Genomic DNA, 53,481 nt, shown 5'->3' with positions numbered 1-53,481 from the left:
GGCCGCCGGCTACATGCGCGCACAGGGCTTCCAGAACGTCCGCATCGAGGACTTTCCGCTGATTGGCTGGGAACGTGGCGAGGAAAGTGCCTCGATCGTCGGCGACCATCCGCAGCGGCTGGTGGTCGCGGCCCTGGGCCATTCGCCCGGCACTGACGGCGTCATTGAGGCCGAGATCGTCCACTTCGCCAGCTTGGAAGCGCTGAACGCCGCCCCGGCTGGCTCCCTGGCTGGAAAAATCGCTTACGTCGACGCGGGGCAGATGGTCCGGATGCAGGACGGGGCGGGTTATGGCCCCTTGTCGCGCATCCGCGGAGCCGGTCCCGCTGCCGCCGCCGGTAAGGGCGCGCGGGCCTTCATCATGCGCTCGGCCGGTTCGGACGAGCACCGGATGCCGCATACGGGCACGACCCGCTATGTCGACGGGGTCGTGCCCCTGCCGGGCTTCGCCCTGGCGGCACCGGATGCCGACACCGTCTCGCGTCTGATTGCCATGGGCGAGACGGTGCGCATCCGCCTGTCCTCGACCGCGCACACCTATGAGACCCACTCCCAGAACGTCATCGGCGACATCATCGGCCGCACGCGCCCGAACGAAATCATCGTGCTCGGCTCGCACATGGACAGCTGGGACCTGGGCACCGGGGCCATCGACGACGCGGCGGGCGGGGCGATTACGCTCGGCGCAGCCAAGGTCATCGCGGACAGTGGACGCCGTCCGGCCCGGACGATCCGGGTGGTTCTGTACGGGGCCGAGGAGGTCGACCAGCCGAACAATATCGGCAATGGTGGCGGAGCCTATCTGCGGGGCATCGGGGACGCCGTCGACACGCACATCATCGCCGGCGAGAGTGATTTCGGCGCGGACCGCGTCTATGCGCTGGGCTTGCCTGCGGGAGCCCAAGGCAGCGAATTCGCCAACGCCGCCAGTCAGGTTCTGTATCCGATCGGCGTGCTGGCTTCACAGGACCCGGAGATGTACGGCGGGGCTGACATCGGCCCGCTGGCCAGGGCCGGCGTGCCGGTGTTCCGCCTGGCCCAGGACGGCACCCGCTATTTCGACCTGCATCACACCGCCGACGATACGCTGGACAAGATCGACCCGGCGCAGATGAGCCAGAACGTCGCTGCCTGGGCCGGTCTGCTCTGGTTGATCGCCGACTCCGACGTGGACTTCCGGGCCATGCGTCCTGCGGGCGACGGGGCGCACTGAGTTCGACTCTGCGAGCGTGGCGAAACTGGTAGACGCAAGGGACTTAAAATCCCTCGACTTCGGTCATGCGGGTTCGACCCCCGCCGCTCGCACCAACCACTTAATCGCTGCCGGTTCGGGGGACCGGCAGCCGGGTCAGGCGGCGATTTCGAGCTGTTCGGGCAGGGCGTTGACCAGATCCGCCAAAATGTCGGCGACGTCCTCAAGCCCGACCGAAAGGCGGACCAGACCGTCCGAAATGCCGTGGGCCAGTCGTTCCTCGGGCGTGTAGGTGGCGTGGGTCATGCTGGCCGGGTGTTCGACCAAACTCTCGGCGTCGCCCAGGGAGACGGCGCGGCGGATCAGGTTGAGCCGGTTCATCATCGTCACCCCGGCCGTCATGCCGCCCTTCAGCTCGAAGGCGATCATGCCGCCGAAATCCGCCATCTGCTGTTTGGCCAGTTCGTGCTGGGGGAAGCTGTCCAGGCCCGGATAGTGGACCACGGAAACGGCCGGGTGGGCTTCCAGATAACGGGCGACCTCCATGGCGCTGCGGCAGTGGCGTTCGACCCGGAGCTGCAGGGTCTTGAGTCCGCGCAGGATCAGGAAGGCATTGAACGGCGACATGGCCGCCCCGGTCATGTCCTTGATGCCGACGATCCGGACCTCGGTCATGTCCTCCGCACTGCCGGCGACGAGGCCCCCGATCAGGTCACCGTGGCCACCGAGGTATTTGGTCGCCGAATGGACGACGATGTCGGCCCCCAGCGCGATCGGGCGAGTCAGGAAAGGCGTGGCGTAGGTGTTGTCGACCACGGTTCGCGCCCCGGCGGCTCTGGCGATCTTCGAGATGGCGGCGATGTCGACCAGGCGCATGTTTGGATTGGCCGGGGTTTCGAAATAGACGATTCGGGTCTTCGGGCCGATGGCGTCAATCAGCGCCTGGGGGTCACTCAGGTCGACGTGGGTGACGGTGATACCGAACCGGGCGAGGCCGTCGCGCATGAAGGAAAAGGTGCAGCCGTACAGGGTCTTGTCGGTGATGATCTCGTCACCGGGTGACAGGAAGGTCCACAATACGGCCGTGATGCCCCCCATGCCCGAGGCCGCGGCCAAACCGGCCTCGGCCCCTTCCAGCGTCGCCAGACGGCGCTCCAGCAGGTCATTGGTCGGGTTGGAGACCCGCGTGTAGAAATGGCCCGGGCGCGTGCCGGCGAACATCTCGCCGCCGGCTTCTGCCGTCTCGAAGGCAAATGTCGAGGACAGGTGCATCGGCGGGGTCAGAGCCCCGTGTTCGTCCTGCGGCTCATAGCCGAAATGGATGGCGCGCGTGGCGAAGCCGGCGGTGGTGTCGATCATGGGAAACTCCTACAGGAGCTCATAATGTGCCAATTCATACCGCATTATCGTGCGAACTGTGCTGCCTCACGATCCACTTGTGGCATAATATGCCAACCGGGAGACTGGATATGGACGACAAGGACCGACAGATAATTCGCGAGCTTCAGGCCGATGGTCGGTTGAGTAATCAGGACCTGGCCGAGCGGGTCAGTTTGTCGCCGTCGCCCTGTCTGCGGCGGCTGCGCAATCTGGAGGCCGCAGGGGTGATCACTGGCTATACGGCCCTGGTCGACCAGAAGGCCTGTGGCCTGCCGATCACCGCCTTCATCCGCATCCGGCTGGAACGGCATTCCGAGTCGGTGGTCAAGACCTTCGACGACCATATCGCCCGGATCGACGAGGTGCTGGACTGCTATCTGCTGGCCGGGGGCGACGACTATCTGCTGCGGGTCGTGGTCGCCAGCCTGGAGGCCTATGAGGACTTCATCCGTCGCCGCATCCACGCGATCCCGGGGGTGGCCTCGATCGACACCAGCTTCGCCTATGGCGTGGTCAAACAGACCCGGGTGTTTCCAATGTGAGACCCGGGTGGGCTGCCATTGACCTATCAACACTTGGCAGGGTTTTGCGAATTCGGGGTGCCAACCCTGCCAGCCTGCCGACGAAGAAAAGTTTTTCGAAACCGGCACCTAACCAAACTCTTGTCGGTCGGCGTCCGGAAAACCGTGCCAGATTATCGGAAATTGTCCTGCGGAACGCCGCTGAGGTCGCCGCGTCCGTCGTTATAGTTTTCAAAGACCGATGCGAGGTCAGTCGACCCCGTCCGCCCGGATGTGGGAGCGCCCGCGCGGCGATCAATATCGTAGCAGGAATAAGTTCCTAAATCAACCCGCATCGTTCATCGCCAGACGAACGACCATCAGGTCCTAGCGCTTCTTGCCCAGCTCGGCGGCGATGTCCTTGACCATGCGTCCGGCCTTGCGGTGGGCGGCGGTGATCTGGTCGCGGGTGACGCCCCAGCGCTTCATCCAGTATTCGACGGCCTGACGCTCGGACAGGTCCAGCCGGTCCTTGTCGATGAAGCCGCGCTTGTCCTTGAGGCCGGCCATGGCGGCGTCTCCCTGTGGTGTGAAACAGGGACCTACGCCGAACGCGGTGCGATGCGAACCCCGCCGCGTCGGTCAAATCGCATAACTTCGTGTTTCGGTCGCCGCCAGGGGTTTAACCCGGTCGAGATTCATTGGCACATAGAGGTCCCACCTCACTGGCCGACAGAATCAGCATGAACCGAGCCCGCCGTGCCCGTATCGTCGCGACCCTGGGACCCGCCAGCCGGTCGCCCGCCATGGTCAAGGCTTTGGCCAAGGCGGGGGTCGATGTCTTTCGCCTGAATTTCAGTCACGGTTCGCACGAAGACCATGCGGCGGCACTGAAGGCCGTCCGCGGGGCGGAACTTTCGCTCAAACGCCCGCTCGGCATTCTGGCCGATCTGCAGGGGCCCAAGCTGCGTCTGGGCCGGTTTGCTGATGTCGAGATCTCGGTCAAACGGGGTCACAAGATGCGCTTTGATCTCAATCCCGCCCTGGGGGACGAGACGCGGGTACAGATGCCGCATCCCGAGATATTCAAGGCGTTGCGGACCGGCATGCTGCTGTTGCTCGATGATGGACGGGTGCGGCTGCGGGTCGGCGATCGCACGGACAAATGGGCCGACGTCACGGTCGAGAGCGGCACCCAACTGAGTGACCGCAAGGGGGTCGCCGTGCCGGAGGCCATCATCCCGGTCTCCGCCCTGACGCCCAAGGACAGGGAGGATCTGGCCTTCGCCCTGCGCATCGGCGTCGACTGGATCGCGCTCAGCTTCGTGCAGAAGGCCGAGGACATGGCGGAGCTGAAGCGGCTGGTTGGTGGGAAGGCCGCCTGTCTGGCCAAGATCGAGAAGCCGGCAGCCCTGACCAATCTGGAGAGCATCCTCGACTATTGCGACGGAGTCATGGTGGCGCGTGGCGATCTGGGGGTCGAACTGGATCCCGAGGACGTGCCCGTGGCGCAGAAGCAGATCATCCGCGCGGCCGGACAGCGCGGCGTGCCGGTGATCGTCGCTACACAGATGCTGGAATCGATGACCGACGCGCCGGCTCCGACCCGGGCCGAGGCCTCTGACGTGGCCAACGCCGTTTATGAGGGGGCCGATGCGCTGATGCTGTCGGCCGAGACGGCATCCGGTGACTATCCGCTGGAGGCGGTAACGATCATGAACCGCATCATGGAGCGGGTTGAGCGCGACCCGATGTGGCCCAGTCTGATGGATGCCGAACACGCCGGAATGGACGATTTTGACGCCGATGCCCTGGTCGCGGCGGCGCGCAAGGCGGCCGAGGCCCAGTCGACCGCGTGTATCGTGGTGTTCACGACCCTGGGCGGAACGGCGCGGCGGATGGCTCGCGAACGCCCGCTTCAGCCGATCCTGGCCCTGACCCCCAATCCGAGCACGGCGCGCCGGCTGGCGCTCGTGTGGGGGCTGGAGCCGAGGCTGGGCAAGGAGCCGACCTCGCTCGAGGACGTGACCGAGGATGCGGTCGACAGCGCCATGGAATACGGGTTGGCCGAGCCCGGTCAGCGCATTCTGGTTCTGGCCGGGACACCCTTTGGTGCGCCGGGGGCTGCGAATCTGTTGCGACTGGCGCATGCTCCGGCCAAGGGCAAACGCCCCCGGAAGACCTGACGGGCGGAATGATCAAATACATCGGCTCGAAGCGCGCCTTGCTGGGCCATGTCACGGGTGCGGTGCGCAGCCTGTTGCCGGACGGTGGAACGGTCTGTGACCTTTTCTCCGGAACGGCGCGGGTCGGCCATGCGCTGAAGGGTCAGGGTTTCCGGGTCTGGTCCAACGACCACAATGCCTATGCTCACACCCTGGCCACCGCCTATGTCCAGGCTGACCGCGAACGCTGGGTCGAGCAGGCTGAGCGGGTGCTGGCCGAACTGCGGACGGTGCCGCCCGAGGCCGGCTGGTTCACCAAGAGCTTCTGCGAGGACGCGCGCTTCTTCCATCCGGACAACGGGGCCCGGATCGACGCCATGCGCGACCGGATCGAGGTCATGGGGCTGGAGCCCGAGCTGAAGGCCATCGCCCTGGTCTCGCTGATGGAGGCGGCCGACCGAGTCGATTCCACGGCCGGGGTGCAGATGGCCTATATGAAGACCTGGGCCGGGCGGGCACTAAACCCGCTGACCCTGCGGATGCCCGACATCCTGCCCGGGGTGGTGGCCGGCCCCTGCAAGGCCACGTGCGGTGATGCGGTCGAGATCGCCGGCCAGATCGAGGCCGACCTCGTCTATCTGGACCCGCCGTATAATCAGCATTCCTACCTCGGCAACTATCACTGCTGGGAGAGTCTGGTGCTTTGGGACAAGCTTGAGAGCTATGGCATCGCCAACAAGCGGATCGACGTGAAGACCCGCAAGAGCCCGTTCAACAGCAAGCCGGGTATCGCGCCGGCCCTGGCCTCGGTGGTCGGGTCGCTGGAGTCGCCCAACCTGATCGTGTCGTTTAACGACGAGGGCTATCTGTCGCGCCAGCAACTGGTCGAGATGCTGTCGACACGCGGCCATGTGCAGGTGATCGAGATCGCGCGACCCCGCTATGTCGGGGCCCGGATCGGCATTCACAATCCGCAGGGCGAGAAGGTCGGGGCGGTCGGTCGGCTGCGCAATGTCGAATATCTGTTCGTGGTCACTGAACAGCCGGTGGTGCTGGCCGACGCTGCCTGATCTGAGCCGGCGGGAACGGACCGACCTCCCGGGCCGTTGGGGCGGTATGGAACATTCGTCCGCACACCCCGCTCGCCCCGACAGTTCCGATGACGTGAAAGCCTTTAACGCTTTCTCCTGGCGGGAGCGGCACGAGGTGGAGGAACCGGGGTTGGCCCAGGCATCGTCGCAGGAGCAGACCTTCGCTCAGACCCTGTCCAGCCTGCCGGGCTGGGCGATCATCAGCGCGGGCGGCCTGGTCGCCGCCATCCTCGGGGCCATGGTCGGCGGGGCCCTGCACATCTAGATTTCCAGAAGGGCCCGGATCGGGGCCCAGGTCTGGCGGTGCGCGGCGCAGGGGCCCAACGCCTTTAGCGCGGCCACATGCGACGTCGCGTGATAGCCCTTGTGCCCGGCGAAGCCATAACCGGGGTATTGGGCGTCCAGCTCGACCATCAGCCGGTCCCGCGCCGTCTTGGCCAGGATCGAGGCCGCCGCGATCGACAGCGACAGACTGTCGCCCCTTACCACGGTGCGGATCGGGCAGGGCAATTTGAACTGGTAGTTGCCGTCGACCAGGGCGGCGCTGGGCACCGTCGCCAGACCCGACACCGCCCGGTGCATGGCCAGGCCCGTGGCCTGCAGGATGTTCAGCGTATCGATCTCCTCGACCGAGGCGAATCCGACGGCCCAGCAGATGGCCCGGGCCTTGATCTCGATCTCCAGCTGTTCGCGCCGGGCATGGCTCAGGGCCTTGGAGTCGTTGATGCCGTCCGGCAGGTCGTCGGGATTGAGGATGACCGCTCCGGCCGAAACCGGCCCCGCCCAGGGACCGCGCCCGGCCTCGTCGACACCGCAGACCGGTCCGCCGTGGCTTTCGATCAGCAGCACTTCCAGCGATAGCGTCGGTCCGGTCGCGACGCTCATCGGCCGTCCATGGCGCGGACCTCGGCGTGGCGGGGGCAGCCGGTCAGGTGGTCGTTGACCATGCCGGTGGCCTGCATGAAGGCATACACGATCACCGGGCCGCAGAAGTTGAAGCCCCGCGCCTTCAGAGCCTTGGCCATGGCCACCGATTGGGGAGTCTGGGTAGGGACGTCGGTGAGGGCGGCGGGGGCGTTCTGTACCGTTTGCCCGTCGACGAAGGACCAGAGCCAGGCCGAGAAATCCTCGCCCCCGTCGCGCATGTCGAGCCAGACCTTGGCCCCGCGGATGGCGCTGGTGATCTTTGCCCGTGAGCGGATGATGCGGGCGTCGCCCAGCAGTCGCTCTATGTCAGCCTCGCCGTAGCGGGCGATGATCTCCGGGTCGAACCCGTCGAAGGCGTCGCGCATCCCCTCGCGTTTGCGCAGGATGGTGATCCAGGCGAGGCCGGCCTGGAATCCGTCCAGCACCAGCTTCTCCCACAGGGCGCGACTATCGTACTCGGGCACGCCCCATTCGCTGTCGTGATAGGCGACATAGAGCGGGTCCGTTCCGCACCAGCCGCAGCGGCCTGATACGTCACTCACGCTGCGGTCTCCGGCAGGAAACCGGGGCGGCGAACGCTGACCGGGCGGCCGTCGACGGTCAGAGCACCGTCTAGACGGTCCAGCCGCAGCAGGGCTATGGCACCGTCGTCTTGACCGGTCATAACCTCACCGGCGCGCAGCTCGCCGTTCAGCACCTCGGCCCCCATGGCGGGCGGCGGCCCCTCGAAGGTGATCGGCATCATCCGGTTGCGGATCGCGCCGCGTCGCCACATTCGCGAGGTCGTCTCCTGACCGACGAAACAACCCTTCTGGAAATCGATGCCGTGCAGCAGGTCGTAATCGGCCTCGATCGGATAGGTCTTGTCGACAACGGCGTCGCCCGAAGCCGGGACTCCGGCCGCCAACTGGTGGGCCAGATACTCAGCCTCGGTCGCATTCGACGTGGCCGCACCGTCATAGCGGCGACCCCCGAGGCCGGGCGTGCGCGGGTCGGGGGTGAAGCCGTCGGCGGGCCCGTTCCAGGCGGCCATGACGGGGGTGTCGAGGGCGTCGATGCTGACGTCTGCGCGCAGCCGGTACATCGACAGGCGCTGGATCAGGGCCTCGCGGCGGTCGGTGGCGACGTCGAGGATCACACCGTCATCCTGGCCCAACAGAAACAGGTCGAACAGCAAACGACCGGGCGGCGACAACAGGGCCCCGAAGCGCAGGTCACCCGCGGCCAGACCCTCGACATCCTGGGTCAGCAGGTTGTGCAGGAAGGGTCGGGCGTCCGGGCCGGAAACCCGGATGAGGGCGCGGCTGGAGAGGTGGGCGATACGGGTAGACATGCGGTCAGGATAGAGGGCCGGACGACGGCGGGCGAGGGGTGTTCGCCGGCTGACAGCAATCGTGAAGCGATCGTAGAATCTCTGTAGAGTGAATCGATGTCAGGCCCCTTTCCCATTCTCTATATCGCCGAGGCGGATGCCGAGGCCGCGCTACTGTCGTCGGGTGTGCTGGCGCATCTGGTCGAGGCCCTGCCGCAGGCCAGATTCACCATCGTCGGATCGGCGGCCAGCGCACCGCTGTTCGCCGATACGCCACGGCTTGATTCGCTGCTCGTGCTGGACCGTGAGGGGCGCTGGGACTGGATCGCTCTGTGGAACCGGGTGCGGTCGACGCGGTGGGGGCTGGTGGTCGATATGCGCGGCTCGACCCTGTCGGGCCGGCTGAAGCGCCAGAAGCGGGCGGTGCGGGCCCCGGACCTGCCGGGGCTGCACGCGGTCGAACAGGCTGCGCGAATTATGCATATGGATGAGGTACCGGCTCCGAAACTGTTCTTCGGGGATGAGACCCGGGCGGCCGCGGATGCCCTGATCGGGCCGGTCACCGGACCGATCCTGGCGATTGGTCCCGGCGTCGAGTGGATGGGCAAGCGCTGGCCGGCGGAACGCTATTCCAAGGTGGCCGGGCCTTTGCTGGCCGAGGGCGGGCCGCTGGCGGGTGGGCGGCTGATGATCGTCGGCGAGGATATCGACCGGGATTCGGCCCATACGATCCGGTTCGTGGTGAGCCGCGACCGGGTCATCGAACTGCAGGGCAGGCTGACGCGGCTGCAGACGGCGGCGGCGCTGTCGCGGGCCGATCTCTATCTCGGGGCCGACTCGGTCTGGACCCAGTTGGCAGTGGCCGCGGGGGTGCCGACGGTGGCCGTGTTCGGTCCGTCAGACGAGGCCCATCACGGGCCGTGGGGCGGGATCGCCGTGCGTGGCCCGCGCACGGTCGACGAGTTCCGGACTATCGACCCCAATCTGAACCAGGCGATCCAGCATATGATGGACCTGCCCGCCGACCGGGTGCTGAAAGCCGCGCGAAAGCTGCTGGCGGACAAGACGGCGGGCTGATCCCGGAGTATGGGAAGGCATGACCCAGACCTATGACCTGATCGTTCGCGGCGGTGATGTCGCCAACCATGCCGGCTACGGCCGCGCCGATGTCGGTATCCGTGACGGAAAGATCGTCGTGGTCGGCGACCTGGGCCAGGCCTCGGCGGGAGAGGTGTTCGACGCCTCCGGTCTGACCGTGCTGCCGGGGGTGATCGACACCCAGGTCCATTTCCGCGAGCCGGGGCTGGAGTGGAAGGAAGATCTGGAAAGCGGGTCGCGAGCTGCGGCGCTGGGCGGGGTCACGGCGGTGTTCGAAATGCCGAACACCGAACCCAGCACCACCAATCCGGAAGCCCTGGCCGACAAGCTGGTGCGGGCGCGGGACCGGATGTGGACCGACCACGCCTTCTACATCGGCGGCACCCACGACAATTCCCGCTTTCTGCGTGAGCTGGAGCGGCTGCCGGGCTGTTGCGGGGTCAAGGTGTTCATGGGGGCCTCGACCGGGACCCTGCTGGTGGCCGACGACGACGGGGTGCGCGAGGTGCTGCGCAATGTCGGGCGGCGGGCGACCTTCCACTCCGAGGACGAATACCGGCTGGTCGAGCGCCGGCCGTTGGCCCGGACCGGGGACTGGACCAGTCACCCCGAGGTGCGTGACGCCGAGAGTGCCATCATGAGCACCCGCCGGCTGGTCGCCCTGGCGCGTGAGACCGGGGCGCGGATCCATGTGCTGCATGTGACGACATCCGAGGAGATCGCCTTCCTGGCCGACAACAAGGACGTCGCCACCGTTGAGGTGACGCCGCAGCATCTGACCCTGACGGCGCCCGAAGCGTATGAGCGGCTGAAGGGGCTGGCGCAGATGAACCCGCCGATCCGCGAGGCCAAGCACGTCGCCGGTCTGTGGCGGGGCATCGAGCAGGGCGTGGCCGATGTGCTGGGCTCGGACCATGCGCCGCATACGCTGGAGGAGAAGGCGCGGCCCTATCCGGCGTCGCCGTCGGGCATGCCGGGGGTGCAGACGCTGGTGCCGGTAATGCTGACCCATGTGGCCAATGGCCGGCTGAGTCTGGAACGGTTCGTCGACCTGACCTCGCACGGAGCCAACCGGGTGTTCGGTATCGCCGGCAAGGGCCGGATGGCCGAGGGCTATGACGCCGATCTGACGCTGGTCGATCTGAAGGCGAAGCGGACCATCCGCCACGCCGACATGGCGACCCGGTCGGGCTGGACCCCATTCGACGGGTTCGAGGCCACCGGCTGGCCGATGGCGACCATCGTGCGGGGGCGCACGGTGATGCGCGACGGGGCGCTGATCGGCAAGGCAGGCGGGCGGCCGGTACGGTTCCAGGAAACGCTGTAGTGACCGGCGCGGCACCGTTGAGCGATCGCTGGCCTCGCCATTAACCGGAAACAGAGTATCGTGTGGTCCTGTGCCGGATTATTCTGCAACGAGCGATCTCATGGCCGGACGAATTCTGATTGTCGACGACGACCCCTTTATCTGTGACGCGGTCGAACTGATCCTGACCGGCGCGGGCCATACGGTGAGTTCGGTCAACGACGGCAAGAGCGCGATCGAGTCGATCCGGGCCCTGATGCCCAGCCTGATCCTGCTGGATGTGCGCATGCCCGGGATCAGCGGACTGGACACCCTGACGTCGCTGCGGCGGGCCGGGGTCTCGGTACCCATCCTGATGATGACGGCCGACAACAGCCCTGGGACGCTGCAGGAGGTCATGTTCCTCGGCGGCAGTGGCTATGTGCTGAAGCCGTTCGACGCCGACGATCTGATCGCGCGGGTCGAACAGACCCTGGCCGAGGCCGCCGCGCCGACCCCGGCGAAGCGACCCCTGCGCCGCGGGATCTAGCCGGCCAGCACCGCGCGGGCGGCGACGGCGTCGGCGTTGATCTGGGCCTTCAGGGCATCCAGCCCGTCGAATTTCATCTCGCCACGCAGGCGGGCGATCAGGTCGGTCTCCAGCGTCTGGCCGTACAGGTCGCCGTCGAAGTCGAACAACCAGACCTCGAGCATCGGCTGTTCGGTCTCGAACATCGGGCGGATACCCAGATTGGCGACGCCGTCGATGATCCGCCCATCGGGCAGGCGGCTGCGCGTGGCGTAGATGCCGTAGGCCGGGCGCATATAGTCGGCCAGCGGGATGTTGGCGGTCGGTATGCCGATGGTGCGGCCGCGCTTGTCGCCGTGAACCACCTCACCGGCGATGGCGAAGGGGCGGCCGAGGATGGCGGCGGCGCGATCCATGTCGCCGGCCTGCAGGGCCTCGCGCACGGCGCTGGACGACAGTTTCAGGCCATTGGGGTCGTCGAGCCGCTCGACGGTCGAGACGGTGAAGCCGAGATCGGCCCCGTAGCGGCGCAGGGCCTCGGGCGACCCGGTCCGACCCTTGCCGAAGGTGAAGTCGAAACCGACGGCGGCGTGGCGCACCCCGAGACCATCTTTCTGGCCTATCGCGCTTCGCGCTACTTGAGGCGTGTCCTGGCCTATCGCGCTTCGCGCTACTTGAGGCGGAGGCCCGGCGAGCACCTCCCGGGCGAAGTCCTCATCCGACATGGCGGCCATGTCGGCGTCGAACGGCAGCAGGTAGAGGCGGTCGACGCCGAGCGGTTCGAGGGCGCGGGCCATCTGGTCGGGGGTCATCAGACGGAACGGGGCGGCGTCGGGCTGGAACCAGCGGCGCGGGTGCGGGTCGAAACTGACCACGGCCAGCGGCGCGTCGAGGGCCCGGGCGGCGTCGCGGGCCGCGGCGATCACCGCCTGATGGCCGCGATGCACGCCGTCGAAGGCCCCGATGGCGACGGCGGCCCCCTTCTGATCAGGGGTCAGGTCGCGCCAGCCGCAAATGACCTCGATCGCCATGTCAGGTTTTGGCGGGCCGGCGCCGGCGCGGGACGCGGACGGTGGCCTCGCCGTCCATGACCAGATCGTCGCCGACGTGGCCGGTGGCGGTCAGGATGACGCGGGCGGTGTCCGGGTCGACCGAGGCGACGGTGACGCGGGCGATCAGTCGGTCGCCGATGCGCACCGGCTTGTGGAAGGCCAGGGTCTGGCTGAGGTAGATGGCCCCGGCCCCGGGCAGGATGGTGCCGACCACGGCCGAGCCGATCGAGGCCGACAGCAGGCCGTGGGCGATGCGGCCGCGATAGGCGGTCTTCGACGCAAATTCCTCATCCATATGGACGGGATTGAAGTCGTCCGAGGCTTCGGCGAAATGCTGGATCCGGGCTTCGGTGATCTCGACCTGCTTTTCGGCGGTCATGCCGACGGACAGTTCTTCGAGGATGTAGCCGCCGGAGGGATGTTGTTCGGTCATCGCCCCTGTTAGCCCCCGACGGTTGAATTGGCGAGGGTCACCAGACGAGGTCGAGGGCGGCGTAGCGGGCGAAGGTGGTCTCGGCCTTGAGCAGTTCGGCGGCCCGGGCCGGGTCGAGGCTGCCGTCGGGACCGCGCGCGGCGTCGCCGTGGATGCCCTGGGCGATGAACAGACAGTCCAGCGCCTGCTGGTTGGCACCGCGCACATCGGTGATGACGCCGTCGCCGATGCACAGCACGCGGGCCCGGTTGACCGACCCGCCCAGCAGCCGCTCGGCCTCGGTCAGGGCCAGGGCATAGATCGGGCCGAACGGCTTGCCCGCCATGGTCACCCGGCCGCCCATGGATTCGTACAGATCGGCCAGGGCCCCGCCGCAATAGATCAGCTGATCGCCGCGCTGGACCACCTGATCGGGGTTGGCGCAGATCAGCTCCAGATCGCGGGCCACGGCCGGGGTCAGCCGTTCGCGATAGTCCTCGGGCGTTTCGACGGTGTCGTCGTTGGGGCCGGTGACCGACAGGAAGGCGGCGTCGGCGGCTCCGTGCGCGGTCTGCAGGCCCAGACCCTCATACAGGGGCCAGTCGCGGTCGGGGCCGATGATCCAGGCCGGGCCGGGCGCGCGCCGGGCCAGCTCCATCCGGGTGGCGTCGCCCGAGGTGACGAAGGCGTGCCACGACTGGCGCGGCACCCCGAGCGCATCCAGCTGGGCCACCACGTCGGTGGCCGGGCGCGGCGAGTTGGAGATCAGCACCACATGGCGCGGACCGTTGGGGCCGGGCTCACGGTTGAAGCGGGCCAGGGCCTCGCAGGCGTCGGGCCAGCTCTCGCGGCCGTTGTGGATCACGCCCCAGACGTCACAGAGCAGGATGTCATAGTCGTCGGCGACGGCGGCGAGGTGCGGGAGCGGATGCGGCAGGGTCATCCGGGGGGGATAGCCGGTTCGACCGGGTCGGTGAAGGTTTCGTTGTCGGCTTCGGGGTCCAGTTCCGGGGTCATCGTCTCGAGCAGCAGCAGGGCGGGGGACAGGATGAAGTCCTCGATGGTGACGCGGGCACCCCGGCGGCACAGGTCCAGATACATGGCCTCGCGGTCGCAGCGCGGGGTGTAGGCCCCGGTCAGCAGGCCTTCGAGGCGGATGCGCTGGATCGCATAGACCGTGGCCCGTTGGCGGTCGCTTCGGCTGGGACGGCGGGATCGCATGGCAGGCTCCGGCGGTTGGCGGTGAACAGACATGGGTCGGCACCGTCGGGCGAAAGGCCGGACGGTCGGGGCGGGCGCGGGGCGACCGGGGCTCGCCCGGTGCAAAAGGAAAAACCGTTTCGACGAGACACAGCGCCCCGCGTGGCCGTTTTCCACGCGCCCGTCGCCTGCCGGCCCTGTTCGGGCCTTGGCGACTCACCGCCCCGTCCGTTGCCGGGCGGGACAGGGGGCGGACGTGCCGGTCGGTGCCGACAGCGGTCGCGACCCGAAGGCGCGCGGCGAGCAAGCGGGCGGGATCCGTCCCCGCCCGGCGAGGGCCCCGGAGATAGGCATCTCCCCGGCTTCATCGCTCGGCCACAGCCCGCCGTCGTCGAGCAGCGTGGATCCGACGCCCTCCCCATCGACGGGATGAGGCGGAGTCTGGCACAGCCGCGGACCAGGGCGGGTTTTTAGCGCGGGATTTTGGGGAAGGGGTTGGGAAACAGGGGGTTGGGGAGGGGCGATAGGGGGATTTTTGCGGGGGAGGTAGCGGTGGGGCGGGTTGAAGAAGGTGAGGTTTGTTCCATTTGCAGTTGAGGCGTCAAAGGTTAATACTGACGTCACGAATGTCCGACAACTGGAGCGGCCTGATGCGGCGTGCAACTGATTTTCTGGCGGTCACCCTCGCGTATATCGGGGTTGCCAGTATTGTAATGGCCGTACACTACTTGATTAATCCTCAGTTTGTGCTGAAGTACGGAATAATTATTGTTGTGTCTGGCTTTTTACTTTCCCATGTTGCGAGTTTAGCTATTTCGCTAGTGCCGACCGTTGAGCGTTATTTCGAGCGCAAGGCTCGACGCAAACGGTGATTTTCCGATTGCGCGATTGTCGGCAATGCCTGCTCCGATTCCCTGACAAGAGCGACGCCAAGGCCTTCCTTCACCCTCGAGGGGAGAAGGAAAGGGGGGCGTCCTGGCGCGGGCGGGTGAGGGGCAGACGGTGAGGGGGAGCCCCTCACCCTTTCGCGCAGCCGCTCGCTCCGCTCACGGGCGCTCAAGCCCTCTCCCGCCGGGAGAGGGGTCTTTTGCTTGTCGTCAGTCGCCGACGCGCGCCGGAGACCCCGGCGGGGACACGCACGGGCCAGACAGCGGGAATTCGTAGAGCGCTCGATTGTGGATTAGGCTGGTGCCCCATGGGGCCGGTACCGTTTTTTGCCGCGATGATCGCCGGCGTCGTCCTAGTGCGTTTGATCGCGTTTCGGCTGATCGCGCCGGCCCTGGCGACGCGAGGTCGGCGGTTTCGATCGCAGCTGAAACCGCAATGGGTGTCGCTGCTGGACGCGATCACCTTCGGGAGCATGGTCGCCGGTGGGACCGTGGCCATCTTTTTTTCAGGCCTTCTGGATCGCCAGCTTCTCTGGAACGACATGGTCATTCTGGGACTGATACTGGCGGCGGTCTCGTATTGCTCGGGGATCCTGTGGAGCGTGCTGTCCTACCACTACAACGACTGATGACGGGGGCCGGCCGACCAGCCGGGCCGCCGAATTCGGCGTTACAGTCGCCGCAGGGCCGTGCCGTTCAGCCAGAGCATGCCGAGGCCGAAGCGAAGCAGCAGCAGGCTGATGATGAGGAGCGTGACGCCCTGGCTGGCTTCCGTCCGCGTCATGTCGTGGTCACCGGCGATCCAGGTGTGCCAGTCGGTTGCGAGATTCCAGATCATGAAGGCTGGAAAGGCACCGCCGAAGAGCGTGATCATCGCGCCGTTCAGGAGCCCGGCAAACGCGTCTTCCTTGTCTTCGGGCGTGTCCATTGGCTGTACATTACCGTGGATGGAAAAGGACGCAACGGGCCGGGCGCGAGGCTAGCGGTTCGAGCGAAACATCCGCACGCCGGACCGGGTGACCAGAACACCTACGATGATGAAGCCGGCGGCATTGAGCAGGTCCATCCAGCCGGTACCCCGACCGCCCATCTGCCTGGCGGTCGCGAGGCCGCTGCCGAAGCGCCAGAGGAACCAGAGTCCCACCCCGCCGATCGCCAGGCCGATGGCCGTGACCATGGTGGCGTTCAGCAGGTTGGCGGCTTTTTCCTCGAGGCCGTCGGATGGGCCCGGACCGATCCCGTCGTCTGGTGTCATGGCCCCTGTCCCGATGGTTTCGCCGGCAGTGTAGAGAGGCTGGAGTGGGAACGTCTACTCTGGATGGAAACCCCTCGCCCTTTGACGCTTCGCGCCGCCCTTCGGTTCGCGCGAAGGCCGCTCGCTCCGCTCACGGGCGCTCAAGCCCTCTCCCGCCGGGAGAGGGAAGCCGATCCCCTCGGAACATCCCGCCCCGCTCGTGGGTTAGGCCTGCGGGGCTTGAGGGAGAGACCGATGCGATATCTGTTGGGACTGACGGCGGTGACGGCCTGTACCCTGGTGCTGGCCGGGTGTGCGACGACGGACAACTATGCTTCGGCGTGTGAGCGCGACTATGCCCAGAACCGCGAGCGGGCGACGGCGGCGGGCGCGCTGCTGGGGGCGGTGGTCGGCGCGGCGGTGGCCGGCAGCGAGGACCGGGAGGTCGGGGCCGCGATCGGCGCGGCGGCCGGGGCCCTGCTGGGTCGCCAGCTGTCGGCCGAGGAGGACCCGTGCGGCTATGGCTTCGGCGGCTATAACCGCGACGGGCGTTACGGGCGCGAGCGGATCTACTGGCGCGAGGACGGCCGGCGCTGGTGATCGTCGGGCGACGGGCTGCGCAGGCGCAGCAGCTCGCCCCAGTGATCGGCCATCACCAGTAGGGCCTGACGGCGCTCGGGGTCGGGCTCGGGGATGGCCTGCTGGATGAGGTCCGAGAGTTTCCGACGGCAGTCCTGGGTTGAGATTGAATGGTCCATGCCAGGGATAACCCGTGGAAATGGAAATCGTCTCAGCTTGACCGCAAAGAAGAGTGGGTGGGCAACCCCGCCGCGCTTGTAACTGTAACTTCGGTTTGGGTCAGGGCAGTTTGCCCCTGGTCAGTGCCCAGCTCATCGGAATGCCCAGCAATATCATCAGAATGAACAGGCCGATTGGACCGCCCCACTGATCGGGGAAGTGGTGACGGAAGCTCCAGAAAATCACGAAGAGTCCGAAGCCCATGACGCCGTTCCACCTCGGAATCACGATGGTCCTGTTGCAGTCGGCGCAGGCAAATGGCTTGCCGAGGTTCCACTGCGTGCGGCCCAGCGGCACACGCGTCTGGCACGCAGGACAGGTGGGTCCAATTTTCACGTTGCATCTCCCCGATCACTCAACCTGAGGATCAGAGCAGACGATTCTACCGGGTGCAATGGGGCGGCCGGGAGAAGGGGGATCGGCGAAAGGGAGCCCCTCACCCTTTCGCGCCCAGAACACTCGCTGCGCTCGTGTGCGCTCAAGCCCTCTCCCGCCGGGAGAGGGGTTTACCCGAAGCGGCGGCGTTGTTCGGCGCTGCGCAGGGTGGAGCGCAGGAAGTCGGCAGGGGGGTCGGTTTCGGCCAGCACGGCTTCCTTGATGGCGCGGGGTTCGCCGAACAGATGGCCCTGGCCCATGCTGACGTCCAGTTCGAGGATGTCGACGATCTGGCGTTCGCTCTCGACCTTTTCGGCGATCAGCTCGACGCCGTAGCGACGGGTCAGGGCGGCGAAGTCGGCGGCGCGGATGTCGCGCATCCCGGGGGTGGGGGCCGCCCCGTCGAGGTCGAGCAGCTGCTCGATCAGCAGATCGGCGGCGACCTTGATGAATTTCACATCGGAGCGCTGCAGGTCGGCGAAGTCGAGATCCAGCGTCTGGACCTTGTCGAGCGAGAAGCGGAAGCCGAGGTCGGCCAACCGGGCCATGTTGCGGGCCTCGATCGCGCCGCGGGCGTCGAAGGTGGCCTGACCCAGTTCGAAGATCAGCGCCTGGTTGAGGTCGCGGTTCTCGCTGAGGAAGTCGAGGAACTGCGGGAAGAAGGTCTCGTCACCCAGCGAGGTCAGGGCGACGTTGCAGAACACACCGACCTTGCGGTCCTGTTTGGCCAGGCGGCGCACGATCTGGGCGCAGCGGAACAGCAGCAGGTTGTCGATGGCGGGGACCAGACCCTCACCCTCGGCGGCGGACAGGTATTCGGCCGGCATCATCACCCGGTCGGTCGAATCGCGCAGGCGGGTGAAGCTCTCGTAGAAGATGGTGCGGCGCTGCGGCAGGGCGACGACCGGCTGCAGATACAGGTCGACGCGGTTCTCGCTGAGGGCGTCGTGGATGGTGGACAGCAGGGCGTTGGACTGCTGATGGCGACGGCCCTCGTGGCTGTCGACCGCGGCCGGGGCCGGGGCGGACAGGCGGGCGTCGATGCTGTGGCTCATCTGCTGGATCAGGGTTTCCAGCATGCGGACCTCGTCGGACAGGGCCTCATTGCTGCTGAGCGCGCCGGACTCGATGGCCTTGGCCAGTTCGGTCAGGGCCCCTTGCGTCGACTCGAGGGCATCGGCCAGCAGGCGGTGGGCCTCGCGCACCTGTTCGACCTCACGGGTCAGGGCGACGCGGGCCAGACGGCCGGACACCAGGCTGTGGCCGGCGGCGAACAGGCCCAGGGTGCCGAAGGTGGCGGCAACGCCCGCACCGGCGCCGAGACCGGCGCGCCACAGGAAGGCACCCACGGTCATCGCCACGAAGACGTAGAAGCAGAACAGGATGATGGTCGTCAGTGTGCGCATCGGTTCACCAGACCGGGGAACGGCGAATCCCGTCTTCCCGGATGGAATCGCCCGAGTATCGGGGTATCAGGGCGTATCGCCTAGAGTGCACTTGGAAGAATTGCAGGGATTCGCATGGAACTGTTCGATCTGACCGGCAAGGTCGCCGTCATTACCGGCTCATCCAGGGGCATCGGCAAGGCCATCGCCGAGCGTATGGCCGAGCATGGCGCGCAGGTCGTCATCTCGTCGCGCAAGGCCGGGCCGTGCGATGAGGTCGCCCGGGCGATCAATGCCAAACACGGTGAGGGCCGGGCCATCGCCATTCCCGCCAACATCGCCTCCAAGGAAGACCTGCAGCGGCTTGTCGACGAGACCAATGCCGCCTTCGGCAAGATCGACATCCTGGTCTGCAACGCCGCCAGCAACCCGTATGCCGGGCCGATGGCGGGCATCAATGACGAGCAGTTCAACAAGATCCTGCAGAACAATGTGGTCTCGAACCACTGGCTGACCCAGATGGTCGCACCGCAGATGCTGGCGCGGAAAGAGGGGTCGGTGATCATCGTCTCGTCGATCGGCGGCCTGCGCGGCAACGCCCTGATCGGGGCCTACAATGTCTCCAAGGCCGCCGACATGCAGCTGGCGCGCAATCTGGCGGTCGAGTGGGGGCCGTCGAACGTGCGCTGCAACTGTATCGCGCCGGGCCTGATCAAGACCGATTTCGCCAGATATCTGTGGGAAAACCCGGAGATCCTGAAGCTGGCCACCGATCCGGCCCCGCTGAAGCGGATCGGCCAGCCGGACGAGATCGCCGGGGCGGCGGTCTATCTGGCGTCGCCGGCCTCGACCTATATGACCGGTCAGACGCTGGTGGTGGACGGCGGGATCACCATTGCCTGGTAAGGACGACAGACCCGGCCTTGGTCAGGACCTGGCCTGGCGGCTTCAGGGGCTGGGGTTCGCCGGCCTGATCGCCTTTCTGCGCGGGCTGGGGCTGGAGGGGGCTTCGGCGCTGGGGGGCCGGCTGTTGCGGACCCTCGGGCCGATGACCCGCGTGCACCGGACGGTGCTGCGCAATCTGACCCTGGCCTTTCCCGACATGGACCCGGCCGAGCGCGCGCAGTTGGCCATGGCGCAGTGGGACCAGACCGGACGCACGTTCGCCGAGCTGATGATGATGGACCGGCTGACCCCGGCGTCGGGGCGGATCGAGATCGTCGGGGCCGAACGGCTGGAGGCGATCCGGACCGGTGGTAAGCCGGTGGTGTTCGTCTCGGGCCATTTCGCCAATTTCGAACTGATGCCGGCGGTGATCCTGGCGGCCGGGATTCCGTGCATGATTTCGTACCGGGCGGCCAACAACCCCTATGTCGACCGCCAGATCCGCACCAACCGGGCTCGCTACGGGGTCAAGCTGTTCGCGCCCAAGGGGGGCGACGGGGCCCGCGAACTGCTGGCCGGGCTGGGGCGCGGCGAGTCGGTGGCGTTGTTGAACGACCAGAAATTCTCGGAGGGGCCGGAGGTGAGTTTCTTCGACCACCCGGTCAACGCGGCGCCGGGGCCGAGTCGGCTGGCGCTGCGCTTCGGCACGGTGTTGCAGCCGATGTCGGTGACCCGGTTGCCGGGTGTGCGCTTCCGGCTGACGGTGCATGAGCCGATCGAACTGGAGGCCACCGGCGACCGTACCGGCGACATCGCGCGGGGTGTTCAGGCGGTCACCCGCTTCGTCGAGGACCGGGTCCGCGAGCATCCGGTCGACTGGTTCTGGGTCCACAAGCGGTGGCCCAAGACCGTCTATTCCGAAATGTAGACCACGCTTTCCTGATCGGATTTGCGCCGCATCGGACCGGTGTAGCCCGGGAGCTGTTTGCGCCGTCGGTCTGGGCCGAAATAGCCTTCGGTACGGATGAACGGGCGCGGATTGTGGATCACCGCATGGACGCGGTCGAGCAGGGCCTTGGCGGTGAAGGGCTTGGTCACGAACTCGGTCACGCCGGCGTCGCGGGCGGCCATCACCTTCTGCCGGGCCGAGTGGCCGGTCATCATGATGATCGGCAGGAAGGTGTCGATGCCGTCGGTGTTGTTGCGGACAATGCGGGTGAATTCGACCCCGTCGATCGGTGACATCTTGTAATCGACGATGGCCAGGTCGCAGGGCTTCTGCTGCAGGGACTGCAGGGCCGAGGCCCCGTCCGCGCTTTCGCGAATATTGCGACAACCCGCAGCAATCAGGATTGCCGACGTCATCGACCGGAACTGCTTGTTGTCGTCGACGAGCAGGATCTCGAGAGATTTAAGGTCTGCCATCGGGAGGGAACTGGCCTGTGTTACAAAATGCGCGCGGCCGGTCTTTAACCATATTCGTGGGGTCGGTCCATCAGGTGCGGCCGCTTCTGCCCTGAAGGGTATGACGTTTCTCGCTATCCGCGCACGAACAGGGACGGGTCGAGGTTGCGGTCGCGCCATTTGGCGCGCCAGCACAGATGCGGGCCGGTGGCGCGACCGGTGCTGCCGACCCGGCCAATGACGTCGCCGCGCTGCAGGTCCTGACCGGCCTCAACCAGAATGCGCGACTGGTGCAGATAGGCGGTGATCAGGCCCTGGCCGTGGTCGATCAGCACGAGGCCGCCCTCGAAATGCAGGTCCGGCTGGCTCAGGGTCACGCGCCCGGCGGCCGGGGCCAGAATCGGCGTGCCCTGCGGCGCGGCCAGGTCGATGCCGTAATGGGGCCGGGCCGGAGTGCCGTTGAGAATACGCTGGCTGCCCCAGCGGCTGGAGATGCGGAACTGGGCCAGCGGCCAGGTGAAGCCGTCGCTGAAATTGTCGATATCGATGCGGCTGGCGAAGCCTTCGGTCTTGAGCGCGACCTCGCGCCGGATGCGGGCCAGCAGGGCCGGGTCGGCCGGGGTGACCGTGGAAGCGGGCAGGCCGTTGATGCGGGTGCTGGGGAAGTCGACGCGGGTGATGTCGAGGGCCCGTCGAACCGAGCGGTTACCGGACCGGGCCTCAATGGCGACGCTGCCGGTCTGGTCGCGGTCGAAGCCGACGATGAAGGTGCCGTCGGGCGAGGCGGTGGCCAGGGCCTCGCCGTCGACGAAGACCACGGCCCCGGGCCAGGTGGTGCCGATGGCGTGGCCGCCCTGGACGAAATTGCCGGTCAGCCGCAGCGTGTCCTGGCGGCGGGCGAGGGCCGGTCCGGCCACGAGCGTGGCGGCGGCGCCGGTCAGCAGGCCGCGGCGACTGGCGATCACTGGACCGGCGCCATGCGGCTACGGGCTTCCTCGGGGCTGAAATAGGCCTCCTGATGCTCGGCCGACCAGTAACGCAGGGCTTCCAGCGGGATGGCGCGGGCGCTGACGGCGCAACGCACGAATCGACCGGGGCGCAGGACGGCGAACTCGCCGTCGCCATAGTGGAGGGTGGCTTCGTCGGAGGCTTTGGGTGTGGTCATTCACCAAACATACGGTGGCGCGGGGCTTTGTGCCACCGCGTTTGACCGCCGATCATCAGAACAGGTCACCCTGACCGGGCGGCGGCGCCTTCAGGCGAGCGGGAGGCCGGGGCGCGGCGCGCGCCGGGCGCTGCGGGGGCGATCCGGCGTCGTCGCCGTCGACATGGGCCGCGGCCGCGCCGTCGGCGAAGACCAGACGCACGGCCTGACCGGGTGACAGGGCGGTGGCCGAGGTCAACCAGGTCTGATCGCTGTCCTCGACCCGGGCAAAGCCGGGCTTGGGGCGACCGGGGTCGAGGCTGGCCAGGGCCCGGGTCAGGGCCGACAGGGCGACGCTGGCCTGATCCAGCTTGCGCGGCAGGGTCGGGATCAGCCGGGCCCTGGTGGCCGACAGCCGGTCGGTGCGGCGCTCGATGACCCGGTCCAGCAGGGCGCGGCCGAAACGGCCGGAGACGCTGGCGAAACGGGTGGTCTGGCGATCGACGCCACGTTGCAGGCCCGAGCCGAGACGGCTGGCGGCGTGGTCGAGACGCTGGCGCGGCAGGGCCAGCAGATCCTCAGGCCGGGCGGGCAGGCCACGGGCCACGGCGCGCAGCCGGATGCGGCGCTCCTCGATCAGCCGGCCGCCCGCGCCGGTCAGGCGGCGGTCCAGATCGGCCAAGGTGTAGCGCAGGTCGGCCAGCACCGGGGTGGCGATCTCGGCCGCCCCCGTCGGGGTCGGGGCGCGGCGGTCGGAGACGAAATCGATCAATGTGGTGTCGGTCTCGTGCCCGACGGCCGAGATGATCGGGATGCGGGCCGCGGCCACGGCGCGGGCCAGGGCCTCGTCATTGAAGGCCCACAGATCCTCGACCGAACCGCCGCCGCGGGCGACGATGACCACGTCGGGGCGGGGGATGGGGCCGCCAGCCTTCATCGCGTCGAAGCCGCGGATGGCGTTGGCGACCTGGGCGGCGGCGGCGTCGCCCTGGACCACGCAGGGCCAGACGATGACCCGGCAGGGCCAGCGTTCGGCGATGCGGTGCAGGATATCGCGGATCACCGCCCCGGTCGGGCTGGTGATGACGCCGACCACGGCGGGGAAGGTCGGGATGGGTTGTTTGCGCTCGGGCGCGAACAGGCCCTCGTCACGGAGTTTGCCCTTCAGCCGCTCCAGCTGGGCCAGCAGGGCCCCGGCCCCGGCCGCCTCCATCGTCTCGATGACGATCTGGTAGGAGGAGCGGGCCGGATAGGAGGTGATCTTGCCGGTGACGATGACCTCAAGCCCCGGTTCGGGCTGGATGCCCAGACTGCGGGCCGAGCCCTTCCAGACCACGCCGTCGATGGCCGACTTGTCGTCCTTGAGCGTCAGATAGATATGGCCCGAGGCGTGACGATTGACCTTGGAAATCTCGCCGCGCAGCCGGACATGGCCGAACCGTTCCTCCAGCGTGCGCTTGAGCGCGAAGCTGAGCTCCGAAATCGACAGGGGCGGATTGTTGTCGCGCGGTGCCGCCGGTTCGTCCGCCGGGCCCTCGAACACATAGGAGTCGTCACTCATCGGCGCAGACTAGCGGGGCGAGGGCGCGACGGGAACGGGGGAAGCGTGGATGTCAGGGATCAGTGGTCACTGACGACTTTTCAGATGCTGTTGGGGAAGACCGACTCGCGAGCAGCTTCCTCGGCTAGTTTGGCCTGACGCTTGGCCATCGTCTCCCTGAACTCTTGAGCCTCTACGTCCCTGAAAAATGAAGCGTCGGGCGCGAGGCGGCCTACCGCTTGCTCCACTTCATCGATTGGAGCTCGGAAGAACTCCTTCCGCATATTCTGTCCGTTAATACGCGTGCTCTCGAATTCGACATGAAGCGCACGCTCAAGCGCAGGCGCGTCATCGCTGTAAATAATTGCGTGAGTATCAAAGAGGAAAGGAACACTGGCGTCTCCCAGTTCTCGAACACGATCCAAAGGGTCCAGCCGCCGGGTGAGGCCGATTTTCACGACGCCTTCGCCAAATGAGCCGATATTCGAGATGATGTAGACGAAGCCCGATCGGGTCTGCTCCGCCATTGCGCGCGCGCGTTCGGTCTTAGCGTGTGCTGCAGCAAGGTCTTGCTCCAACATTGCGACTTGCTTCTCGAACGCCTCTAGTTTTGCACCCGAAACTGAACCCACCTCTTGCCGAGCTTGTTCAAGAAGTCGCGCGTACCGAGCCTCATCTTCTTCCGCTCGTTCGAGGTCACGCTGGAGGCGCGCTTCTTCCCGCGCCAGTCGGGCAAGTTCGGCACGCTCTTCGCGTTCTGCTTTGAGCTTCTCGCGATACTCGTGAGTCAGTCGCAGTTCCTTTAGCTTCAGCTCAAGAAAAACTGGATTGATCCGGATCGCGCTACTCTCATTCAGGGCCGAGATTTTCTCGAAAGCCCTGACGACTCGCTTTTCCATCGCGACAGCGTTGCTCCAGCGCACGTTCGCGATGGCAGCTTCGCACTCGTTATTGAACGCGCGGAGTGTGAGCTTGATACCCCGATTTGTCATGGTCTTGCCTTTGGCAAGGCTCCCGTCCACCCGCCAATCTGTCGTGCAAAAGACAGCATTTTTTGCAGCCACAGTGTCCTTTTGCTCCTGGCGGACAGTCATGATGGCAACTTTGTAGGTCTCGCTATCATCATAGTTGAAATGAGGCTCGTAAACGCCGAGTTCTGCGAAGGCGGCTCTCCCATCGTAGACTGCCGATTCTGCCACCAAGCGATCGTAAATCGATTTCTTACCGACGTAGGATTCAGCAAGACACTCGATTTCTGTCTGTTTCAAAGCCACCTGAACATTCAGCCGCGCGATCTCGGACTCAATGTTAGTCAACGGTTCGTAGCGCGCCTTCAGTCGATCTGCGTCTGATTGAACGCGGGCTGCCTCTACCCGGACTTGCTCCGTCTCAGCCTGAGATACTGCGAGAGCCTTGCGTATTGTGCGGGATTGCCAGCCGAACCAAACGGTTAACCCCACCAAAGCGAGTACAACCAGATAAGTCACCGCACTGCCCTCGAAATTCCGAAAGACAAGAAGGCAGCAACTTCGGCGCGAGTCGAGTCACGCACGCGGAGCGGGCGCGGCAGGCGGGAGCTGGCATCCAGGGTCCCTCGATCACTTTCCGGCCATGAGTCGTTAGCCGACCCCCGCGTGTCGTGATAAGGCCCCCACCCCAAGGCGGCGGACATGCCGCACAGACGGTCAAGTACAGGAGATCTGCAGATGAGCAGGGTGTTGGTTATCGGTGCCGGTGGCGTCGGATCGGTCGCGATTCACAAGATGGCGATGAATGCGGACGTGTTCTCGCACATCACCCTGGCCAGCCGGACCCTGTCCAAATGCGACGCCATCGCTGAGTCCGTCAAGGCGCGCACCGGGGTGTCGATCGACACGGCAAAGATCGACGCCGATGACGTCGCCGCGACCACGGCTCTGATCCGGACGGTCAAGCCGGCGCTGGTGGTCAATCTGGCGCTGCCGTATCAGGATCTGAACATCATGGACGCCTGTCTGGCGGCCGGGGTCCATTATATGGACACCGCCAACTACGAGCCGCGCGACCAGGCCAAGTTCGAATACAGCTGGCAGTGGGCCTATCAGGAGCGCTTCAAGAAGGCCGGGCTGATGGCCCTGCTGGGTAGCGGCTTCGACCCGGGCGTGACCTCGGTGTTCGCGACCTGGACCAAGAAGCATCTGCTGGACCGGATCGACACGCTCGACATTCTGGACTGCAACGGCGGCGACACCGGCCTGCCGTTCGCGACCAATTTCAATCCCGAGATCAACATCCGCGAAGTGACCGCCCCGTCGCGGCACTGGGAGAATGGTCAGTGGATCGAGGGCCCGGCGCTGGCCCACAAACAGGTGTTCGACTTCGATCAGGTCGGCCAGAAGAACATGTACCTCATGTACCATGAGGAGCTGGAATCGCTGGCCAAATTCTATCCGGAAATCAAACGCATCCGCTTCTGGATGACGTTCGGCGACTCCTATCTGAAGCATCTGGAGGTGCTGGAGAACGTCGGCATGACGCGGATCGAGCCGATGATGTTCCAGGGCCGGGAGATCATCCCGATCGAATTCCTCAAGGCCCTGCTGCCCGAGCCGGCCTCGCTGGGCCCGATCACCAAGGGCAAGACCAATATCGGCACCATCGCCACCGGCGTGAAGGACGGCGAGGCGAAGACGGTCTACGTCAACAACATCTGCGACCACGAGGCCGCCTATGCCGAGACCGGCAACCAGGCGGTCAGCTACACCACCGGCGTCCCGGCCATGATCGGCGCGGCGCTGATCCTGACCGGCCAATGGAAAGGTGAGGGCGTGTTCAACATGGAGCAGATGGATCCCGATCCGTTCATGGACATGCTGAGCCAGCACGGCCTGCCGTGGCAGGTGCGCGAGCTGGACGCGCCACTGCCCTTCTGATCGAGGCGGATCATGGAAACCCAGGCCGCCGGACCCGGCGCATTCTCCCGCTTTGACCTGAACCGGGTCCCGTCGCCCTGTTTCGTGGTCGATGCGGCGGCGGTGCGGCGCAACCTGTCCATCCTCAAGGACGTGGGCGACCGGTCGGGGGCCAGGGTGCTGCTGGCGCTGAAGGCGTTTTCGATGTGGTCGCTGGGTGATGTGGTCGGGGACTATCTGGACGGCACCTGTGCCTCGGGCCTGTTCGAGGCGCGGCTGGCGCGCGAGCATTTTCACGGCCACCTGACCACCTATTCGCCCGCCTACAAGCGTGAGGACCTGCCGGAAATCCTGCGGCTGTCGGACACGGTGATCTTCAACTCGCCGGACCAGAGGACGCGGTTTGCTGACCTGATCGCTGCGGCGCGCGAGGCGGGCGAGGTGTTCGACATCGGCCTGCGACTGAACCCCGAACACAGCGAGGCCGAGGTCGCCAAATACGACCCGTGCCAGACCGGGTCGCGGCTGGGTTTTCCGGTGTCGCAGCTGAAGCCGGAACATCTGGACGGCGTCGACGGCCTACATATCCACGCCCTGTGCGAACAGGGGTTCGAGCCGCTGGAGCGCATCTGGGCGTCGCTGGAGCCGAAGCTGGCGGGGATGCTGGGCAACGTGACATGGCTGAACCTCGGCGGCGGTCACCACATCACCCGGGCTGACTATCGCCGCGACGACCTGATCGCCTTCGTACGCGGGATCGGCGAACGCCACGGGTTGCAGGTGTATCTGGAGCCGGGCGAGGCCATCGCCCTGGATGCCGGGATTCTGGTCGGCGAGATTCTCGATACCGTCGACAACGGCATGGCCGTGGCCATCACCGACATTTCGGCCACCTGCCACATGCCGGATGTGATCGAGGCCCCGTACCGGCCGGCGCTGATGGGCGAGGTCGAGGGCGGCGTTACGGTGCGGATCGGCGGGCCGTCCTGTCTGGCCGGTGACATCATCGGTGACTATCGCTTTGCCGCCCTGCCGCAGCCGGGCGACCGCATCGCCTTCCTCGACCAGGCCCACTATTCAATGGTCAAGACCAACACCTTCAACGGCGTGCCGCTGCCGGCCATCGCCGTGTGGGACAGCGAGACCGATGCGCTGCGGCTGGTCCGGACATTCGACTACACCGACTTCCGCGACCGGTTGTCCTGAGGGCACGGCACCGGCGGATTTCGACCTGAGCGCCCCATTGATCCCCGCTACCGCTTGACCCGTTCGCCCGGGGCGGTCATGCCGCCTGCATGAACATATTGCTCGTCGGATCGGGAGGGCGCGAACATGCCCTGGCCTGGAAGATTGCCCAGTCACCGCTGGTCAAGCGGCTGGTCATCGCGCCGGGCAATCCGGGCATGGACAAGCTGGGCGAGCGGCGCGCGGTGAAGGGCGACGACGCCGAGGGGCTGGCGGCGCTGGCGCGGGAGATCAAGGCCGATCTGGTCGTGGTCGGGCCCGAGAGCGCGCTGGAGAAGGGTCTGGCCGATCGGTTGGCGGCGGCGGGCATCCCCTGTTTCGGCCCGACCAAGAAGGCGGCGCAGCTGGAAACCTCCAAGGCCTTCTCCAAGGCTTTCATGGAGCGGCATGAGATCCCGACGGCTGGCTATGGCGTCTATGAGCGACTGCACGAGGCGCGGCAGGCGCTGGACGTGTTCAAGCCGCCCTATGTGATCAAGGCCGACGGTCTAGCCGCGGGCAAGGGGGTGGCGATCAGCCCCGACAAGCGCGACGCCGAGGCCGAGATCGAGCGCATGCTGGGCGGCCGCTTCGGCAGCGCCGGGTCGCGGGTGGTGATCGAGGAATTCATGGACGGCGAGGAAGGCTCGCTGTTCGCCCTGTGCGACGGCGAACGGGCGGTGCTGCTGGGCGGGGCCCAGGACCACAAGCGCGCCTTCGACGGCGACATGGGCCCCAATACCGGCGGCATGGGGGCCTACTCGCCCGCGCCGGTGTTCACGCCGGAGCTGGTCGAGGCGGCCGACCGGCTGGTGGTCCAGCCGACGCTGAAGGGGATGGTCGCCGAGGGCGCGCCCTATCGCGGGGTCCTCTATGTCGGGCTGATGGCCACGGACGACGGACCGAAGGTGGTCGAATACAACGTCCGCTTCGGCGACCCGGAATGTCAGGTGCTGATGATGCGGTTGGACGGGGACGTCGTCCCCTATCTGCTGGCCTGCGCCCAGGGCGACGTTTCGGGCCTGCCGGGCCTGCCGTTCAAGGACCAGACGGTGATCTGCGTCGTCATGGCGGCCAAGGGCTATCCCGACAGCCCGCTGGAAGGCTCGATCATCCGCGGGGCGGGTCAGGATTTCGGACCGCACGTCCAGGTCTTCCATGCCGGAACCCGGCGGCGCGACGACGGCCAGCTGGTCGCGGCCGGGGGGCGGGTGCTGAACATCTGTGCCGCCGGCGATGACATCGTCCAGGCGCGCGATCGGGCCTATGCCGCCATCCGCAAGATCGACTGGCCCGGCGGTTTCTGGCGCACCGACATCGGCTGGCGCGCGGTTGAGCGGGGGTAGGGGACTCCACCTCTGGGCGACGAAGGGTTTTTCGACCTCATCAAAGGTTGAGCGTGCGTGAGCCCGGTCGCGTGCCGTGGTATGGTCCTGCCATGAGCGAACCGCCCCATGAACTGGACGAGGAGCCCGGCGTCTTCGACGTGGAGGACGCGGCGGCGCTCGAGGCGTCCGACCAGCGCGCCCTCGCGGACTTTGAGGCCGGTCGTTTCGTGAGCCACGAGGCCGTGATGCGCTGGGTGGCCTCCTGGGGAACACACAATCCGCTGCCACCACCGAAATGCGGCGACTGATATGGTCACCGGGCGCGCGGGATGATCTGATTGACATCCAGACCTATATCGCAGGCTTCAATCCTGCTGCTGCCAGCCGCTTCTTCACCAGGCTAACGACTGCCGGGAAGAGTTTGCTGGAGTTGCCGGATCGGGGGCGACCGATCGGCAATGGTCGTCGGGAACTGACGGTGGTGCCGCCCTACCTCATCCGCTACGTCGTGTTGGACGCCGAGGTGCGCATCCTGTCGGTCCGGCATGTGGCGCGGCGACGCGAACCCTGACGGGAGCGAGCGAAACCGTTTGACCCGTCGACCTCAGGCTGGGGTGAAGACGAAATTGTTGCAGTAGGTCGAGGCGGTCCAGAAGCGATCGCCGACCGTGGCCTGATGCACAGCGGGCTCGAACCGGGCGACCGGCACGGACCGGCCGCGGTCGAGGAAATTGCCGACATAGCCGAGCGTCGCAAGATACTGCAGGCAGTCGGCGACCGTGCCGTGGGACAGATGGCGCTGTTCGCATTCCATCAGCAGGACGGGCCGGTGCTGACGCAGGATGCGTTCAGCCCCCTTGAGCACGTCCAGTTCGCCGCCCTCGACGTCAATCTTGAGCAGGGCCACGCGCTCTTCCGGACCGAAATAGTCGTCCAGCGCCACCACGGAGATCGGAATCGAACCGGCGTCCGCGTGCTGGACGAGGCTGGCCTCCGGCGAGTTTTCCGACGGCATGTACAGGTCGCGGGTACCGGATACGTCGGACACGCCGGAGCGTTCGACGGTGACATTGGTCATGCCGACCGCATCACAGGCGTCCGACAGATAGCCGGCCAACCCCGGCTGGGGCTCGAAGGCCACGACCCGCCCGGCCCAGCGCGACATCCAGTAGAGGTAGCTGCCCTTGTTCGCGCCGATGTCACAGGCAACGTCGTCGGGCCCGAGACTCCTGCGGATGGCCGCCAGCTCCGCCGACTGGTCGCGGAAGCGCGCGCGCCAGGCCCGCCAGAGAAATCGTGCCTTCATGCTTTCGCCCCCGCGAACAAACCCCGGCCCCTACGACAAGGGTTAGCGACCGTGGGTATATCCTGAAATTTCTCATAAGGATCAGCAAATACCGCCGTTTCTGCAGATGATGACGGCCCGTGTCGCCGTGTTCTGAGCCGTGGCATGTACTATGAGCCTTTCAAGCCGCTGACCGCGCGGCTGTTCGCGATGGAGACCCCCCAGTGCCCGACGTCCTGCCGCCCGAACCGCCAAGCCACTACCGCGACGGCAAGGAGCGGCTGGCAGACCTGATCGTGCACCTGACCGGACTGGCGCTGGCGCTGGTCGGCGGCGGGATGCTGCTGGGTCTGGCGATCGGGTTCGGCAATGCTGGAAGTCTGACGGCGGCGGCCATCTATGCGGTCGGGTTGCTGACCATGCTGGGGCTGTCGACGGCCTATAATTTCTCCGCCAGCCGCTTCCAGCCGCTGCTGCGGCGCTTCGACCATGCCGGCATCTTCATCATGATTGCCGGCTCCTACACGCCGTTTACGACCCAGCATCTGACCGGGGCGTGGGCCTGGGGGATGACGGCGGCGGTGTGGAGCACGGCGCTCATCGCGGCCCTGGCCAAGCTGCTGCTGCCCGGGCTGGGCAAGGGGTTCTGGATTGTCATCTATCTGGCGCTGGGCTGGGTGATGGTGCTCGCCATCCAGCCGTTTATGCAGAGTCTGGGCCTGGCCCCGGTGATCCTGCTGGCGGTCGGGGGGCTGCTCTATTCGGTGGGGGTGATCTTCTACGCCAACAAGCAGATGCGTTACCGGCGCGCGATCTGGCACGGCCATGTCGTGGTGGCGGCGGCGGTACACTGGGTGGCCGTGCTGCTGGCCGTGCTGAGATAGACGGGAATCAGGCCCCGGCGAACAGCAGCCGGCCCTCGCCCATGCGCTGGCGCAGGGCGGGCAGGTCGACGTGGGACACCGAGAAACAGCCGTAGCTGCGACCCAGCTTGCCCTCGCGGGCGAGGAAGGCCGGATCGGCATAGTCGGCACCGTGCACGATGATGGCCCGTTCGCGGGCCTTGTCGTTGGAGTATTCCAGACCGTCCAGCAGGACGTTTGGGCCCTGCTGCGCGCCATAATTGGCCCCGGCGGTGGCATAGGCCCCGATCGAGGACATGTAGCTCTCGGGTGTATTGGAGAAGTTGCGGGCATAGCCGGAGTGGGCCGGGTCCGACCCCTTGCCGTGGCTGGTGCGGAAGGCGTTGACCTGGCCGCTGAGCAGGTCGACCTCGAACAGCCGTTCCTCGCCCGAGAACCGCTTGAAATCGACCAGATACATGCGGTCGCGTAGCGGCACACGGCGGTGGTGGATGTCGAGGGCGGCCATGGCGCGGGCCATCAGGGCCGCGGGTACGATACCGTTGGGATCGAGCGGCGGGGCGATAACCTGGGCGGTGGAGACCGGTGCGGCCGGCGCGACCGGATCGACCAGCGGGGCGGACACCGACGCGTATTGCGTTCCGGCCGACGCCGTGGCGCAACCCGAAAGCAGGGCCGAACCGCCAAGAATGATGCCTCGTCTCGATATCCGCATGCGACGCCCCTTCGCGCGGCTTCAACAACAGTGAACGGTTGTTTCATGAACCAAGGCCGGGATTCAACCGGAGCCTTGGCGGAAACTGTCATACGAGTATGGTGCCGAACTGTTCAGGGAGGGTTTATTGAAATCGTTAATGCTGGCCATTGCGGCCGTTATGCTTGCTGTCGCGCCGGCCAACGCCCGGCAAACGTCCGAAACCGCTACGGCTTCGCCTGATGGGGGAACCGTGTTCGTGCAGGCGGGGCGGCTGCTGGCCGATCCGTCGACCGGTGTTGTGCTGCGCGATAAAACTCTCGTGATCAGAGGGAACCAAGTCGTCGAAATCCGCGACGGCTTCATTTCCGGCACGGAAAGCGGCGATCGGACCGTGGATCTGCGCGACGGTTTCGTGCTGCCCGGCCTGATCGACAGCCATGTGCACCTGACCGGCCAATCCAACCCGAACCAGCGGCTGGAGGGTATGACCCAGTCCAGCGCCGACCAGGCCATCCGCGGGGCGCTGTATGCCCGACGCACCCTGATGGCCGGCTTCACCACGGTGGCCGATCTGGGCGCGGAAAATAACGCCATCTTCGCCCTGCGCGACGGCATCGCTGCGGGCGAGGTGCCCGGGCCGCGGGTGATCGCATCCGGATCGTCGGTGTCGATTCACGGCGGTCACGGCGACATCAACGGCTTCCGCGAGGACATCATGCATCTGCTGTCGTCCGAGAGCATCTGCTCCGGGGCCGACGACTGCATGCGCGCGGTCCGCACCCAGGTGCGGTCGGGGGCCGACATCATCAAGATTACGGCCACGGGCGGGGTACTGTCGAACACGGCCGCCGGTCTGGGCCAGCAGTTCACCGACGCCGAGCTGGCCGCCATCGTCGAGGTGGCGCATCGCATGGGGCGTCAGGTGACGGCCCACGCGCACGGCGTCGACGGCATCAACGCCTTCCTGCGCGCGGGCGGCGACTCGATCGAGCACGGCACCTATCTGGACGCGGAATCGATCCGGCTGTTCCGGCGCGAGGGCACCTATCTGGTGCCGACGCTGCTGGCCGGGGATTTCGTGGCTCGCATCGCCGCCAGCCCGGGCAATTTCTTCACCCCGGCCCAGACCGCCAAGGCGCTGGAGGCCGGCCCGAAGATGCTGGACATGGCGCGCCGCGCCCATGACGGCGGGGTGCGCATCGCCTTCGGCACCGACAGCGGGGTTTCGGCCCACGGGGACAATGCCCGGGAGTTCGCCCTGCTGGTCCAGGCCGGGATGACGCCGCTGGAGGCCGTACAGTCAGCCACGGTGGTGGCAGCCGACCATCTGCGGATTTCAGGCGAGGCCGGTCGGATTACCGTCGGCATGCCGGCGGACCTGATCGCCGTGTCAGGGGATCCGCTCAGCGATGTAACGACGCTGGAGCATGTCCGCTTCGTGATGAAGGGCGGGGTGGTCTACCGGACGGAGTGATCCTTCTCCCCTTGCGGGAGAAGGTGGCAGGCCGCAGGCCTGACGGATGAGGGGTGACGCTGGCAGATACAGGTCGGCTGCGGGTCGATGAGGTTAAGGTCGGAAAGACCCCTCATCCGACCCGCTGCGCGGGCCACCTTCTCCCGCAAGGGGAGAAGGGATGTTCGAGAGCAGCAGCGCCCCAAACCCCGCCTCATCGTCGAACGTGGCCTTGACCGGCCAACTGATCACTCGTGCGCGCCACGCGGGCGGCAGGCGGGACCAGTCCTTTTCGGTGGTGATCAGCCGGGCGTCGAACACCGCTGCCCGGTCGGTGAGGGCGCGCAGGTCGCTTTCGCGGAAGGCGGCGTGGTCGGGGAAGGCGGCGAATTCGACCAGATCGGCCCCCGCGGCCTTCAGCGCGCGCTCGACCTTCCACGGCTTGGCGATGCCGGCGAAGCCCATCAGCGGACCGGGCGGCGGGGCGGCGGCGGGCTGCAGCCGGGCGATGAAGACCGGCAGGGGGGTGAGGGTGGCGACCAGTTCCGGGTCGGCGTCGGCGATGTCGGCGGGCAGCAGGATGACCACGGCATCGGCCCGGGCCAGACCGGCCTTGAGCGGCTCGCGCATCGGGCCGGATGGAAACACCGCCCCGTCGCCGAACGGCCATTCGTCGTCGCGGGTTTCGCCGTCGACGATGATCAGGCTGAGGGTCTTCTTCAGGGCCGGGTTCTGGTGGCCGTCGTCCAGCACCACGGCCTCGGCCCCGGCAGCGGCGGCGGCGCGGGCCCCGGCGACCCGATCGCGGGCGATCCAGGCGGGGCTGTCCAGCGCCAGCATCAGGGGCTCGTCGCCGACGTCGGCGGCGCTATGGACGGCGGGATCGACCCGGACCGGGCCTTCGAGCTTGCCGCCGTAGCCGCGTGACAGGGCCTGGGCGTCGACACCCGCGGCGCGGAGCAGGCGCAGGACTTCACGGACGACCGGCGTCTTGCCCGAGCCACCGACCGTCAGATTGCCGATCGAGATGACCGGGATGCCTGCATCAACGGGAACCGTGCGGGCGATGCGCCGGGCGGTGACGGCGGCCCAGAGCCAGCCGGCCGGGCGCAGCAACATCCGCGTCACCGGCGCATGGCGGCGCTCGCGGTCGTACCACCAGCGGGGGGTCGACAGGCTCATCGGTGCCTCCGGGGCGGGGCGGGCGGCAGCAGGGGCTGTAACGCGGTCCACAGCCGGTCGAGGCCGACCCCGGCCTCGGTGGCGGCGCGGCGGCCGCGGTCGCCCATGGCCCGGGCGGCTTCCGGATCGGCCAGCAGCGGCGCGATGATCGTCGGCAGATCCGCCGGGGTGCGGGCCACAGCCAGACCCCCGGCCTCGACCAGGCTGCGGGTGATGGCGGCCCAGTTGGAGACGTCGGGACCGGTCACCGCCGGGCGACCCAACCGGGCCGGCTCCAGCGGGTTGTGACCGCCGACCGGCGGCTTGCCCAGCGCGGCCGAGAACGATCCGCCCATCACCACGACATCGGCCAGACGCAGGAACAGCCCCATCTCGCCGAGTGTGTCGGCCAGATAGATGTCGGTACGGGAATCGAGCGGCTGGCCGGAAGACCGGGCGGTGAATTTGAAGCCCTCGGCGGTCAGGGCCGCGGCGATGGCGGCGCTGCGTTCGGGATGGCGCGGCACCAGGATCAGGCACAGGCGGTCGGCCAGCGCGTCCAGCGCCTGCACCAGCGCCAGTTCTTCGCCGTCATGGGTGCTGGCGGCGACGACGACCGGGCGCTCGCCGATGGCGGCGCTGAGGGCGGTGAAGGCCGCGGGGTCATGCGGCAGGGGGGCACCGGACAGCTTCAGGTTCACCTGACCGTCGATCTGGGCCCCGAGGGACAGCAGCCGGGTGGCGGAGGCCCCGTCCTGCGGCAGGACCAGATCGAAGGCCCCCAACAGGTGTCGGGCGGCCCCGGGCACCCGGGTCCAGCCGGCGGCGGTCTTTTCGGTGATACGGGCACTGACCAGCGCCAGTTTCACGCCGCGGGTCCGGGCAGCGAGGATCAGATTGGGCCACAACTCGCTCTCGACGAACACGCCCAGCGTCGGTTGCCAGTGGTCGAGGAAGGCCGTCACGGCTCCGGGGGTGTCGACCGGGGCGAACTGGTGGATGACCCCGGCGGGCAGGCGCTGTGCCAGCAGGGCGGCCGAGGTCAGGGTGCCGGAGGTGACCAGCACGCTCAGGTCCGGGCGCTCGCGCACGAGCCGCTCGGCCACCGGCAGCAGGGACAGGGTCTCGCCGACGCTGACCCCATGCAGCCAGACCAGATCGCCGTCGGGCCGCGGACGCCCGGCCAGACCCAGCCGTTCGTCGACCCGGACGCCGTCCTCCTTGCCGCGTTTGACGCGGGCGTCCAGCAGCCGCGGGGCCAGCGGCTCCAGCAGCCGGGTGGCCAGACGGTAAAGGTAAAGGGCGAGGCTCACGTCACACCCGCGCCACACCGACGATGGCGTCGGCCTCGGCTTCCACGGCATTGAGACGGTCGGTCCAGTCGCGGGCGACTTCGGCCGGGTCGGCCCCTTCGGGATAGTCGGTGCGGTCCCAGACGATGGCCCCGCGGCCGAACGGCAGGGGCAGCATCGCCCGGTCCCAGCTGTTGAGGCGGACGGACGGGTTGCACGACATACCGATCAGCAGGACCGGGACCTTCGACAACTTGGCCAGCAGGACGGTGCCCTCGGCCATCTGGCGGGCCGGTCCGCGCGGGCCGTCCGGGGTGATGGCCAACGCCCCGACCTTGAGCTGGCGCAGGCCGTCGCGTAGGGCCTGCGAGCCGCCCTTGGCGCGGTCGGCCTTGTCCTTGTTGGCGGATGAGCCGCGCACCGCCGGAAAGCCCTGCAGGGCCACGGCCCGGGCGATGAACTGGCCGTCGGGGCTGAGCGAGATCAGGGCCTTGGCCGGTTGGGCCCGCTGCGTCGGCCAGCAGCTCGGAGCCAGGGCGATGCGCGAATGCCAGAAGGCGCACAGCACGCCGCCCCCGTCGTCCCAGACAGCCTCGGCCGCGGGTTCGTTGACGTGGGTCCAGCGGATGGTGGCCAGGCAGAACTGCATCCACCGGGCCAGAAGCCAGGCCAGCAGGCCCTGGATGACCGGATTACGCAGCGGCCTCACGAAACCGCCGCGACCGCGACGGGGTCGCCGTCCAGTGACTGTTGTTTGGCGAGTCGCGAATAGAGACCGCCGAGGCTGACCAGCTGATCGTGGGTGCCGGTTTCGACGACCCGGCCACCGGCGATGACATGGATGCGGTCGGCGTTGCGCACCGTGGATAGACGGTGGGCGATCATCAGGGTGGCCCGGCCCTGCATCAGCCGTTCCAGCGCCGCCTGGACCAGGGCCTCGCTCTCGGTGTCCAACGCCGAGGTGGCCTCGTCCAGCAGCAGGATCGGGGCGTCCTTGACGAAGGCGCGGGCGATGGCGATGCGCTGGCGCTGGCCGCCGGACAGGCGCACACCGCCCTCACCGGCGCGGGTGGCATAGCCCTCGGGCAGGGCGGTGATGAAGTCGTGGGCGGCCGCGGCCGTGGCGGCGTGGACGATGTCCTCGGCCGTGGCCCCCGGACGGCCGTAGGCGATGTTGGCGGCGATGGTGTCGTCGAACAGGAACGGCTCCTGGGTGACCAGGGCGATGCGGGCGCGCAGGTCGTGGATCTTCAGGTGGCGGATGTCCTCGCCGTTGATGGTCACCGCACCCGAGGTCACGTCGTAAAAGCGCGGCAGCAGCGATAGCAGGGTGCTCTTGCCGCCGCCGGACGGGCCGACCAGGGCCACGGTCTCGCCGGGGGCGACGGTCAGCGACACGTCGGACAGGGTCGGGGCGCCGCCGTCGGCGGCCGGGGCATAGGCGAAGGAGACCCGGTCAAAGGCCACCGTGGTCGGCCCCTCGGCCAGGGTGTGGGCGTCGGCGGCCTCGCGAATCTCGGGCTGGATGTCGAGGGCGGCGAACAGGCGTCGTGCCGCGGTCAGGCCCTCGGCCATCACCGTCTGCAGATTGGTCACCTGACGCAGCGACTGGCCCGCCGCCATCAGCAGGCCGATGAAGGCGGCGAAGGCCCCGATGGTTATGGCCCCGTCCTGGGCGCGCCATCCGGCATAGGCCATGACCGCGGCCACCACGATCATCGAGACCAGATTGCTGGCCGGACCGGCGAAGGCACGGGAGTCGGCACTCTTGATCACATGACGCTGGCGGCGGCCGACCACCACGGCCACGCGGGCCTCCTCGGCGGCCTCGCGGTTTTCGATCTTGATCAGCCGGACGCCGTCCAGATTTTCCATCAGGGCGGTCGACAGGTTTTCGGTCTCGGTCATGGCCCCGCGCGTGGCCTTGCGGGTGCGTTTGGAAAAGCGCCGCATGATCAGGGTGACCAGCGGCACGCCGAGCAGGACGATCAAGGTCAAACGCCAGTCGATCAGGGTCATGGCTCCGATGACAAAGATCAGGGTCAGGCTGTGCTGGGTGTAGTTGACCACGCCGTTGGTGAAGGCCTCGCGTACCAGATTGGCATCGAACAGCACCGAGGAGACGAAGGTGCCGGAATGCTGGCTGCGCAGCCGGGCCAGGTCGGCGCGGATCATGGCGGCGAACAGGCGGATCTGGATGTCGCCGACGATGCCGTGGCCGAGGCGGTTGACGAGGGCGGCCTGACCCAGGGCGGCGGCGGTCCAGACCAGGGCCACGGAGACGATGATGACGGGAATCCAGATCACCGCCTCGCCGGGTGGAATGTTGATCACGCCCCAGACCTTGACCGGCACGTGTTCGAACAGGCCGTTGATCGCCGGTTCCAGCAGTTTCAGCACCGTGGCCGCCATGGCCCCGGCCACCGCCGCGCACAGCATGGAGGCGAACAGGGCCGACTTGTGATGGGCCAGATAGTCGCGCCAGATCCGCGCCAGTAGCGGGCGCAGCGGTTCCTTCTCGTCGGCGGCAGCGGCGGCGGGCATGGTCATCGACCTTCGGTCGGACGGGTTGCGCGCCAAGTCAAGCGCGGGGCGGCTTGCGGGAGCCCTTTCGGTCGGCTCTTCAGGGCCGGTGATGTCTTAACCCACCCGGTCGCCGGGTCGCTCTTTTTGCCCCGCTTGTGGGAACCCATAGCCAAATCAGACGCTCGCCGACGGATGCCCATGTGCAGGCGAGTCATGAGGGACCATGGATCACGACATCGAACCGCTGGACATGAGCCATGCCGACCTCGCCGAAGAGGTCCGGATACTCAGGCTCATCAACGAAACCGGGGCGCTCGTCGCGTCGGAGCTGGACCTCGCCCGCAATGTGCAGACGGTCGTCGACGCCGGGGTGTCGCTGACCGGGGCCGGCTTCGGGGCCTTCTTCTACAATGCCGTCAGCGACGAAGGCGAGGCGTTCCTGCTGTACGCCCTGTCCGGTGCCGATCCCGCTGCGTTTTCCGCCTTTCCGCACCCGCGGGCGACCCCCATTTTCGCGCCGACCTTCCACGGCGAGGGCATCATCCGCTCTGATGATATCACCCGGGATCCGCGATACGGGCAGATGGAGCCGCATCGCGGCATGCCGGCCGGTCATCTGCCGGTGCGCAGCTATCTGTCGGTGCCGGTCATCTCCCGTTCGGGCGAAGTGCTGGGCGGACTGTTCTTCGGGCATCCGGAGGCAGCGCAGTTCTCAGTGCGGCATGAGCGGATCATGATCAGCGTGGCGGCCCAGGCCGCCTCGGCCATCGATAACGCCAAGGTCTATGAGGCTGCCCGGCTGGAAATCCGCAAACGCGAGGTCGCCGAACTGGCCTTTCGCGACACCGACCGGCGGCTGCAGGCCGTGCTCAACAATGCGACGGTGTCGATCTTCCTGATGGATGAGCAGCAGCAGTGCGTCTACATGAATGCCGCTGCGGAGGCGTTGACGGGCTATCGGTTCGAGGAAACCCGCGGGCGCCATCTCCATGACGTGATCCATCACACCCGGCCTGACGGCACGCCGTTTCCACTGGCGGAATGCGCCATCGATCGCGCCTTTCCCGAGAACAACCAGCAACAGGGGGAGGAGGTTTTTGTGCACAAGGACGGGTCCTTCTATCCCGTGGCCTTCACCGCCAGTCCGATGCGCGACGAGACAGGCGCGACCGTCGGCACCATCATCGAGGTTCGCGACATCAGCGAGGAGCGGCGTCATGTGGCGACGCGCGAACTGCTGATGCGGGAGGTCGATCACCGGGCCCGGAACGCCCTGACGGTGGTGCAGTCGCTTGTGCAATTGGCCGGGGCCACGGACGTGGGCAGCTACAAGACGGTGTTGCTGGGCCGTGTCGGGGCGCTGGCGCGGGCCCAGGGCAGTCTGGCTGACCGCAAATGGGAAGGCGCCCGGGTCAAGGATCTGGTCCGGGACGAACTGGCCAGTCTGTGGCCGGAGGAGTCCTGTGACATTCGCGGCCCCGACGTCGCCGTATCGCCGGATCAGGCCCAGCCGGTGAGCATGTTGATCCATGAGCTGGCGACCAATGCCTCCAAACACGGTGCGCTGAGCGTCGTGGGCGGCAAGGTCAGCGTCGAATGGTCGGTGCAGGGGAACGATCTGGTGCTGATCTGGTCGGAGTCCGGCGGCCCCGCCCTGAAGGCCCCCGAGCGGACGGGATTCGGGTCGCGGCTGGTCGAACAACTGGCCCGGCAACTGCGGGGGGAGATTTCGCGCGAATGGCGCGCGGACGGCCTGCAGCTGAAGCTGGTCATGCCGCTTGTCCCTGCGGCGGTGGGCGTGCCGGCCTGATCCGCAGGGCCATCGTCGTTATTGCGGAATGACGAGCAGGGCAGGACCCGCTATCCCGCTGTGTATGACCCGCTACGATCTCACCACCCGGACCGGCCGTCTCAAGGCGGGCTGGGACTATGTCTGGAAGGACCACGCCTTTCTGCGGGTCTGGTTCATGAACGCCCACTGGCTGGGCCCTGATCTGGTGCGCACCAACCAGCCGTCACCGCGTCAGCTGGCGCACTGGCAGCGGCAGGGCATCAGGACCGTCATCAACCTGCGCGGTAGCGAGCGCGACGAGGCGTGGTTCGCACTGGAAAAGGACGCCTGCGAACGGCTGGGCCTGACGCTGATCAGCGCGCCGCTGGATTCGCGCGATCCGCCGCAGAAGGACCGGGTACACCGGGCCCGTGAGCTGTTCAAAACCATTGAATACCCGGCCCTGATCCACTGCAAGTCGGGGGCGGACCGGGCCGGGATGATGGCGGTCTTTTATCGCCACTTCCATCTGGGCGAGCCGATGTCCGAGGCCATCGGTCAGCTGTCCAAAAAGTATCTGCACCACCGCGAGGGGCTGACCGGGGTGCTGGACTATACGCTGGAGAAATACCTGCGCGAGGTCGCACCGACCGGAGTCAGTTTTATCGACTGGATCGACAGCGATGCCTACGATCCCAAGGCGATCCGGGCCGAGTTCAAGGCGGGCTGGTGGGGCACATTGCTGACCGAGAAATTGCTGCGCCGGGAATAGGGCTCAGCCCCAGGGCCCGCGCGGCTTGCCGGTCGGGCTGGTCGGTTCTTCTTCCTGGCCCAGACGGCGGGCGCGGCGTTCGGCCTCCCAGCGCTTGAACCAGCGGCCGTAGGCGTGCTCACGCGGCAGGACGAACAGCCAGAAGACCAGCAGCGTCAGCAGCGAGGCGAGGGCAAACAGTTCCTGTCCACCGAGGGTTTGGCCGAAAACGGTCATCGGGCTAGCTCCAGCAGTCACGCGATCGTGCAACGGTAGTGCTTCAATCGCACGACCGTTCCCGAAGGATCGGGTCAGCTCTAGTGGGCATCGCCGCGCGGGTCGATCATCCGGTGCGCGTGCAGGATGAAATAGCGCATGTGGGCGTTGTCGACTGTGGCCTGGGCCCGGGCCTTCCACGCCTTTTTTGCCTCGCCATAGCTGGGATAGGCCCCGACGAATTCGACCTTGGACAGGTCGCGGAACACCGGGGCGTCGAGGTGGCGCAGTTCGCCGCCGATGACGAGGTGCAGCAGCTGCGGGGAGTCGGTTTCGGCGGGAGCGGTCATGCGAAGGGTCCGGAAGGTGGGTCAGTCTGCGAGCGGGATAGGCGCACAACGCCGCACGATCAACGGGTGAAGCGCCGGGGCCGCGCAGATCAGGCTGCTCTGGCGCGGATCGGGGCGGTTGAACAGCCATGGGCGGCCGTGGTGGTCGCTGACCTTGGCACCGGCCTCCTCGGCGATCAGGGCCCCGGCGGCGATGTCCCAGTCCCATTTCGGCCTCAGGGCGATGGCGGCGTCGAACGCCCCGGCGGCGACCAGAGCCATGCGATAGGCGATGGCGTTGCGCTTTTCGAACCGCATCACCGGCCACGGCTCGGGCCAGATCGGCCCTTCCAGCAGCCGGGCGTCGGCCAGCACCGAGGCGTCGTCCAGGGTGGTGACGTCCGAGGCGGTGATCGGCCGGTCGTTGAGAAAGGCCCCGCCGCCGCGGGTGGCGACGAAGGTCTCGTTCAGGGCCGGGGCGTGGATCACGGCGGCGATCGGCACACCGTTCTCGACCACGGCGATAGGAATGCACCACCACGGGGTGTTCTTCATATAGGCGACGGTGCCGTCGATCGGATCGACGATGAAGATGCGCTCGCGCGTGAGACGTTCAGGACTGTCGGCGGTCTCTTCCGACAGCCAGCCGTAGTCGGGCCGGGCCCCCAGCAGGGTGTCCTTGAGCAGGGCGTCGACGGCCATGTCGGCATGGGTCACCGGCGAGCGGTCGGACTTGGACCAGATCTTCAGTCCGCGCTCGCGCTCGGCCAGGGCCAGGTCGCCGGCGGCGCGGGCGGCGTCGCGGATCAGGTTAAGGTCCTGAATGAAGTTATCGCCGTAAGTCGTCATTTTCCCGCGATGGCGAGGGCGTCGAACATCAGGGACGGCACATTGAATGAGCTGCGGAATTCGAGGTCCGAACCGTGCACCAGACGCAGGTAGATGTCGGGCAATTTGCCGGCCACGGTGACCTCGCTGACCGGATAGGCCAGTTCGCCGGCCTCGAACCAGAAGCCCGAGACTCCCGCCGACCAGTCGCCGGTGTTGGGGTTCAGCGACGGGCCGAACATCGAGGTGACCAGCAGGCCGGTCCCGGCGTCGGCCATCAGTCCGGCCAGGTCGCGTTCGCCCGCTTCCATGTGCAGATTGTGGGTCGAGACTCCCGGCGGTCCGGCCAGGCCGCGGGCCGCGTGACCGGTCGAGGCCAGACCCAGCTGGGCGGCGGCGGCATGGTTCATCAGCCAGGTCGTCAGCACGCCGTCGTCAATGATTGATTGCCGCTTGACCGCCACGCCCTCGTCGTCGAACGGGGTCGAGCCGAGGCCACGCGAACGGAACGGATCGTCGATCAGATGCACGCCAGAGGGCAGCACGGCCTGACCCATCCGGTCCTTGAGGAAGGACGAGCCGCGCGCGATCGATGGACCGGAAATCGCGCCGAGCAGGGGCGAGATCACCTGGCCGGCGATGCGGTTTTCGAAGATGACCGGGGCGGTCATCGAGGCGATCTTGCGCGGGCCGGTGCGCGCCACCGCGCGGCGGCCGGCCTCGGCCCCGATGGCGTCGGCCCCGGGCAGGTCGGACAGGTGGCGGGTGTGGCGGTGTTCGCCACCGCGCTCCATGGCCCCGTCCTTTTCGGCGATGACCCCGACCCCGAGGCCGAAGCCCGAGCCGTGATAGGCCCCGTCGAACCCGTCGGAGGTGACCAGCCGCCAACGACTGGTCGAGCTGGAGGCGTGACCGCCCTCGGAGCGGGCGACACCCTCGACGGCCATGGCGGCGGCCTCGGTGGCGACGGCGGCGGCTTCCAGCTCGGCGGCCGTGCGATGGGTGCCGTCGAACAGGTCCAGATCGGGGAAGGGGCCGCGCGCCAGCCGGTCCTGCGGGGCGAGGCCGCAATACGGATCCTCGGGGGCCAGCCGGGCCATGGCCACGGCGCGTTCGACCAGTCGGCTGCGGGTGGCGTCGGACAGGTCCGAGGCCGAGACCGTCGCCTGTCGTTTGCCGATGAAGACTCGCAGGCCCAGATCGCGCGATTCCTCGCGTTCCACCTCTTCCAGCGTGCCGTTGCGGACCCCGACCGACAGGGCCGCGCTCTCGGCCGAGACGGCCTCGGCGGCGTCGGCTCCGGCCCTCAGGGCGGCGGCGACCAGATCGGGCAGCAGGTCAGCGGGGATGGTGGCGGTCGACGGGGAAGCACTGGACATACCCCGATATGGCCGACCCCCTGCTGCACCGCAACCATGGGGGTCGTGGCCGGTTCAGATCACCGCGAAGGCGATCAGGGAGACGGCCCCGACCAGCAGGGCGATCCACGTCATCAGCATGCCCAGAACCCGGCCCAGCGACGGCCCCGTCTGCAACACCAGCCCCAGCGCATGCACGAGGCGGCCGACCACCAGGGTGACCCCGATGGCGTGGATCAGCACCGCCGGGGCCCCGATCAGGGCCAGCAGGACCAGGGCGATCAAACCGGCGGGAATGTATTCGCTGGCATTGCCGAAGGCGCGGGCCGCAGCGGTCATCTCGACATTGCCGGCGTCACCGAAGGCGATCTGGTGCCGCTGCCGCCGCCGCACCACCAGACCGGACAGGGCGAGCAGGATCAGGATCAGCACCCCGGCCCACAGCCCGGCGGCCTGTATGGCGGACATCATCTCCATCGGGTGGGTGGCGGGCATGATCAGGTCTCCCGACCGACCGGATAGAGCCGGTAGTGGTCGTCGTGGAAGGGCGTACGCTCGTAGAACCACTCAAGGCGCGCATTGCCGTCCGCGGCGAAGGCCGGATCGGCGGCCAGCTTCGCCTCGAACTCGGCCTTCAGGGCCGGGTCGGCGGCCAGCATGGCCTCGGCCAGCGGGGCGATGGCATAGGGCTCGATATATTCGACCCGGCTCAGCACCTCGGTGAACATGCCCCAGGCGAAGAAGCTCTCGCTGGACTGCGGCTCCAGCAGCAGGACCACGATATCGCCCAGCGGCTGGTCGGTCGGCACCCGCACCGAACCGGCGGGGAAGGTCTGGTTGCGGCGTTCGACGCTGACGTCGGTGACGCTGGCCTGGACGTGGCCCTCATTGGCGCGGGTCGCCAGCTTGGGATCGTTGAGGCGCAGCATGTCCAGCGACACGGTGCGCGGTGCGGTCAGGGTCTCCATCTCGACCCCCTGCATCTTCAGCCGTTCGATCAGGTCGGCGCGGTAGGCCGGGATCCAGTAGGCCACCGGCCGCTGCAGGATCAGCGACGGCTTCGAGCCGTAGAAGGGCAGGGACCACAGCTCCGGGTCCGGCTGGCCCAGCCAGCGCACGACCGGCTGGCCCAGCGCCGGGCTGTCGTACATCTCATAGGTGATGCCCTTGAAGGCGCGGGTCGCCGACGGTTCATCCTCGGGCACGAAATTGGTCGGGATTTCGGCGGGACGCAGGGCGCGGTCGGCGGTGACGGCGGCGCGCAGGGCGGGGCCGTTGGCGGCCAGCAGCTTCATCGACTCTTCGAGGAAGACATAGGTGCCCAGCACCCGCTGTTCATAGGGCTTGAGGCTGTGGTTCTCGATCAGGATGGCGGGGACGTGGGCGGCCGAGCCCCAGCCGTTGGAGAAGCGCTCGCCCAGACCGCCGTCGGACAGGCCAGCACGGGGATCGGCCTCATCGGTGCCGAACACCAGCTCGCCCGGGATGTGGCCTTCGGCCTCCAGCGCCGCGTTGATGCCGGGCTTGAAGGTGGCGTCCAGCCAGCCGGCGATGGCCGGGCTGCGCGACCAGACGCCGTTCTCGCCGTTGAAGCCGAAGGTGATGTCGTACTGGTAGTCCATGCCGTCGGTGACATGGATGTCGACATAGAGGTCGGGCCGGTATTTCAGCACCAGACCGCGCACCGCCTGCATCTCGACCTGGTCCAGCTTGATGTAGTCGCGGTTCAGGTTCTGGTTGGTGGCGGTGTTGCGCCAGCCCTGGGTGCGGGGTCCGCGCTGGTTGGGACGGGAATAGGCACTGGCCCGCTCATGGCCGTCGACCGACAGGATCGGGATCAGGATCAGATTGACCTTGTCCAGCAGGCCACCCTTGTCGCCGAAGGCCATGTCGCGCAGCAGCATCATGCCCGCGTCCTTGCCGTCGATCTCGCCCGGATGGATACCCGCCTGGGCCATCAACACCGGCTTGGCCGGGTCAAAGGTCGCGCCGTCCTTGGAGGCGATCACCGCATAGATCGGTCGCCCCTCGGGCGAGACGCCGAACTGTTCGATGCGGATCAGGTCCGAGGCCGCGTCGAGCCGGTCGAACCAGGCGCGGGTGTCGGCATAGTTGGGGCTGAAATCATGCGCGGGGTCCAGCTCGAAATCGGTGACCCAGGGATGGCTGTCGTCGACCAGCAGTGCCCGGCTGGCCCCGTCCCATGCCGGAGCCGGGGGCAGGAAGGCCTGATCCCACGGCGCGGTGTTGGAAACGGACGGCGAGGCGGAACTCTGCGACATGGCGGGACTCACAAACATTACTGAAAAGGCGGCCAGCAGGGCGAGATGACGCATGGATAAACCTCGGACTGACCGGAACGATCCGGGACCATAGGCCCCTTGGCCGTTATTTCCAGATGGGTTTCCCGTCACCGGGCAAACCCAGCCGGTCCCACATGTCGGAGACCTTGCCGATCACCGCCTCGTCCATGCGGATTTCCTCGCCCCATTCGCGTTTGGTCTCGGGTGGCCATTTGTCGGTGGCGTCGAGGCCGATCTTGGAGCCGAGGCCGCTTTCGGGGCTGGCAAAGTCCAGATAGTCGATCGGGGTGTTCTCGATCAGGGTGATGTCGCGGGCCGGGTCCATCTTGGTGGCCATGGCCCACATGACCTGTTTCCAGTCGCGGGCGTCGATGTCGTCATCCACGACGATGACCCATTTTGTGTACATGAACTGGCGCAGATAGCTCCACACGCCCAGCATCACCCGCTTGGCATGGCCGGGGTAGGCCTTCTTCATCGACACCACGGCGATGCGGTAGGAGCAGCCCTCGGGCGGCAACCAGAAGTCGGTGATCTCGGGGAATTGCGCCCGCAGCAGGGGGATGAAGACCTCGTTCAGGGCCTCGCCCAGCACGCTGGGCTCATCGGGCGGGCGGCCGGTGAAGGTGGTCAGATAGATCGGATCCTTGCGCATGGTGATGGCGCTGATCTGGAAGACCGGGAATTTCTCGACCGAGTTGTAGTAGCCGGTGTGGTCGCCGTAGGGACCCTCGTCCTCATGCTCGTCCAGCAGGACGTGGCCTTCCAGAACGATCTCGGCCTGGGCCGGCACCATCAGGGGCACGGTCTTGCAGGCGACCAGCTCGGCCTTGGCTCCGCGCAGCAGACCGGCGAACTGGTATTCCGACAATGTGTCCGGCACCGGGGTCACGGCGGCGAGGATGGTGCCCGGGTCGGCCCCCAGTACCACGGCGCAGGGCAGGGGCTCCTTGGGGCGGACCTTGCGGTGCCGGGCATAGTGCTGGGCCCCGCCGCGGTGGGCCAGCCAGCGCATGATGCAGCGGTCCTTGCCCAGCACCTGCATCCGGTAGATGCCGAGGTTGAAATCATCCTCGCGGGCGTCTGAGGGCCCCTTGGTCACCACCAGACCCCAGGTGATCAGCGGCGCGGGCTCGCCGGGCCAGCAGGTCTGAACCGGCAGGGCTCCGAGATCGATCTGGTCGCCCTTCAGCACCACCTGCTGCACCGGGGCGGACTTCACCACCTTCGGCCGCATGGCCATGACCTTCTGCGCCAGCGGCAGCATCTCGACCGCGTCGGACAGGCCACGCGGCGGGGTCGGGTTCTTGAGGAAGGCCAGCAGTTCGCCGACCTCGCGCAGCTCGGCGGCGGTGGTGCGTTCCTTGTTGTCCAGCGTCACGCCCATGGCCACGCGCTTCACCGTGCCGAACAGATTGGCCAGCGCCGGGATCGGGCTGATCGAGCCGTCAGCCATGACCGGCTTCTCGAACAACACGGCCGGGCCGCCGTTACGCAGCAGCCGGGTCTGGATCTCGGTCATCTCCAGCACGGTCGAGACCGGCTCGGTGACCCGCACCAGCTCGCCCTCGGCCTCGAGCATGGCGATGAAGTCGCGCAGGGATTTGTAGGCCATGCAGGTGGATTAGGTGGCGAACCGCCTTCTGTCACTAGTCGATCCGTCCACAACGGTTAACGGCCGTTAACCCAAATTGCAGCGACTCGGGCATCATCCGTGGTGTCTGCTATCGGGACCGAGTCGAGCACGCGGAGTTTCCGGCCATGCGCAAGCGAGTATGCCCATGAGTGTCTTGAGCCAGGACATCTCAGCCTTCGAACATATGCGGCCTGATCTTGAGGCCCATCATCGTTTGGAGTGGGTCGTTTTCCACGACGGTCATCTCATCGACGTCTACCCCGATTTCGATGCTGCAGCGTCTGACGCCATCGATCGCTTCGACTCCGGGCCTTTTCTCATCCGGCAGGTAGGCGCTCCGCCGCAGGTTCAACTGACCGGGGGAATGGTTTTTACTCGCGCTGATGCCTGAGGAGTCGGTTGGATTTAGATCCGGTTTCGGTGGCTTGTCCGCCGCTGATTTGCTCGTTCAGGTCGGCCCGACTGTTCGCGTCGACATCGGACGGAAATCGCGCGCGCAGCCGGCCGATCCGCCGGATTTGGCCGGCAAGCGGATCAAGGCCCTGATCGACACCGGCGCGGTTGGAGACTGCATTGATGAGCTGTTGGCCCAGGAGTTGCGGCTGCCCGTGACAGAAAAGGGCGTCATCAGTGGCGTCGGAGGTCGTCACGCGGCGCTGATCTATACGGCAAGGCTGTATGTCCCGGCCTTGAATCAGCTTCTGTTTCAGCAATTCACGGGTGTCAAACTGGCGGAAGGTGCCCAGCCGCATCGCGTACTGCTTGGCCGGACGTTCCTACGGCACTACCGGATGATGTACGACGGTCTCACCGGGCAGGTCGATCTGTCGACCGACTAATAAGCCGGAACATCCGACATCAGCGCCCAGAGCGGCAGGCTGAGGCAGGCGGTGGCGGCGGCGATCTGCAGACTGTTCAGATGGGCGCGGCCGGCCTCGGCCAGCCGAATCTGTTCGGGCGACAGGGACAGGGCCTCGGCCAGGGCGTCGGTGCCCAGGCCGCGCACCCGCCGCCACTGTTTCAGCCGTGTGCCGATGGCGACGTCGGCCGGATCGAGTCCGGGAAACCGGTGGATCGAGCCCATCGGCCTGCCTCCCTGGCGTTCCTCGAGCGGGTCAGGTGCCGCCCTGCCGTCAATCCTGATCCCAGACGAAGGCCTTGTCGAGCCAGTCGCCGATTCGGCCATCGGGGCGGGCCAGGGCGTGGATGCGCAGCATCTCCTCGTCGGACAGGGCGAAGTCGAAGATGTCGAAATTCTCGGCTGCGCGGCTTTCCTTCGAGGTGCGCGGGATGGCGATGACGTCCTGCTGGATCAGCCAGCGCAGGGTGACCTGGCCGGGAGTCTTGCCGTGGGCGCGGGCGATGTCGGCGATGACCGGGTCTTCGGCGATTTTGCCCTGGGCCAGCGGTGACCAGGCGGTCAGCGACGAGCCGAGATCGGCGGCCGTGGCCCGCAGCGTCTTCTGGGACAGGTAGGGGTGGTATTCGACCTGGTTGGTCACCAGCCAGGCGTCCGACACCGACTGGGCCTCGCGGAACCGGGCCGAAGGGAAGTTGGACAGGCCGATCGACCGGGTCAGGCCGCGCGCCTTCGCGTCGTTCAGCGCCCCCAGGGTCTCGATGAAGTCCGGCGTGGGCCTGGGCCAGTGCAGCAACAGCAGGTCGGGCGTCAGACCCAGCCGCTCAACCGAGGCGGCGGCGGCGCGCTGCAGGTCGCCGGCGGCGAAATCCTCGACCCAGATCTTGGTGGTGACGAAGATGTCGGCGCGATCGACGCCCGAATCACGGATGCCCTGACCGACGCCTTCCTCATTGTTGTAGATGCGCGCCGTGTCGATGTGGCGATAGCCGATGCGCAGCGCCTCGGCGACCATGCGCCGGGCGTCGACGGGTTCCAGCTGCCAGGTGCCGAAGCCGAGCAGGGGAATGGAGACGTCATCGACGGTGATGGCAGGCTGGGTTTGCGACATGGAAAACTCCGGACGGCGGGGAGCCTTCATCTGGGGTCGCGGCGGGTGCGATCAAGCGTCAGCGGGGCCGGTAGAGGAATTCATAGCCGGTGGACCAGGTCTCACCCCCATCGCGCGAGACCTCGCCGGTCTGACGTACCGCGCCGTCGTCTGCCGGGGCGACCGTCATCCGTTGCCATACCTCGCCCCGCTCGGCGATCAGCACCATGGCCCCGTCGACGGACTCGCCGGCGAAGGTCGAGACCGAGCCGGTCGAGTCGACATAGAACTGCCGCCAGACCCCGTCGATCGCGTCGAAGGCGCTGTAGCTGTGACCGCGATAGTCGGTCGGGGTCCCGCCGGGGCCAACGGTCTGGTGGTAGGTTTCCTGGACCGCACAGCCGTCGGCGACCGGTTCGATCCGGCTGTCGGCGACGACCGTCCCGCTGGCGACGGCGGTGACGGTCCAGTCACCCAGCCAGAAGTCGAAGGCCCGGTGGTCGGCGTCGGTACAGTCGACCGGTGTGGTCTGGACCAGGGCGGCGAGGGCAAGGGTGATCAGGATCATGGCGGACCTCCTTGGCCGAGGGGACGCCCGGCACCCGAAGTCGTCAAGTCGACCGTCGCAAAGAAAAAGGCCGCCTCCCGGAGGAGACGGCCTTGTTTCAGTCGCCCGGGCGCAATCGCCTCAGGTGATGTCTTCGTTCAGAAGGCCGACTTTGAAGAAGCCCTTTTCCTGAAGCTTGTTCATGACTTCCATGAACGCGTTGTATTTCACTTCCGGCTGGGCGCGCACGAAGACGCGCTCCTCACGGCAGTCGCCGGTCTCGCCGCCACCGAGGGCAGCGCACACGTCGGCGTCGAGGGTTTCGATCGTCGTCTGTTGCTCGGCGATGAAGATCGAGCCCGAGTCCTGGATGGTGATGTAGACCGGATCCTTCTGCTCACCGTCGACCGGCGGAGTTGCCGGCGGCAGGTCGAGTCTGATGGACACTGTGGCCATGGGTGCCGCGACCATGAAGATGATCAGAAGCACCAGCATAATGTCCACGAACGGCGTGACGTTGATGTCCGCGTTCTGGGCAATGGTTTTGCCGCCCTGTCCGGCGGGACCTGCAAGTTTGGAGCCCATGCGCTGAAAATCTCCCTCGGGTTCGCGGCAGTAGCAACGAACTGCGCCTAATGTTCATGGTGTCTTGGCGTCATGCGACGCGCTTGTAAAGCGGTCTCGGGCCTCAGTTGGTTCCTGAAAGGCAGAATACCCCCAGAAGGCGAGGAATCAGCCCTTGGCCAGCTTGAGAAAGCGATCCATCAGGGCAGGATCGGTTTTAAATACGCCGGTGAAGCGGGTGGTCAGGGTTGAAACATGCCGGTGATGGACCCCGCGGGTGGTCATGCACTGGTGTTCGGCGTCGATCAGGACCGCCACGCCGGCCGGGGCCAGATGCGAATCAAGGGCCGCGGCGATCTCCTGGGTCAGGGTCTCCTGGGTCTGGAGCCGTTTGGAGAAAATTTCGACGACGCGGGCGATCTTGGAGATCCCAACGACCTTTTCGGTCGGGATATACGCGACATAGGCCTTGCCCAGGAACGGGGCCATGTGGTGCTCACAGTGGCTTTCGACCTCGATGTCGCGCAGCAGCACCATGTCGTCATAGCCCTGCACGTCCTCGAAGGTGCGCGACAATTCCTTGGCCACATCGGCGTCATAGCCCTGGAACCAGTCGCCATAGGCGTCGACCACGCGACGCGGCGTGTCGATCAGGCCTTCGCGCTCGGGATTGTCACCGGCCCAGGCGATCAGGGTGCGGACGGCTTCCAGCGCCGTCTCGCGTGACGGGCGGACGGGGGTCGCGTCACTGACCAGGACGGGTTTGACGGGGGTCAGGCTCATGCTCGATCTCAAGGCGGCGAAGTCGCGCCGGAACGAAGGTCCCGGATGGACGCGCGCCACTCTCCCTATAATACGCCGCACGGCTGTTCGCGCCTGCGGTAGACCGGCTATATGGGAGACACCCTCCGTCCTGCAAGAAAACTGAAGGCCGCCGCCGCAATATGACGCTGACGCTCCACGATACCCTGCACCGTGAAAAGCGCGTGTTTGTGCCCCGCGATCCGGAGCGGGTGACCCTCTATGTCTGCGGCCCGACGGTCTATGACTTTGCCCATATCGGCAATGCCCGCCCGCCGGTGGTGTTCGACGTGCTGGTGCGGCTGCTGCGGCGGGAATACGGGGCCGACAGTGTCGTCTATGCCCGCAACGTCACCGACGTGGACGACAAGATCAACGCCCGGGCGACGAAGGAGGGCACGCCGATCGGCGACGTCACCGCCCGCTTTGAGGCCGCCTATCTGGAGGACATGGCCCGTCTGAACGTGTCGCCGCCCGACATCGCCCCGCACGTCACCGATCATATGGACGCCATCGTCGCCCAGATCGGCAAGATCATGGCGCAGGGCTGCGCCTATGTCGCCGAGGGTCATGTGCTGTTCGACGTCTCGTCCTACGAGGCCTACGGCCGGCTGTCCGGTCGCAATCTGGATGACATGATCGCCGGGGCCCGGGTCGAGGTCGCGCCCTACAAGAAGAATCCGCACGATTTCGTGTTGTGGAAGCCGTCGAAAGAGGGCGAGCCGTCGTGGCCGTCGCCGTGGGGTGCCGGGCGTCCGGGCTGGCATATCGAATGCTCGGCCATGATCGAGGAGACCCTGGGTCTGCCGATCGACATCCACGGCGGCGGCATCGACCTGGTGTTTCCGCACCATGAGAACGAGATCGCCCAGGGCGTCTGCGCCCATGGCCACGCCCATGAGGCCGACGCCCACGCCGAATACAGCCGCTACTGGATGCACAACGGCTTCCTGACCGTCGACGCCGAGAAGATGTCCAAGTCGGTCGGCAACGTCCTGTTGCTGCATGATCTGGTGCAGGCGATGCCGGGCGAGGTGGTTCGCTGGGCTCTGCTGAGCGCCCACTACCGCCAGCCGCTGGACTGGAACCAGGACCTGCTGGACCAGTCGAAGAAGAACCTCGACCGTCTGTATGGGGCGCTGCGCCGGGCCGCAGACGTCGAGGCGCTGGGCGACATGCCGTCGCCCGAGTTCCTCGAGGCCATTTCGGACGACCTGAACACCCCGGGCGCCATGGCCACCATGTTCGCCCTGTCCAGCGAGATCGAGCGCGCCATGACCGCGGGCGATCTGCAGGCGGTGGGCATCGCCAAGGCCGAGCTGATGGCCTCGGGGGCCATTCTCGGCGTGCTGCTGTCGACGCCGGACCAGTGGTTCGAGGGCGGCGTCGATGACGCGCTGCGGGTCGAGGTCGAGGCCCTGCTGGCCGAACGGGTCACCGCCCGCGCTGCCAAGGACTGGGCCGAGGCCGATCGCATCCGCGACCGTCTCAACGCCCTGAATGTGGTGGTGATGGACAGCCCCGCCGGGGCGACCTGGCGGCTGAAAGGCTGACGGATCGGCTGCTCCGGCTCTGCGGCATGCGGCCGCAGCGCGGGCGATTTCCGGGGGCTGACGGGCGACGGCGCGTAGACCCTACAGGAAGCCGACCGGTCGAGACCGTGCCCGATGGCATGGCCATCCGGCGGTGATCACTGGAGACACACCATGACCAGAACCCGAATTTCGTCGCTCGCCATCGCCGGTCTGCTGGCTGCGCTCGCTGCCGGTCCCGTGGCCGCCCAGAGCGCGCCTGACGCCCACGCCGCCCACGCGGCCCAGGCCGCAGCGGCTCAGGCGGCACCTGGCGCGCCTGCGGCGGAAACGCCCGCCTGTCACGGTATGGCGGGCATGGATCATTCGTCCATGACCCCC

At 67.0% G+C, this 53,481-nt stretch carries 63 protein-coding genes and 1 tRNA gene (1 of these 64 only partly in view); 27 read left to right on the top strand and 37 right to left on the bottom strand.

Features of this window, described 5'->3' with window-relative positions:
• Positions 1-1,213: the 3' portion of a M20/M25/M40 family metallo-hydrolase gene (locus tag AAC067_RS09440; protein WP_339931855.1), read on the top strand. 218 nt of this gene lie to the left of the window's left edge; the window shows 1,213 of its 1,431 coding nt (coding positions 219-1,431); its start codon lies off the left edge, out of view; its stop codon occupies positions 1,211-1,213.
• 10 nt (positions 1,214-1,223) lie between these two features.
• A tRNA-Leu gene (locus tag AAC067_RS09435) sits at positions 1,224-1,308 on the top strand.
• 40 nt (positions 1,309-1,348) lie between these two features.
• Here AAC067_RS09435 and AAC067_RS09430 read toward each other — a convergent pair.
• Positions 1,349-2,551 (bottom strand): methionine gamma-lyase, encoded by a 1,203-nt coding sequence (locus AAC067_RS09430; protein ID WP_339931853.1) that lies wholly within the window; start codon positions 2,549-2,551, stop codon positions 1,349-1,351.
• A gap of 110 nt (positions 2,552-2,661) precedes the next feature.
• Between AAC067_RS09430 and AAC067_RS09425 the strand changes: the two genes are divergently transcribed.
• Complete coding sequence (locus AAC067_RS09425) at positions 2,662-3,114, top strand: Lrp/AsnC family transcriptional regulator (RefSeq protein ID WP_339931851.1); 453 nt, start codon at positions 2,662-2,664, stop codon at positions 3,112-3,114.
• A gap of 345 nt (positions 3,115-3,459) precedes the next feature.
• Here AAC067_RS09425 and AAC067_RS09420 read toward each other — a convergent pair whose 3' ends face one another.
• A complete protein-coding gene (locus tag AAC067_RS09420; protein ID WP_013269402.1) occupies positions 3,460-3,642 on the bottom strand; it encodes a DUF3606 domain-containing protein in 183 nt (60 codons plus the stop codon).
• 173 nt (positions 3,643-3,815) lie between these two features.
• On the opposite strand from AAC067_RS09420, the gene pyk reads away from it, so the two are divergent.
• The 3 genes from pyk to AAC067_RS09405 all read left to right on the top strand — a co-directional run bounded on the left by pyk (position 3,816) and on the right by AAC067_RS09405 (position 6,593).
• A complete protein-coding gene (gene pyk / locus AAC067_RS09415; protein WP_339931849.1) occupies positions 3,816-5,258 on the top strand; it encodes a pyruvate kinase in 1,443 nt (480 codons plus the stop codon).
• Between the two features lie 8 nt (positions 5,259-5,266).
• Complete coding sequence (locus tag AAC067_RS09410; protein ID WP_339931847.1) at positions 5,267-6,307, top strand: DNA adenine methylase; 1,041 nt, start codon at positions 5,267-5,269, stop codon at positions 6,305-6,307.
• Positions 6,308-6,458: 151 nt separating this feature from the next.
• Positions 6,459-6,593, top strand: coding sequence for a hypothetical protein (locus AAC067_RS09405; RefSeq protein WP_339931845.1), 135 nt, complete (start codon positions 6,459-6,461; stop codon positions 6,591-6,593).
• Here the strand turns inward: AAC067_RS09405 and AAC067_RS09400 are convergent.
• Genes AAC067_RS09400 through AAC067_RS09390 form a run of 3 tightly spaced genes read right to left on the bottom strand, consistent with a single transcriptional unit; the run spans position 6,590 to position 8,588 of the window.
• On the bottom strand, positions 6,590-7,213 hold the full coding sequence (locus tag AAC067_RS09400; RefSeq protein WP_339931843.1) for a ribonuclease HII: 624 nt from the start codon (positions 7,211-7,213) through the stop codon (positions 6,590-6,592). The genes AAC067_RS09405 and AAC067_RS09400 overlap by 4 nt on opposite strands.
• The gene (locus AAC067_RS09395; protein ID WP_339931841.1) at positions 7,210-7,797 is read right to left on the bottom strand and encodes a DNA-3-methyladenine glycosylase I; all 588 of its coding nucleotides are present in this window, start codon (positions 7,795-7,797) and stop codon (positions 7,210-7,212) included. Before AAC067_RS09395 ends, AAC067_RS09400 begins: the two co-directional genes overlap by 4 nt.
• Positions 7,794-8,588 (bottom strand): folate-binding protein, encoded by a 795-nt coding sequence (locus AAC067_RS09390; protein ID WP_339931840.1) that lies wholly within the window; start codon positions 8,586-8,588, stop codon positions 7,794-7,796. The genes AAC067_RS09395 and AAC067_RS09390 overlap by 4 nt, the downstream gene beginning before the upstream one ends.
• 96 nt (positions 8,589-8,684) lie before the next feature.
• Here AAC067_RS09390 and AAC067_RS09385 point away from each other — a divergent pair, with 96 nt between their 5' ends.
• The 3 genes from AAC067_RS09385 to AAC067_RS09375 all read left to right on the top strand — a co-directional run bounded on the left by AAC067_RS09385 (position 8,685) and on the right by AAC067_RS09375 (position 11,500).
• Complete coding sequence (locus AAC067_RS09385) at positions 8,685-9,644, top strand: glycosyltransferase family 9 protein (protein ID WP_339931838.1); 960 nt, start codon at positions 8,685-8,687, stop codon at positions 9,642-9,644.
• A gap of 19 nt (positions 9,645-9,663) precedes the next feature.
• Positions 9,664-10,992, top strand: a complete 1,329-nt coding sequence (locus AAC067_RS09380; protein ID WP_339931836.1) for a dihydroorotase — start codon at positions 9,664-9,666, stop codon at positions 10,990-10,992.
• A gap of 100 nt (positions 10,993-11,092) precedes the next feature.
• On the top strand, positions 11,093-11,500 hold the full coding sequence (locus tag AAC067_RS09375; protein WP_339931834.1) for a response regulator: 408 nt from the start codon (positions 11,093-11,095) through the stop codon (positions 11,498-11,500).
• Here AAC067_RS09375 and ribF read toward each other — a convergent pair.
• The 4 genes from ribF to AAC067_RS09355 are packed head-to-tail and all read right to left on the bottom strand — an operon-like array spanning position 11,497 to position 14,164.
• On the bottom strand, positions 11,497-12,510 hold the full coding sequence (gene ribF / locus AAC067_RS09370) for a riboflavin biosynthesis protein RibF (protein WP_339931832.1): 1,014 nt from the start codon (positions 12,508-12,510) through the stop codon (positions 11,497-11,499). The two genes, AAC067_RS09375 and ribF, sit on opposite strands and share 4 nt — an antisense overlap.
• Before the next feature lies 1 nt (position 12,511).
• On the bottom strand, positions 12,512-12,964 hold the full coding sequence (locus AAC067_RS09365) for a MaoC family dehydratase (RefSeq protein WP_339931830.1): 453 nt from the start codon (positions 12,962-12,964) through the stop codon (positions 12,512-12,514).
• A gap of 37 nt (positions 12,965-13,001) precedes the next feature.
• The gene (locus tag AAC067_RS09360; RefSeq protein ID WP_339931828.1) at positions 13,002-13,886 is read right to left on the bottom strand and encodes a TIGR01459 family HAD-type hydrolase; all 885 of its coding nucleotides are present in this window, start codon (positions 13,884-13,886) and stop codon (positions 13,002-13,004) included.
• Positions 13,883-14,164 (bottom strand): hypothetical protein, encoded by a 282-nt coding sequence (locus AAC067_RS09355; protein ID WP_339931826.1) that lies wholly within the window; start codon positions 14,162-14,164, stop codon positions 13,883-13,885. The genes AAC067_RS09360 and AAC067_RS09355 overlap by 4 nt, the downstream gene beginning before the upstream one ends.
• A 605-nt stretch (positions 14,165-14,769) precedes the next feature.
• On the opposite strand from AAC067_RS09355, the gene AAC067_RS09350 reads away from it, so the two are divergent.
• Together AAC067_RS09350 and AAC067_RS09345 are read left to right on the top strand one after the other, a co-directional pair.
• Positions 14,770-15,015 carry a hypothetical protein gene (locus AAC067_RS09350; RefSeq protein ID WP_339931824.1) on the top strand — a complete coding sequence of 82 codons (246 nt, stop codon included), beginning with the start codon at positions 14,770-14,772 and terminating at the stop codon, positions 15,013-15,015.
• A 323-nt stretch (positions 15,016-15,338) separates the two neighbouring features.
• Positions 15,339-15,659, top strand: coding sequence for a hypothetical protein (locus tag AAC067_RS09345; RefSeq protein ID WP_339931822.1), 321 nt, complete (start codon positions 15,339-15,341; stop codon positions 15,657-15,659).
• Positions 15,660-15,700: 41 nt separating this feature from the next.
• On the opposite strand, the gene AAC067_RS09340 is transcribed toward AAC067_RS09345, so the two are convergent.
• Positions 15,701-15,958, bottom strand: a complete 258-nt coding sequence (locus tag AAC067_RS09340) for a hypothetical protein (RefSeq protein ID WP_339931820.1) — start codon at positions 15,956-15,958, stop codon at positions 15,701-15,703.
• A gap of 51 nt (positions 15,959-16,009) precedes the next feature.
• A complete protein-coding gene (locus tag AAC067_RS09335) occupies positions 16,010-16,285 on the bottom strand; it encodes a hypothetical protein (RefSeq protein WP_339931818.1) in 276 nt (91 codons plus the stop codon).
• A 234-nt stretch (positions 16,286-16,519) separates the two neighbouring features.
• Between AAC067_RS09335 and AAC067_RS09330 the strand changes: the two genes are divergently transcribed.
• A complete protein-coding gene (locus AAC067_RS09330; protein ID WP_339931816.1) occupies positions 16,520-16,864 on the top strand; it encodes a glycine zipper 2TM domain-containing protein in 345 nt (114 codons plus the stop codon).
• Here the strand turns inward: AAC067_RS09330 and AAC067_RS09325 are convergent.
• The 3 genes from AAC067_RS09325 to AAC067_RS09315 form a co-directional block, all read right to left on the bottom strand.
• On the bottom strand, positions 16,834-17,022 hold the full coding sequence (locus AAC067_RS09325) for a hypothetical protein (RefSeq protein ID WP_339931814.1): 189 nt from the start codon (positions 17,020-17,022) through the stop codon (positions 16,834-16,836). The two genes, AAC067_RS09330 and AAC067_RS09325, sit on opposite strands and share 31 nt — an antisense overlap.
• Positions 17,023-17,122: 100 nt before the next feature.
• Positions 17,123-17,398 (bottom strand): hypothetical protein, encoded by a 276-nt coding sequence (locus AAC067_RS09320; RefSeq protein ID WP_339931813.1) that lies wholly within the window; start codon positions 17,396-17,398, stop codon positions 17,123-17,125.
• A gap of 170 nt (positions 17,399-17,568) precedes the next feature.
• Positions 17,569-18,843: an EAL domain-containing protein gene (locus AAC067_RS09315; RefSeq protein ID WP_339931811.1), complete on the bottom strand. Its 1,275-nt coding sequence runs from the start codon at positions 18,841-18,843 to the stop codon at positions 17,569-17,571.
• A gap of 114 nt (positions 18,844-18,957) precedes the next feature.
• Here AAC067_RS09315 and AAC067_RS09310 point away from each other — a divergent pair, with 114 nt between their 5' ends.
• Both AAC067_RS09310 and AAC067_RS09305 read left to right on the top strand, forming a co-directional pair.
• Positions 18,958-19,728: an SDR family oxidoreductase gene (locus AAC067_RS09310; RefSeq protein ID WP_339931809.1), complete on the top strand. Its 771-nt coding sequence runs from the start codon at positions 18,958-18,960 to the stop codon at positions 19,726-19,728.
• Entirely contained in the window at positions 19,718-20,635 is a 918-nt protein-coding gene (locus AAC067_RS09305) for a lipid A biosynthesis acyltransferase (protein ID WP_339931807.1), read from the top strand. Before AAC067_RS09310 ends, AAC067_RS09305 begins: the two co-directional genes overlap by 11 nt.
• Here AAC067_RS09305 and AAC067_RS09300 read toward each other — a convergent pair.
• From AAC067_RS09300 to AAC067_RS09280, 5 genes are all read right to left on the bottom strand, one after another.
• Positions 20,620-21,132 carry a response regulator gene (locus AAC067_RS09300; protein ID WP_339931805.1) on the bottom strand — a complete coding sequence of 171 codons (513 nt, stop codon included), beginning with the start codon at positions 21,130-21,132 and terminating at the stop codon, positions 20,620-20,622. The two genes, AAC067_RS09305 and AAC067_RS09300, sit on opposite strands and share 16 nt — an antisense overlap.
• Before the next feature lie 113 nt (positions 21,133-21,245).
• A complete protein-coding gene (locus tag AAC067_RS09295; RefSeq protein ID WP_339931803.1) occupies positions 21,246-22,076 on the bottom strand; it encodes a M23 family metallopeptidase in 831 nt (276 codons plus the stop codon).
• Positions 22,073-22,276 (bottom strand): DUF2093 domain-containing protein, encoded by a 204-nt coding sequence (locus AAC067_RS09290; RefSeq protein WP_339931801.1) that lies wholly within the window; start codon positions 22,274-22,276, stop codon positions 22,073-22,075. Before AAC067_RS09290 ends, AAC067_RS09295 begins: the two co-directional genes overlap by 4 nt.
• A gap of 55 nt (positions 22,277-22,331) precedes the next feature.
• Positions 22,332-23,816: an exodeoxyribonuclease VII large subunit gene (xseA, locus tag AAC067_RS09285; RefSeq protein ID WP_339931799.1), complete on the bottom strand. Its 1,485-nt coding sequence runs from the start codon at positions 23,814-23,816 to the stop codon at positions 22,332-22,334.
• A gap of 80 nt (positions 23,817-23,896) precedes the next feature.
• The gene (locus AAC067_RS09280; RefSeq protein WP_339931797.1) at positions 23,897-25,282 is read right to left on the bottom strand and encodes a DUF4041 domain-containing protein; all 1,386 of its coding nucleotides are present in this window, start codon (positions 25,280-25,282) and stop codon (positions 23,897-23,899) included.
• Positions 25,283-25,501: 219 nt separating this feature from the next.
• Between AAC067_RS09280 and AAC067_RS09275 the strand changes: the two genes are divergently transcribed.
• The 5 genes from AAC067_RS09275 to AAC067_RS09255 all read left to right on the top strand — a co-directional run bounded on the left by AAC067_RS09275 (position 25,502) and on the right by AAC067_RS09255 (position 29,809).
• The gene (locus tag AAC067_RS09275) at positions 25,502-26,707 is read left to right on the top strand and encodes a saccharopine dehydrogenase family protein (RefSeq protein WP_339931795.1); all 1,206 of its coding nucleotides are present in this window, start codon (positions 25,502-25,504) and stop codon (positions 26,705-26,707) included.
• Positions 26,708-26,719: 12 nt separating this feature from the next.
• On the top strand, positions 26,720-27,892 hold the full coding sequence (locus tag AAC067_RS09270) for a carboxynorspermidine decarboxylase (protein ID WP_339931793.1): 1,173 nt from the start codon (positions 26,720-26,722) through the stop codon (positions 27,890-27,892).
• A gap of 89 nt (positions 27,893-27,981) precedes the next feature.
• Positions 27,982-29,256 carry a phosphoribosylamine--glycine ligase gene (gene purD, locus AAC067_RS09265; RefSeq protein ID WP_339931791.1) on the top strand — a complete coding sequence of 425 codons (1,275 nt, stop codon included), beginning with the start codon at positions 27,982-27,984 and terminating at the stop codon, positions 29,254-29,256.
• 92 nt (positions 29,257-29,348) lie between these two features.
• Positions 29,349-29,546 carry a CopG family transcriptional regulator gene (locus AAC067_RS09260; RefSeq protein ID WP_339931789.1) on the top strand — a complete coding sequence of 66 codons (198 nt, stop codon included), beginning with the start codon at positions 29,349-29,351 and terminating at the stop codon, positions 29,544-29,546.
• Complete coding sequence (locus tag AAC067_RS09255; protein ID WP_339931787.1) at positions 29,534-29,809, top strand: type II toxin-antitoxin system RelE/ParE family toxin; 276 nt, start codon at positions 29,534-29,536, stop codon at positions 29,807-29,809. Before AAC067_RS09260 ends, AAC067_RS09255 begins: the two co-directional genes overlap by 13 nt.
• Positions 29,810-29,842: 33 nt before the next feature.
• On the opposite strand, the gene AAC067_RS09250 is transcribed toward AAC067_RS09255, so the two are convergent.
• Positions 29,843-30,544, bottom strand: coding sequence for an FkbM family methyltransferase (locus AAC067_RS09250; RefSeq protein ID WP_339931785.1), 702 nt, complete (start codon positions 30,542-30,544; stop codon positions 29,843-29,845).
• Between the two features lie 203 nt (positions 30,545-30,747).
• On the opposite strand from AAC067_RS09250, the gene AAC067_RS09245 reads away from it, so the two are divergent.
• Positions 30,748-31,407 (top strand): hemolysin III family protein, encoded by a 660-nt coding sequence (locus tag AAC067_RS09245; protein WP_339931783.1) that lies wholly within the window; start codon positions 30,748-30,750, stop codon positions 31,405-31,407.
• A 7-nt stretch (positions 31,408-31,414) separates the two neighbouring features.
• Here AAC067_RS09245 and AAC067_RS09240 read toward each other — a convergent pair whose 3' ends face one another.
• Positions 31,415-32,101: a murein L,D-transpeptidase catalytic domain-containing protein gene (locus tag AAC067_RS09240; RefSeq protein ID WP_339931781.1), complete on the bottom strand. Its 687-nt coding sequence runs from the start codon at positions 32,099-32,101 to the stop codon at positions 31,415-31,417.
• A 127-nt stretch (positions 32,102-32,228) separates the two neighbouring features.
• On the opposite strand from AAC067_RS09240, the gene AAC067_RS09235 reads away from it, so the two are divergent.
• Positions 32,229-33,557, top strand: coding sequence for an amidohydrolase family protein (locus AAC067_RS09235; RefSeq protein WP_339931779.1), 1,329 nt, complete (start codon positions 32,229-32,231; stop codon positions 33,555-33,557).
• Positions 33,558-33,650: 93 nt separating this feature from the next.
• On the opposite strand, the gene lpxK is transcribed toward AAC067_RS09235, so the two are convergent.
• From lpxK to AAC067_RS09215, 4 genes are read right to left on the bottom strand one after another with little or no spacing between them, the layout of a single operon-like run.
• Complete coding sequence (lpxK, locus tag AAC067_RS09230) at positions 33,651-34,718, bottom strand: tetraacyldisaccharide 4'-kinase (RefSeq protein ID WP_339931777.1); 1,068 nt, start codon at positions 34,716-34,718, stop codon at positions 33,651-33,653.
• The gene (locus AAC067_RS09225) at positions 34,715-36,010 is read right to left on the bottom strand and encodes a 3-deoxy-D-manno-octulosonic acid transferase (RefSeq protein ID WP_339931776.1); all 1,296 of its coding nucleotides are present in this window, start codon (positions 36,008-36,010) and stop codon (positions 34,715-34,717) included. Before AAC067_RS09225 ends, lpxK begins: the two co-directional genes overlap by 4 nt.
• Before the next feature lies 1 nt (position 36,011).
• Complete coding sequence (locus AAC067_RS09220; RefSeq protein ID WP_339931774.1) at positions 36,012-36,698, bottom strand: lysophospholipid acyltransferase family protein; 687 nt, start codon at positions 36,696-36,698, stop codon at positions 36,012-36,014.
• Positions 36,695-38,539: an ABC transporter ATP-binding protein gene (locus AAC067_RS09215; RefSeq protein ID WP_339931772.1), complete on the bottom strand. Its 1,845-nt coding sequence runs from the start codon at positions 38,537-38,539 to the stop codon at positions 36,695-36,697. The genes AAC067_RS09220 and AAC067_RS09215 overlap by 4 nt, the downstream gene beginning before the upstream one ends.
• Before the next feature lie 199 nt (positions 38,540-38,738).
• On the opposite strand from AAC067_RS09215, the gene AAC067_RS09210 reads away from it, so the two are divergent.
• Positions 38,739-40,325: a PAS domain S-box protein gene (locus AAC067_RS09210; protein WP_339931770.1), complete on the top strand. Its 1,587-nt coding sequence runs from the start codon at positions 38,739-38,741 to the stop codon at positions 40,323-40,325.
• A 64-nt stretch (positions 40,326-40,389) separates the two neighbouring features.
• A complete protein-coding gene (locus AAC067_RS09205) occupies positions 40,390-41,058 on the top strand; it encodes a sulfur transferase domain-containing protein (RefSeq protein WP_339931768.1) in 669 nt (222 codons plus the stop codon).
• A gap of 3 nt (positions 41,059-41,061) precedes the next feature.
• Here AAC067_RS09205 and AAC067_RS09200 read toward each other — a convergent pair whose 3' ends face one another.
• From AAC067_RS09200 to AAC067_RS09170, 7 genes are all read right to left on the bottom strand, one after another.
• Positions 41,062-41,274, bottom strand: a complete 213-nt coding sequence (locus tag AAC067_RS09200) for a hypothetical protein (RefSeq protein ID WP_339931766.1) — start codon at positions 41,272-41,274, stop codon at positions 41,062-41,064.
• Between the two features lie 80 nt (positions 41,275-41,354).
• A complete protein-coding gene (locus AAC067_RS09195; protein ID WP_339931765.1) occupies positions 41,355-41,603 on the bottom strand; it encodes a DUF4170 domain-containing protein in 249 nt (82 codons plus the stop codon).
• Between the two features lie 21 nt (positions 41,604-41,624).
• Positions 41,625-42,431, bottom strand: coding sequence for a 3'(2'),5'-bisphosphate nucleotidase CysQ (locus AAC067_RS09190; protein ID WP_339931763.1), 807 nt, complete (start codon positions 42,429-42,431; stop codon positions 41,625-41,627).
• Positions 42,428-43,759 carry a metallopeptidase TldD-related protein gene (locus tag AAC067_RS09185; RefSeq protein ID WP_339932465.1) on the bottom strand — a complete coding sequence of 444 codons (1,332 nt, stop codon included), beginning with the start codon at positions 43,757-43,759 and terminating at the stop codon, positions 42,428-42,430. The genes AAC067_RS09190 and AAC067_RS09185 overlap by 4 nt, the downstream gene beginning before the upstream one ends.
• An 84-nt stretch (positions 43,760-43,843) precedes the next feature.
• A complete protein-coding gene (locus AAC067_RS09180) occupies positions 43,844-44,263 on the bottom strand; it encodes an MAPEG family protein (RefSeq protein WP_339931761.1) in 420 nt (139 codons plus the stop codon).
• A 2-nt stretch (positions 44,264-44,265) separates the two neighbouring features.
• A complete protein-coding gene (locus AAC067_RS09175) occupies positions 44,266-46,104 on the bottom strand; it encodes a M14 family metallopeptidase (protein WP_339931759.1) in 1,839 nt (612 codons plus the stop codon).
• Between the two features lie 52 nt (positions 46,105-46,156).
• The gene (locus AAC067_RS09170; RefSeq protein ID WP_339931757.1) at positions 46,157-47,686 is read right to left on the bottom strand and encodes a UbiD family decarboxylase; all 1,530 of its coding nucleotides are present in this window, start codon (positions 47,684-47,686) and stop codon (positions 46,157-46,159) included.
• Positions 47,687-47,861: 175 nt separating this feature from the next.
• Here AAC067_RS09170 and AAC067_RS09165 point away from each other — a divergent pair, with 175 nt between their 5' ends.
• Together AAC067_RS09165 and AAC067_RS09160 are read left to right on the top strand one after the other, a co-directional pair.
• Positions 47,862-48,098 (top strand): hypothetical protein, encoded by a 237-nt coding sequence (locus AAC067_RS09165; protein ID WP_339931755.1) that lies wholly within the window; start codon positions 47,862-47,864, stop codon positions 48,096-48,098.
• Between the two features lie 34 nt (positions 48,099-48,132).
• The gene (locus AAC067_RS09160) at positions 48,133-48,546 is read left to right on the top strand and encodes a retroviral-like aspartic protease family protein (RefSeq protein WP_339931753.1); all 414 of its coding nucleotides are present in this window, start codon (positions 48,133-48,135) and stop codon (positions 48,544-48,546) included.
• On the opposite strand, the gene AAC067_RS09155 is transcribed toward AAC067_RS09160, so the two are convergent.
• From AAC067_RS09155 to folE, 5 genes are all read right to left on the bottom strand, one after another.
• Positions 48,543-48,791, bottom strand: coding sequence for a helix-turn-helix domain-containing protein (locus AAC067_RS09155; protein ID WP_339931751.1), 249 nt, complete (start codon positions 48,789-48,791; stop codon positions 48,543-48,545). The genes AAC067_RS09160 and AAC067_RS09155 overlap by 4 nt on opposite strands.
• Before the next feature lie 49 nt (positions 48,792-48,840).
• On the bottom strand, positions 48,841-49,677 hold the full coding sequence (locus tag AAC067_RS09150) for an aldo/keto reductase (RefSeq protein WP_339931749.1): 837 nt from the start codon (positions 49,675-49,677) through the stop codon (positions 48,841-48,843).
• Positions 49,678-49,735: 58 nt separating this feature from the next.
• Positions 49,736-50,224 carry a hypothetical protein gene (locus tag AAC067_RS09145; protein ID WP_339931747.1) on the bottom strand — a complete coding sequence of 163 codons (489 nt, stop codon included), beginning with the start codon at positions 50,222-50,224 and terminating at the stop codon, positions 49,736-49,738.
• Between the two features lie 120 nt (positions 50,225-50,344).
• Positions 50,345-50,788, bottom strand: coding sequence for a biopolymer transporter ExbD (locus AAC067_RS09140; protein ID WP_339931745.1), 444 nt, complete (start codon positions 50,786-50,788; stop codon positions 50,345-50,347).
• A 147-nt stretch (positions 50,789-50,935) separates the two neighbouring features.
• Positions 50,936-51,550, bottom strand: a complete 615-nt coding sequence (gene folE / locus AAC067_RS09135; protein ID WP_339931743.1) for a GTP cyclohydrolase I FolE — start codon at positions 51,548-51,550, stop codon at positions 50,936-50,938.
• A gap of 161 nt (positions 51,551-51,711) precedes the next feature.
• Between folE and cysS the strand changes: the two genes are divergently transcribed.
• Together cysS and AAC067_RS09125 are read left to right on the top strand one after the other, a co-directional pair.
• Positions 51,712-53,121 (top strand): cysteine--tRNA ligase, encoded by a 1,410-nt coding sequence (gene cysS / locus AAC067_RS09130; protein ID WP_339931741.1) that lies wholly within the window; start codon positions 51,712-51,714, stop codon positions 53,119-53,121.
• Between the two features lie 153 nt (positions 53,122-53,274).
• Positions 53,275-53,481: hypothetical protein (locus AAC067_RS09125; protein ID WP_339931739.1), on the top strand; the 207-nt coding region annotated here is incomplete at its 3' end.

Origin of the sequence: uncultured Brevundimonas sp. (genome assembly GCF_963977465.1) — a bacterium.
In the GTDB taxonomy this organism is placed as follows: domain Bacteria; phylum Pseudomonadota; class Alphaproteobacteria; order Caulobacterales; family Caulobacteraceae; genus Brevundimonas.
This window is presented reverse-complemented; position numbering and strand designations above follow the sequence as displayed.

Excerpts from the sequence above, each read along its gene's own strand:
- AAC067_RS09430 (WP_339931853.1), bottom strand. The coding sequence starts at position 2,551 with ATGATCGACACCACCGCCGGCTTCGCCACGCGCGCCATCCATTTCGGC.
- AAC067_RS09425 (WP_339931851.1), top strand. The coding sequence starts at position 2,662 with ATGGACGACAAGGACCGACAGATAATTCGCGAGCTTCAGGCCGATGGT.
- AAC067_RS09420 (WP_013269402.1), bottom strand. The coding sequence starts at position 3,642 with ATGGCCGGCCTCAAGGACAAGCGCGGCTTCATCGACAAGGACCGGCTG.
- pyk (WP_339931849.1), top strand. The coding sequence starts at position 3,816 with ATGAACCGAGCCCGCCGTGCCCGTATCGTCGCGACCCTGGGACCCGCC.
- AAC067_RS09410 (WP_339931847.1), top strand. The coding sequence starts at position 5,267 with ATGATCAAATACATCGGCTCGAAGCGCGCCTTGCTGGGCCATGTCACG.
- AAC067_RS09400 (WP_339931843.1), bottom strand. The coding sequence starts at position 7,213 with ATGAGCGTCGCGACCGGACCGACGCTATCGCTGGAAGTGCTGCTGATC.
- AAC067_RS09390 (WP_339931840.1), bottom strand. The coding sequence starts at position 8,588 with ATGTCTACCCGTATCGCCCACCTCTCCAGCCGCGCCCTCATCCGGGTT.
- AAC067_RS09385 (WP_339931838.1), top strand. The coding sequence starts at position 8,685 with ATGTCAGGCCCCTTTCCCATTCTCTATATCGCCGAGGCGGATGCCGAG.
- AAC067_RS09380 (WP_339931836.1), top strand. The coding sequence starts at position 9,664 with ATGACCCAGACCTATGACCTGATCGTTCGCGGCGGTGATGTCGCCAAC.
- AAC067_RS09375 (WP_339931834.1), top strand. The coding sequence starts at position 11,093 with ATGGCCGGACGAATTCTGATTGTCGACGACGACCCCTTTATCTGTGAC.
- ribF (WP_339931832.1), bottom strand. The coding sequence starts at position 12,510 with ATGGCGATCGAGGTCATTTGCGGCTGGCGCGACCTGACCCCTGATCAG.
- AAC067_RS09365 (WP_339931830.1), bottom strand. The coding sequence starts at position 12,964 with ATGACCGAACAACATCCCTCCGGCGGCTACATCCTCGAAGAACTGTCC.
- AAC067_RS09360 (WP_339931828.1), bottom strand. The coding sequence starts at position 13,886 with ATGACCCTGCCGCATCCGCTCCCGCACCTCGCCGCCGTCGCCGACGAC.
- AAC067_RS09355 (WP_339931826.1), bottom strand. The coding sequence starts at position 14,164 with ATGCGATCCCGCCGTCCCAGCCGAAGCGACCGCCAACGGGCCACGGTC.
- AAC067_RS09350 (WP_339931824.1), top strand. The coding sequence starts at position 14,770 with ATGTCCGACAACTGGAGCGGCCTGATGCGGCGTGCAACTGATTTTCTG.
- AAC067_RS09345 (WP_339931822.1), top strand. The coding sequence starts at position 15,339 with ATGGGGCCGGTACCGTTTTTTGCCGCGATGATCGCCGGCGTCGTCCTA.
- AAC067_RS09340 (WP_339931820.1), bottom strand. The coding sequence starts at position 15,958 with ATGGACACGCCCGAAGACAAGGAAGACGCGTTTGCCGGGCTCCTGAAC.
- AAC067_RS09335 (WP_339931818.1), bottom strand. The coding sequence starts at position 16,285 with ATGACACCAGACGACGGGATCGGTCCGGGCCCATCCGACGGCCTCGAG.
- AAC067_RS09330 (WP_339931816.1), top strand. The coding sequence starts at position 16,520 with ATGCGATATCTGTTGGGACTGACGGCGGTGACGGCCTGTACCCTGGTG.
- AAC067_RS09325 (WP_339931814.1), bottom strand. The coding sequence starts at position 17,022 with ATGGACCATTCAATCTCAACCCAGGACTGCCGTCGGAAACTCTCGGAC.
- AAC067_RS09315 (WP_339931811.1), bottom strand. The coding sequence starts at position 18,843 with ATGCGCACACTGACGACCATCATCCTGTTCTGCTTCTACGTCTTCGTG.
- AAC067_RS09310 (WP_339931809.1), top strand. The coding sequence starts at position 18,958 with ATGGAACTGTTCGATCTGACCGGCAAGGTCGCCGTCATTACCGGCTCA.
- AAC067_RS09300 (WP_339931805.1), bottom strand. The coding sequence starts at position 21,132 with ATGGCAGACCTTAAATCTCTCGAGATCCTGCTCGTCGACGACAACAAG.
- AAC067_RS09290 (WP_339931801.1), bottom strand. The coding sequence starts at position 22,276 with ATGACCACACCCAAAGCCTCCGACGAAGCCACCCTCCACTATGGCGAC.
- xseA (WP_339931799.1), bottom strand. The coding sequence starts at position 23,816 with ATGAGTGACGACTCCTATGTGTTCGAGGGCCCGGCGGACGAACCGGCG.
- AAC067_RS09275 (WP_339931795.1), top strand. The coding sequence starts at position 25,502 with ATGAGCAGGGTGTTGGTTATCGGTGCCGGTGGCGTCGGATCGGTCGCG.
- AAC067_RS09270 (WP_339931793.1), top strand. The coding sequence starts at position 26,720 with ATGGAAACCCAGGCCGCCGGACCCGGCGCATTCTCCCGCTTTGACCTG.
- purD (WP_339931791.1), top strand. The coding sequence starts at position 27,982 with ATGAACATATTGCTCGTCGGATCGGGAGGGCGCGAACATGCCCTGGCC.
- AAC067_RS09260 (WP_339931789.1), top strand. The coding sequence starts at position 29,349 with ATGAGCGAACCGCCCCATGAACTGGACGAGGAGCCCGGCGTCTTCGAC.
- AAC067_RS09255 (WP_339931787.1), top strand. The coding sequence starts at position 29,534 with ATGCGGCGACTGATATGGTCACCGGGCGCGCGGGATGATCTGATTGAC.
- AAC067_RS09250 (WP_339931785.1), bottom strand. The coding sequence starts at position 30,544 with ATGAAGGCACGATTTCTCTGGCGGGCCTGGCGCGCGCGCTTCCGCGAC.
- AAC067_RS09240 (WP_339931781.1), bottom strand. The coding sequence starts at position 32,101 with ATGCGGATATCGAGACGAGGCATCATTCTTGGCGGTTCGGCCCTGCTT.
- lpxK (WP_339931777.1), bottom strand. The coding sequence starts at position 34,718 with ATGAGCCTGTCGACCCCCCGCTGGTGGTACGACCGCGAGCGCCGCCAT.
- AAC067_RS09215 (WP_339931772.1), bottom strand. The coding sequence starts at position 38,539 with ATGACCATGCCCGCCGCCGCTGCCGCCGACGAGAAGGAACCGCTGCGC.
- AAC067_RS09210 (WP_339931770.1), top strand. The coding sequence starts at position 38,739 with ATGGATCACGACATCGAACCGCTGGACATGAGCCATGCCGACCTCGCC.
- AAC067_RS09205 (WP_339931768.1), top strand. The coding sequence starts at position 40,390 with ATGACCCGCTACGATCTCACCACCCGGACCGGCCGTCTCAAGGCGGGC.
- AAC067_RS09200 (WP_339931766.1), bottom strand. The coding sequence starts at position 41,274 with ATGACCGTTTTCGGCCAAACCCTCGGTGGACAGGAACTGTTTGCCCTC.
- AAC067_RS09195 (WP_339931765.1), bottom strand. The coding sequence starts at position 41,603 with ATGACCGCTCCCGCCGAAACCGACTCCCCGCAGCTGCTGCACCTCGTC.
- AAC067_RS09190 (WP_339931763.1), bottom strand. The coding sequence starts at position 42,431 with ATGACGACTTACGGCGATAACTTCATTCAGGACCTTAACCTGATCCGC.
- AAC067_RS09180 (WP_339931761.1), bottom strand. The coding sequence starts at position 44,263 with ATGCCCGCCACCCACCCGATGGAGATGATGTCCGCCATACAGGCCGCC.
- AAC067_RS09175 (WP_339931759.1), bottom strand. The coding sequence starts at position 46,104 with ATGCGTCATCTCGCCCTGCTGGCCGCCTTTTCAGTAATGTTTGTGAGT.
- AAC067_RS09170 (WP_339931757.1), bottom strand. The coding sequence starts at position 47,686 with ATGGCCTACAAATCCCTGCGCGACTTCATCGCCATGCTCGAGGCCGAG.
- AAC067_RS09155 (WP_339931751.1), bottom strand. The coding sequence starts at position 48,791 with ATGGGCTCGATCCACCGGTTTCCCGGACTCGATCCGGCCGACGTCGCC.
- AAC067_RS09150 (WP_339931749.1), bottom strand. The coding sequence starts at position 49,677 with ATGTCGCAAACCCAGCCTGCCATCACCGTCGATGACGTCTCCATTCCC.
- AAC067_RS09145 (WP_339931747.1), bottom strand. The coding sequence starts at position 50,224 with ATGATCCTGATCACCCTTGCCCTCGCCGCCCTGGTCCAGACCACACCG.
- AAC067_RS09140 (WP_339931745.1), bottom strand. The coding sequence starts at position 50,788 with ATGGGCTCCAAACTTGCAGGTCCCGCCGGACAGGGCGGCAAAACCATT.
- folE (WP_339931743.1), bottom strand. The coding sequence starts at position 51,550 with ATGAGCCTGACCCCCGTCAAACCCGTCCTGGTCAGTGACGCGACCCCC.
- cysS (WP_339931741.1), top strand. The coding sequence starts at position 51,712 with ATGACGCTGACGCTCCACGATACCCTGCACCGTGAAAAGCGCGTGTTT.